This is a genomic window from Nakamurella antarctica (genome assembly GCF_003860405.1).
GTDB classification, from domain to species: Bacteria; Actinomycetota; Actinomycetes; order Mycobacteriales; family Nakamurellaceae; genus Nakamurella; species Nakamurella antarctica.
The window spans coordinates 2,877,231-2,934,901 of record NZ_CP034170.1; the positions used below are offsets into that span (position 1 = coordinate 2,877,231).

Here is a 57,671-nt window from a genome sequence, read left to right on the forward strand (position 1 = left end):
GAAGGTCGTGCCGTCCCCATGCGTGACGACGGTCGAACCCAAAGCCGCAACCGCTGCGTTGTGGACGAGCGCCGTTGTGAGCTCTGCCATGCCGTTGTAATCGCTGTACGCCTCATACGCTTCCAACGAGGTAAATTCTGGCGAATGTGAGGAGTCCACACCCTCGTTGCGGAAGTTTCTGTTGATCTCAAACACTCGATCAATTCCACCGACCAGAGCCCGCTTTAAGAAAAGCTCCGGGGCGATTCGCAAGAACACATCCATATCCATCGCGTTGAGATGCGTCACGAATGGTCTCGCTGCTGCTCCTCCGTGGATGGCTTGCAGCATGGGAGTTTCGATCTCGACGTACTCGCGCGCATGGAAAGTGTCACGAAGAGACCGCATCACATCGGCACGCATTTGCACAGACTTGCGAGCCTGCGGACGCACGATCAAATCAACATAGCGCTGCCGGACGCGGCTTTCTTCACCCATGGGACGATGCGCCACGGGGAGCGGTCGCAAAGTTTTGGACGTCAGCTGGCAGTGGTCCGCCATCACCGACAGCTCGCCGCGCTTGGAGGTAATGACCTCGCCGTGCACAAACACGTGGTCGCCAAGGTCGATATCTGATTTCCAGGCCGCGAGCGCCTCCGCACCGACACCGGCTAAAGAGACCATCACTTGGAGTTCAGTACCCGTATCGCCAGCTCCCCCTTCGCGGATAGTGGCGAAACACAATTTTCCCGAATTACGCATAAAGATAACGCGGCCCGTTACTCCGACCAGGTCGCCCGTTGTGACGTCCGCCTGAAGACCGGAATGACGCTCCCGCACCTGGGCCAGTGTCGCCGTGCGCTCCACGGTGACGGGATAGGGGTTGGTGCCATTTGCTAAGAGGCGGTCCCGCTTCTCCCGGCGCACTCGCATTTGTTCTGGCAGATCCTCGGCTGCGGCGTTATCAGCCGGCATTGCGGCGGGCGCGGGGATAGACGCGGGGACCGCTTCGGGTTCAGAAGTGGTGTTTTCAGCATTGCTCACCAGTGTGACTTTACTGTGAGCACGCACCTGGTTCCGCCTGACGCTGCCACCGCCTGACTCCAGACCGGCTCGCTCCAAGCCGGCTCGCTGGAAGCCGGCTCGCTGGCGTGAGAGCGGAGGGACTGCTTGCCTGGCAGGATGAAGCCGTGACTGCACAACCCGCGACCGAACGGGAGTGGACCATTCCGCGACCGCCTCTGCGCACCGTGGACCACGCGCAGTCCACAGATGTTCCTCCCCCTGCCTCGGCTGGGGCTTCCTTCGCGGTCTCTGACTCGGCTGGGGCTTCCGCTCCCTTGAAGCGCATTCCTCGCGCGGTCTGGCGCGCTCAACAGCAGGCGCATGAGGCGTTGGTCGACACGCTCACCCAAGGCCAGCGCGACAGGTCTCGCGCCGGCAAGTCCCACCCTGTCGAGGACTTCCTTTTCACCTATTACGCATTGCGCCCCGCCCAGCTTCGGGTGTGGCATCCTGGCGCGGGCGTTGCTCTCATCGACGCAGACGAATATGACGCCAAACGGTTCTACACCACGCGCATTGTCGACGGCGTTTCGCTGACCTGGGTTAACACCGCCGAGATCGCGACAGCTCGAAGCGGGCTTGTGGCTCTCATCGCCGGGCTACTGCCTGCGACCGCTGAGGCACCCGCCCAGTTTGGCTGCTTCGGACTCCATGAATGGGCGATGGTGCACCGGCAAACCGACGCGGACCGACGCCATGAGACCTGGCCACTGCGGCTCTCGGCCGCCGAGACCGACGCAGTCGTGGAATCCCATCAGATCAAATGCTCGCACTACGACGCGTTCCGTTTCTTCACCCCGTCTTCGAGGCGGCTCAACCTGTTGCAGCCCACCGTTGAAAGCCGAGAGCAACTGGAGCAGCCCGGCTGTCTGCACGCCACCATGGATCTCTACAAATGGGCCTACAAATTATCGCCTGCGGTTCAGTCGGATCTCTTGATCGAGTGCTTCCTCTTGGCGCGAAGGGTTCGAGAGTGGGACATGCGAGCTTCGCCCTACGATCTCTCGTCCCTTGGCTACGAGCCGGTCGCGATCGAAACCGCTGAGGGTAAAGCGGCCTACGTGGCGATGCAGCGAGAATTTGCCGAGTTGGGCCAGGTCCTGCGTCGCCGATTGATCCAGGCTCTCACCGAAGCGGGCCTCATTCCCGTTCCTTAAGGTTGGCACCCCACACGATGTCCCGGATATCGCTGCCCACGCGCTACTGAGGCTGATCGATTCATCGACCTCTGCACTGGACGAGTTGGGAGGAGTCAGTCTTCGGAGTCGTCGTAGCGGCGGCGGCGGCGGCCACGCACCTCCGCGGTAGCACTGCGGTAGGAAGCAAGGAGTTCGGCAACGGATAAGCCGGTGCTGTGATCACCCAGTGGTTCCGCTTCTGCGGCTTGGGGTTCTGCGGCTTGGGGTTCTGCCTGAGCAACTTCAGAGCGTGCGATATCCAGCGGGCCGTTCTCATTTTCGTCTTCAGCGGCGCTTGCCTCGGGAGCGGCCTCTTCCGCCGCAGCAAACGCGGCAGCCCCTGGAAGCTCCCAGCTTCCGGTAGTGCGGGTACTTGTATCCGCGGGCTTTCCCGCCACGACAGGCTCGGTAGTGGTCGAAGGTTGATTCGGAAGCGAGTCTCTGTCGGGCATTGCCGGCGGCCGGGGACCTGCGAGGACGCTCGAAAAGTTAAAGCCCCCCAGCGCAGACGGCCGACGTCGATCGACCATGTTGTGTGACCACTGCACAGCATCAATCTGCACAGCATCAATCTGCACAGCATCAGGCTGCACAGCATCAATCTGCACAGCATCAACCTGCACATCATCAACCGGCACATCATCAACCGGCACAGCATCAACCTGCACAGCGTCAGCGTGCACATCATCTGGCGCGGCGTGGTGGTGCGGTGCCTCGTGGAGGACGTTCGGCGCACCCCAGGAAGATGTGAGACCCGGCGCACCAGCGTCCGTGGTCGGCCACCGATGAGAACTGGGCTCGGGGCCAGCTTCCTGGGGGTGAAGGCTTTCCTCCATTGACGTTTCTGTATCCCGCGCCTGTGCGGGAAGGGACTCAGAGTCAGGCTGTGCTTGGTGGTCGCTCGCCGAAACGTCGACTTCTAGCAGTGGTTCTTCGGCTGCGTCTTGACCACCGTTGAGCGGCAGGGGTTCGCTGACAGGGTCAGAAACGCCCAGCTCAGCAGCATCATGCGCGTGGATTACATCGGGAGAAGTTGACTCACGGTCCTCTCCTTCAGTTGCAGACGGCGCGAACGAGTCCAGCTCATCCGCCTCAGTGGTCCCAGTTACGTACCGATCCGCGGCGTGACTGTCGACAACATCGCTGCCGTCGACCTCCGATTCAGCAGCACCCGATTCAGCCCCGTCAAGTTCGGCATCACCAAGTTCGACATGATCAAATTCAGCATCACCAAGTTCAACATCACCAAGTTCGACATCATCAAATTCGGCATCCATGATGTCCGAGTCGTCAGCATCGGGATACCCGGCACCCGATTCGGATATGCCGTAACCGGTGTTATTCGCTCGGGCCGGTCCGTACATGGGTGAAAGCTCGCCGCGTCCCCCGTCTGATCCGACGGCGCGGACCCGGGTGGATTCGGCCGACAGGGTGAGCCTCTCGAACAAGAGGTTGCCATCAAAGAGTTTCGAGACCGTTTCGTTGAGTCGTTGCACCTGATCACGCAGCTCACGCAGCTCGACCTGGTGGGCGGTTTCGAATTCGCCGCGTAACTCATCGCTCATGCGTCGCTCGTGTTCGCGGCGGGCGTTAATCTCACGCTGGAGCTCTAGGTCGTAGGTCAGTTTGGCCTCGTCGCGCTTATTCTCTGCAAGCCGGGTCTCACGGCGGGCTCGCACTGTGGCGAAACCGCCGATAGCAAACGCCCATAGCGCAAGGACGAGGGCCAGGCGCAAAATCGGCGGTGTGTCAGAAAGCACCCCGACCACCGCGGCCACCGCGGCCAGAACAATGCTGATTCCCACGAGCCACTTCAAGACGTCGGTGGCGCCTTTACGTCTGCCGCCGTCTGATGCACTCATAGAGGTCAGGTTACCGTCATCAACCCTGTCTTGAGTGGCACCCCGGCGTTGTTTCACTGCCGCGGTTGCGTCACATCGTCCCCGCCTCGAGGCGGGTCTTGCTGGGGTGGAGCAACACAGGACCGCTCTAACCACAGTGCCCCTGCCACCATAATCAACGCTCCGACCAGACCGATCGTCCCCGTAGCGGAATCCGCGCTTGCGGCCCGAAGATCTGCGGCATGGGGCGTGACGTACAGCACAAGCCCCAGCCACAACCCCACGACCCCAGCGCCCGCCAGCGCGGTCGCCTTGGCCACCATCAACGCGCGAGCCGCCACCAGCGGCGGTATCGGAGTCCGCGTCGGGAGCTGCGCACGGTTCGGCGCCAACGAGGAATTACCTCTGGTGCCGAGTCGGCTGCGCATAGTGAACCCAGCAGCGGCCTCCCCCAGACCGACGAGTGCGGCCGAGATCCCGGCGAACCTCGGCAATTGCGGCAAATTGCCGTATTGCCAGCGCACTAATGCGTAGGACGCCAGCGTCGCGAGCACAGACACGGCGGCAAGGTCGCGCCACCTGGTTAACCCCATCCGGCCGTCATCATCGCGGCTCATGAGCGGCTCGCAGGACCCTGCTCCACCAGCGGGCCAATGCTTCGAACGGCCTCCCGCTCGGTCGCATCAATGGCGCGCAGCAACGCAACGATAGGTCCATGTCCAGGAAGTTCGGCGTCTGGTTCTACCTCTAGCCATGGCGCCAACACAAAGGCTCGCTCGAAGGCCCGCGGGTGCGGAAGTGTCAGCACCGGATCATCATTCGTCACCGGTCCCGCTTCGTCCCAGACCGCAATGACGTCGGCGTCCAAGGTTCGCGGTCCCCACCGGACAAGCCGCTCGCGGCCGGCCGCCTGCTCGGCTCGGTGGCACAACGCCAGCCAGCCAGCGGCGTCCATGCCGTCGGCACTCACAATGAGCACCAGGTTGTAGAAGTCGTCCTGTTCCACTGGGCCCCACGGCGGCGTTTGAAACACCGACGACGTGGCCACGACCGAAGGAGCGAACACGCTGACAGCAGCGGCAAGGGTAGCTCCCCGGTCCCCCAGGTTGGACCCCAGCGAAAGGACGGCACGCGTCATAATTGCTCTCGAGTTTCATCCAGAGTTGATCGCAACCTTCCGGATTTGACCGAGCGCCTCATTGTGACAGCTACATCGGTAAACGCCAGCGGGATAGGTGCCCCCGGTTTGTGCACGGTGACTTCCACGGCGATGACGGGCCAGCGTTCCATCACGCCGTCCGCAATTTCTGCCGCCACGGTCTCGATGAGATCCCGGGGCGCGCCCCCGATCACTGAGGCCGCAAACTCGGCAAGCTCGCCGTAGTGCAGGGTGTCGGTGACATTGTCCGACTTCGCTGCCTGCGTCAGGTCCAGCCAGCAGGTGATGTCAGCGATGAAGTCTTGGCCGTCCCTTTTCTCGAAGTCGAAAACGCCGTGGTGGCCGAAGATCTTCAGGCCCGTGAGAGCAATCCGGTCAGTCATGGTGACTCCCCCTCTGTGCCGTTCCCGGCTTTGGTGTGTGATCAGTAGCCGCCACTGAATCCGTGTTCGTCATGCCCGGGTAGAACATGCCCACCCTGACCGGCGGCTCTGATCCGGTTCGGCGTGCAGCGCACAGAGGCGATTCTGCGGCTACGAACGACGGCGCCCCACTGAAAGCAGCCGCGTTCCACGCCTGATGCACCTTGAGTGCGTCGCGCGACGGCTGCGGCTCGTGAACCCGGACCGCCCAGACATCCCGGTCGGCGGCCATCAGCGTAATCGCGGCAGTCGCACCGTCACGGGCGGCGGGCTCGCGAGAGCCATCGCTCCCGGCTAGAAGTTCCCCCAGGAAGCGTTTACGAGAGGCACCAATCAGCACAGGGAGACCCAGCGCCGTGAGGGTCCCGATCCCGCGAAGCAGTTCCCAGTTCTGCTCACCGTCTTTCGCAAACCCCAGACCCGGGTCGATAATCAACGACCTCTCATCGATGCCGTGCGCCAGCGCGTCATCGACGCGCCGCAGAAGTTCGTCGCGAACATCGGCGACCACGTCGCTGTAGGTGTTCATCGCGCCCATTACGTCGCTGTGCCCACGCCAGTGCATCAGGATCCAGGGGACACCGGCGTCAGCTACTACTTGCGCCATCGCGGGGTCGGCTAACCCTCCTGAAACGTCGTTCACCAGTGACGCTCCCGCGGCAAGGCTTGCGGCCGCGAGAGCTGACCTGGTGGTGTCGACCGAGCACGCGACACCCTCGGCGGCTAGGGCGGCGATTACCGGAAGCACGCGAGCCGCTTCTTCAGCCGGGTCGACGCGGTTCGCGCCCGGCCGGGTGGATTCGCCGCCGACGTCAACCATGTCCGCGCCCTCTGCAACCAGCTCCATTCCGCGCGAGATAGCAGCCTCTACGGAATCCCAGCGGCCACCGTCGGAAAATGAATCGGGGGTGACGTTGAGGATGCCCATCACCCAGGGCCGAACCCCCCACGCGGGGAAAGAATGGTCGCCGGGCATCAGGAGTTAACGTCCGGTGATCAGGCTCATCGCTTCAGCCCGTGTCGGCTGCGAGGTCTGGAAGATTCCCCGCACCGCGGAGGTCGATGTCACCGCGCCCGGCTTGCGGACACCGCGCATCGCCATACACAGGTGCTCGGCTTCCATGACGACGATGACCCCAGCCGGAACTAGCCTGCGGACCATAGCGTCGGCGATTTGGGTCGTCAGACGCTCTTGGACCTGCGGGCGGCGAGAGTACCCGTCGACGAGCCGCGCCACCTTGGACAGGCCGGTGACGCGCCCGTCCGGTCCCGGGATGTAGCCCACGTGGGCCTTGCCCAGAAATGGCACCAGGTGATGTTCACAGGTGGAGTAGAACGTGATGTCCCTGATCAGGATCATTTCAGCGTGATTCTCGTCAAAAACCGTGTCGAGAACGTCATCCGGGTTGGTGTGCAGTCCCGAGAATTGTTCGGCAAACGCGCGGGATACACGGCCCGGAGTGTTCAACAAGCCCTCACGGTCAGGGTCCTCACCCACCGCCAACAACAGTTCCCGAATCGCCGCTTCGGCGCGCTCCGAATCGTAAGGGCGCTTGGCCATCGCCGGGAGCGACAGCCGCTTAGGTGCTGCGGCCGGCGATACGGAATCCGTGGGGTCTGGCGCGGTCACTTGTCATTCTCCTTCGGCGGAGCCCACGGGTCAGTGGGGTCAGAGCTCTGCGGCGCCGTAGCGGCGCTTTCGGGTTTGGTCAGATCTGGGCGAGTCCATCCGCCGGTCTCCGGTGCCGCTGGCCCCATGTGGGGGTAGCCGTGCTGGCCCTGCGGGTGCACGCCAGCCTCATATCCCGTGGGACCTTCGGCAAACGCGGGAGCATCGGGGTTACGTCCGGGGAGCGGGCCGAGAGGACCCGACAAAACTCCGCCGGTCCAGTTGGCTGGCAGCTGACCAGCCGGCTGGTACCCGCCCTGGTTCGACGGCATTGGGCGGGCGGAGTCGCCCGAACTGCTGCCGTGGTAGCCGTTGTGCGGAGCCCCGCCGTTGGTTGCCGGTTGCGGTCCCTGGTAGCCGGGAGCTCCCGGGGGCGGCGCCGGGGTGTACCCGTAGCGGTTGACATCCGCTTGGCCATAAGGGCTTCCGCCGGAGGGGAAGCCAACTGGGCCAGAGGGGGCCGCACCGCTCATGACGCCGGAGGGCTGGCCCGGGGGAAGCAAATATCCCTGCTGACCTGCCGATGCATAGGCCGGAGCCGCTGGCTTGCGCGGCCACTCCTCGCCTCGTTCAATCGCCAGCTCACCTGGCGTCTTGATGGGCGGCAGGGTCGACGGGATACGAGCGCCAAACTCATCAAAGGACGTGATCTTCGGGCGCTTCACCACGTCGACGAAGATCCGGGTCAGATCTTTGCGGTCCAGGGTTTCCTTTTCCAGCAACTCCATCGCCAGCTTGTCCAGGATGTCGCGGTTCTCGTTCAAGACGGCCCATGCCTCGGTGTGGGCCGCCTCGATCAAGGCACGCACTTCGTCGTCGATCTCGCCAGCCGTCTCGTGGGAATAGCTGGGGGTGCTGCCGTATGTGCGTCCAAGGAATGGTTCGTCATCGCCGGTGCCGTACTTCACAGCTCCAAGCTTTGCGCTCATGCCGTACTCGGTCACCATTGCCCGAGCGGTTTTGGTGGCCATCGCGATGTCGCTGGAGGCTCCGGTGGTGGGCTCCGCAAACACCAATTCTTCCGCGGCGCGGCCGCCCATGGCCATCACCAAACGCGCAATCATCTCGGAGCGAGTTAACAATCCCTTGTCGTCCTCGGGCACGACGAGCGCGTGTCCGCCGGTCCGACCGCGAGGCATGATCGTCACCTTGTATACGGGCTCAAGATCTTCCATTGCCCACGCTGCCAGGGTGTGTCCACCCTCGTGATAGGCGGTGATCTTGCGTTCCTTTTCGGAGATGACTTTGCCCTTGCGTGCGGGGCCGCTGGTGACGCGGTCCACGGACTCCTCGAGCGCTGCATTAGTGATCACATTGCCGTTAAAGCGGGCGGTAAGAAGCGCCGCCTCGTTGATCACGTTGGCCAAGTCGGCTCCGGACATCCCTACGGTGCGCTTAGACAGAGCCACGAAGTCGACGTCGTCGGCAAATGGTTTGCCCTTGGCGTGCACGGCAAGCACCGCTTGTCGGCCACGTAGGTCGGGAGCCGTCACCGGGATCTGTCGATCGAAACGCCCCGGGCGCAGCAGCGCGGGATCGAGAATGTCCGGCCGGTTAGTGGCCGCGATCAAAATGATGCCGCCTTTTGCTTCAAAACCGTCCATCTCTACCAAGAGCTGGTTGAGGGTCTGCTCGCGCTCGTCGTGACCGCCACCCATTCCAGCGCCGCGGTGGCGACCGACAGCATCGATTTCATCCACGAAAATGATGGCTGGAGAATTCGCCTTTGCCTGTTCGAAGAGGTCGCGCACCCGGGATGCGCCCACTCCGACGAACATTTCCACGAAGTCGGAACCGGAGATCGTGTAGAACGGGACGCCCGCTTCGCCGGCGACCGCGCGTGCGAGCAGGGTCTTGCCTGTACCGGGCGGGCCGTACAGCAGGACGCCCTTCGGAATTTTGGCACCCAAAGCCTGGTAGCGCGCCGGGTTCTGCAGGAAATCCTTGATTTCGTACAGCTCCTCGACGGCCTCATCAGCGCCAGCCACATCGGTGAACTTCGTACTGGGCATGTCTTTATTGAGCAGCTTGGCCTTCGACTTCCCGAAGCCCATCACCTTGTTGCCGCCGCCCTGGGAATTGTTCATCATCCAGAACAGGAAGAACAGAATGAGTCCGATCGGCAGCAAATAAATCAAGATCGAGAAGATCGAGTTATCGCTCGTGACCTTGGTGTTGAACCCACCCGTCGGTGCGGCCTTTTGAACGGCGGCAAAGATCGCGTCGGACGCGCCCGCCGGGTACTGGGCATAGATCTTGGATTCGCCATCGACGCCGTTCTTCAAGGTCAGGCGCAGGCGCTGCTCCTTGTCGTCGATCAGCGCATTGGTGACATTGCCGGATTCGAGCTGCGACAGGGCCACCGAAGTGTCCTTGGCGGCATAGCCGCGGGTGTCGTCAGAAAACAACGAATACAACACGAAGGCGATGACCACGACAGCGAGCCAGGCCAGCGGTGAACGAAGAAGACGCTTGCGATCCATATGGCGTTCGGCCGCGAACGGCCTCGACCCTCCTACGTCAAAAGTGCGGTAGTCGGCGCCGCCTGTCTTGACGACGCCGCGGTAGTTCTAGAAAGACTGCAGTGACACATTGATGCCATACAGCACCGACAGCCGGGAGAAAAACTCCCGGCGCCACTGGTAGGCAAGACTACCGCGCAGCAGCGTGGGGGTGTGGTGAGCAGCAGTTCCCGCAGGACAAACGAGGGGCAGGCTCAGATCGTTCCCTCAGCGGTGGACCGGGAGGGTCAGAGATACATTTTCGGATCGAGCAGTCCCACGAAGGGCATATCGCGGTAGCGCTCGGCGTAGTCAAGGCCGTAACCGACCACGAATTCGTTGGGAATGTCGAAACCGACGTACCGTACGTCCACATCGACCTTGACCGCGTCCGGCTTCCGCAACAATGCGACCACCTCAATGGACGCTGGGCCGCGGGTCTGCAGGTTCTTGAGCAACCAGGACAGCGTCAAACCCGAATCGATGATGTCTTCGACGATCACCACGCGCCTGCCGGTGATGTCACCATCGAGATCCTTCAAGATCCGGACGACGCCCGATGACGAGGTGGCCGAGCCGTATGACGACACCGCCATGAACTCCAGCTCCGACGGAATCGGCAACGCCATCGCGAAGTCGGTGACGAACATCACCGCGCCCTTGAGCACACAAATCAGCAAGGGCGGCTTGGGGTTGTGGTGATCGGCTGCGACGGCGACGGCAAGTTCGGCGATCTTGGCTTGCAGCGTCTGGCTGGTGATAAGAGTGGCCGCGATTTCCTCGGTGTATCCGTACGCTTTGCCCGGATCGCCCCCGTTGACGATGTCGGCTTTGCTCAAGCGGGTCGTAACACCGGTGGGTGCAGGGGGGATAGGTGCAGCGGGGGCGGGTGCAGCGGCGTTCTGGGCGGAATTGCTACCGGACACGAATCTCCCGAGTGTGCTGAGGTGCGCGGATGTGAAACTAACTTTTCATCGTGGAGTTGGTCATCGTTGACAACTATCTCGCTGGATGCAGCTCCAGCTTGCCAGCAACAGCCACCGCGTCCAAGTGTCCGGGCAATCGCACGGAACTGGTGGTTGCTTGCGGCGTCATCAGGGTCCTATCCAACCGCAGGAGGTGGTCGGAGGTAATCCCTGTCACGCCTGCCATGTGTAGCCACAGCCGCAGGACCCGCCGGCGCAGCGCTACGGGTTGTTCGGCAACCTGCGCGACGTCAAGTGCGTTGGCGCCCTTCGCGGTCGGCCTGACGCTTTTTTGTAGCGCCGCCACCGCGAGTGCGTCCAGCACCTGGGCATCCTCGCGGAGCTGGTCGGCGGTCCGCGCGAGGGCTTGCGCCACACCGCCTCCGAGCACCTCTTCCAGCAACGGCAGCACCTCCCGGCGCAGCCGCACCCTAGTAAAAGCGGGGTCGACGTTGTGTGGGTCCTGCCACGGCTCACGGTCCATTTCTGCGCAGGCGGCTTCGGTGTCGATGCGGCGAAGGCCCAACAATGGTCGTCCATAGGGCTTGGTGAACGCTTGCATACCTGAGATCGACCTCGCGCCAGACCCGCGCCCCAGCCCCAGGAGCACTGTCTCCGCTTGATCATCGAGCGTATGGCCGAGCAGGATGGCGCCGCCCGCGGCGAGCGGGTGCAGCGCGTCATATCGCGCCCTGCGCGCTGCGGCTTCCATTCCACCGTCCCGCGTCACCCGGACAGTGGCTACTTTTACGTCGATGTAGCCCATCTCCCGCAACACTGCGGCAGTTTGTTCAGAACGGGCAGCGGATCCGTGTTGCAACTGGTGGTCGACGATGACGGCGGCCACCGGGTATCCCTGGCGTGGCGCTTCCGCCATGGTGGCAGCGGCGAGAGCCAGCGAATCCGCTCCGCCCGAACAGGCAACAGTAACTTTCTTTCCCGGGGCCAGGTGCGTATCCAGCCAGCGTCCCACCGCTTTGCTGATCTTGCGCAGCGCTGGTCCGGGATCTGTGGACGCAGCATCCCGGCTCTGAGGCGCCTGGGTCCCGAGCTCCCGGCTTTCACCCGCCCGGGTCCCGAGGTCCCGGTTTCCAGGTGCTGGCGTCCCAGATTCGGTCACAGGACGCGGGCCACCCACGCGGCCGGGTCGGTGGTTTCGGCTCGCGTCGGGAGGGTGTCCGGGCTATCCCAGATGTGGTTGAACTCCGTCATACCGACCTGTTCAACTGCCGCGTGCACGAAGGCGCCGCCTTGGACGTACTGCTTCATTTTCAAGTCCATGCCCAGCAGTGCGCGCATCAGCCGGTCCAAAGGCCCCTTGCTCTTCAACCGGCGCTGGCTGAAAGCCTTCCTAATCTGCGCCACACTCGGCACCACCTGTGGGCCAACTGCGTCCATGACGTAGTCCGCGTGACCCTCGAGAAGGGTCATCATCGCGGTGATTTTGTCGAACACCTCCCGCTGCGCGGGTGTTTGAGTGGCCTCGATCCACGAGAGGCCAGGAGTGTGGTTGCGCGATTTCAGTGCATTGGTCATCGTTCGCAACAACGCGGAGGAGTCCAGTTCCTGCTCGGCGGCGAATTGCGCCACGAGACCACGGAAGTAGTCACGCATCCACGGCACCGCGGTGAACTGCAAGCGGTGCGTGCTTTCGTGCAAACATACCCACATCCGGAAATCGGACGGGTCTGCCTCGATCTCCCGCTCGACCTTCACAATGTTGGGCGCGACGAGCAGCAGCCGCCCCGGGTCGCTACTGCCCGGGACACTGCTAAACGGATCGTATTGGCCCAGCACCTTCCCCGAGAGGAAACCGAGAATGGTGCCCACCGGGACCGCGGCAGCTGCGGTGGATTTCGAGCTGGCGGGAGTACTCGCACTGGAATGGCCCACGCGGAACTTAGCTGCGCCAGGTGCGTCGCGGTCGCGTTTCGGGTCAGTGGCAAACTGTTCCGCGAGGCGATCCGTCATGGGCTGCGCCAAAACCCGCATTCCTTCAGAGGTCGCTCTGATCCAACCTGGCCTGTCGACGACGGTGCCGTCCAAGACGGGAAGCTCGTGTCCGAGCAGGGTGACCTCGCGGACTGCTAACTCCGCCGAGCGGGAAAAGGACCGCAGCTGATCCACCGCGTGTTTGGCGGTGTGACCGGAAAGTCGGGGTCCGGTGGGTGCAGCTTTGACGCCAATCCGAACAGCAGCGTCCCAGTCGATAGGCCCGGCGCCCGCACCAGTAGCCCCCGAGTCGGGCCCACCCAGATCAGGCACAGCCACATCCGCGCAGGGTTGCGGCGACGGCATCCATCGCCGGCCGGGTGGTCTCGCCGTTGACGTTGTTGACGCTGAAGGCAAAGACGAAAATCCGTCCGTCGGCGCCGGGGACCACGCCAGCGAGCGCGTACGTCGCGTTCAACGAACCGGTCTTTGCGCGGAGCCAGCCGCGAGCAGCTTCGCTGGCCGTTCCAGCTTTGAACCGGTCGGACAGGGTGCCCGTGGCGCCGGCGATGGGAATTCCGACCACGAGGTCGCGCAAATTGGTGTCGCCAGACTTCACGGCCAAGGCCAACACCTGGGCCAGCAAGCGCGGTGGCACCCGATCGGAGTTGGAAATACCGGAGGCATCGGCCAGCACCATCCCGGCGGTGTCGAGCCCCAACTGCTGCAGCTTCAGGGTAATTGCGGACACTGCGCCGCCGAAGGTCGCGGGCGCCCCTTCCTTAATGGCTACTTCGCGGCCCAACGCTTCAGCCAGGATGTTGTCCGAGTTCTCCAGCGCTTGGGCCAGCAGCACCGAGATCGGTTGGGAGGTAACGGAGGCCAGAACTGCGGCGCTGGGGTCGGCAGTGATTCCGGTAGTGATCGCGATGGCGGGGTTACCCAAAGCCACTGCCAGTGCTTTGGCGGCCGCGTTAGTGGGGTCGCCGGTGCGTCCGGAGTGGTTGATCCCAGATTTAATGCGGTCGCCGTCCACCATGATCGGCGACATGTGAGTGATATCGCCGGGGTTGCTGGCGTCACCGATGTCAGCTGCGAGCCAGCCCTCGGCCAATTCGTCACTGCCCCAACGGGTGGTGTCGGTCTCGATCTTGGTGACGGTTATCCCGGCGGCCTTGATCTGCGTCGCCAAGTCCGTCATGGAAGCAGCTCCCGGGTACATCGTTTCCTGACCCTTGCGGGCGGAGAGGGTGACGTCGCCGCCGCCGACAAGGACGATGGCTCCGGGCGCGGACCCCTGGACCACCTTGGTGGTGAGCACCGCTTGCGGTTCCAGGCTGGTCAGGACAGCAGCGCCGGTCAGCAGCTTCGCCGTCGACGCCGGGATCTGCGGGGCCGCAGCGTTGGTGTCAAGCAATGTGGTGTCGGTCGCAGCGTCGATGATGATCCCGTTGAACTGCGCCGGGGCCAACGCGCCAATCGGACCCGCGAGAGCTGCCCCGACCCCCGCGGCCGAGGGAGCGGCCGGGCCAGGCGTCACCGGCGTAATTTGGACGCCTTTGGCAAGGACGAGGGGATCGATCGCGCCGTTTTCGTTGGGGTTGACCGACGTCGTCGACGTGCTATTGGCCACATCGGCTTCGCCGCTGGATCTGAAGAAGACGAAGTACGCCCCGGCGCCGAGTGCGACGACAAGTACTAATACCAGCCCAATTATCAGACCTCGACGCGAACCAGAGCGGTTGGTGGCCAACGGTAAATCCCTTCTCAGAACGTCTGACGAACGCGCGGCGCGCTCAGCAGGCCGTCATCGAAGACGACGGCGCACTACGTCCAGACTAGAGTCTTCCCTACGGAGGTTGGGGCGTTTGTCCCCATGCGAGAACTGCGGGCCGCTGAAGTTCCGCCAGATCATCTCCCGATCAGTACCCATCGCCCGCGCCAAGTGCGGGCGATGCGAAAAAGCTCAGACAGACCCCATTGCAGCAATTGAAAGGTGGCACCGGTGGACTTTGACGTCACCATCGAAATCCCGAAGGGCAGCCGTAACAAGTACGAGGTCGACCACGCATCCGGTCGGATCCGCCTTGATCGCACCCTGTTCACGGCCACGCAATACCCCGCCGACTACGGATTCATCGACGACACACTCGGCCAGGACGGCGACCCGCTCGACGCGTTGGTGCTCCTCGCAGAACCGACGTTCCCCGGCTGCCTGGTGCGCGCCCGCGCCATCGGCATGTTCCGAATGACGGACGAGGCTGGGCCCGACGACAAAGTGCTGTGCGTGTCCGCGAACGACCCGCGTGTGGCGCACCTGCAGGACATCGGAGATGTCAACAGCTTCGAGCGTCTGGAGATCGAGCATTTCTTCACTGTGTACAAAGATTTGGAGCCCGGCAAGTCTGTCGAAGGCGCGACCTGGGTGGGTCGCGGCGACGCCGAGACAGAGATCCGGATCAGCTACAACCGCGAGGTCAAGCGGCTCGCGGCTGCCGCCGAGAACGGCGAAGCCGCTCACTAATCTTTCGCGAACAGCTCCAACGCTCTTGCCGCCGAGAGGTCGCTGAGCCCCGGTTTGCTCACCACTTCCGGGGGTCAGCAACCACTCGGCGTTTTAGTATTCCGGGGCCAACGGCGGTCGAAGGTGCGGATCAGCGCACGTCCCACGCCGGACCCCACCAGAACCCCGAGCGCGATGCAGGTCACCACTCCCACCGCCGAAATTGCGGCGCCGAAGCCGCTTTCGGCATCGGTTGCTAGTGCGGTAGTGCTGAGCAGCCCGAGGCTGCCGGGGACGAGCAACCAGAACGCGGGGAGAAACACCACGATCTGTGGGGGCCCAGCGGGAATTCGCTGGATGACCGCAGCGCCCACGGCAGCGAAGACGGCCCCGATCAGGCCGCCTGCAGCTGCCCCCGACCAAGCCTGTCCGAGCATCTGGCCGCCGAAGGCCACCAGTAGCAATAGCCAGATCCAGGGCAACGCTCCGGTCGGCGCACTCACGTTGTAATAAACCCCGGCGCCGACAAGCAACAGCCCCAACCAGGGCGCCCACCAGCCAAGTTCGTGAAGCTGGACGTCGGAAAATTGCCCGACACCCGCCGTGGACCCGCGAAAGGCGAGTTTCGCGCCCGCCACGATCCCCAAAGCGAGCAACAGTAATTGCACGATTCCAAAGGTCAGGCGGGCGGCGCCAGCGACCATCGCGCCGGCGGCAAGTTCGGACATCCCCGTGACAAGGAGTGCGCCGGGTAGCAGCACGGCCAGCGGAGCTAACAGGGTGCGCAGCGGGCCTTCCAGCAGACCGTGATCCGCGGCCAGGAAAGTCAGCGATGAGACAGCGAAAGCGGCAAGGACAGGCAGCAGCGTCTGGATCAGTGCCGATTTGCTCGCCAGCTTCATCAAGCCCCCGCTGACCACGGCCCCCGCGAGAGCGGCCAACAGATTCGGCCATCCCGGCTGGACGATCAGCGAAATGCCCGCGGCAATCGGCAGCAGCGCGGCGTAGCCGAGCCATTGCGGCACCCGTGATGGGGCCTCGCGGGCCGTTTGTACTTTTCGGATGGCAGCTTCCGGTAGCAAGGTGCCCCGCAGTCCGTCGCGCACTATCCGCGCCACCGCGTCAGCTTGATCGAATCTCAGGCCGGGGCCAGCGGCTTCAAAGCCCACCGATCGGTTACTTCCCACACTGACCAACAGGCCGGTGGGAGTGGCTGACACCCGAGTCCCTGGCGCTCCGTAAGCGGCGCCAAGCCTGCGCACCTCGTCCTCGGTTTCGTAGACCGAACGGCCGCTGGCGATCAGCGCGGCGCCGACGCTCAGCAGACTTTCGCGGATGACGACGGACTTTGCTTCCGGCCCCGAAGGGTCGCCAGTCGCGCCTTCGACGGTGAAATTCATAGTGCAGGTCTACCGCACGCGGCGGCGCGGCAGGTCGAGGGATGATGCGATGCGGGCTGAAGCGCTACCAGCGGGTGCCGCGCTGCGCATCTTTGAGACGGGGGCGAACATCAACCACGTACACGATGGCGCCGATGATGGCGGCCAGCCAGAGAAGGTTTGGCGGCAGCGGGAACCCCAGTAGTGGAGCGGAGATCAACATCAGAGCGCACAGCGCCGTAATGCCGATCCAGACGATTTTGGTTTGCTTGTCCGCAGCCACGTAGGCATCGGCCCGGTGTCGCAGTGCGTCAATGATGGCGAACGCGCCAAGCAGACCTCCGCCGATGCCCAAGATCTGGAGGGTCCAGTACGTCACCCACAGCACGATGTTTACAGATTCCACAGTTACAGACTACGGGCCACAGCCAGATACTCGGCTGTGGCCCGTAATCAGAACACTCTCTGGAGATACCTCGGCAGGCTACGGAGCCTTGGTGGTGCGTGCAGCCGGCTTGGGGCCGGGCTTTGCCTGTGCGCGGACGGCGCGTGCCTTCGGCGCGGATGGCTTCGCTTTCGCAGCCTTTTCCGCTAACTCGGCCGCAATCTCTTTGGCGGCAGCAATCTTCGCTGCCACGTCCGCTTCGGTCTCGGCAGTTGTTGCCGCGTCGTGAATTACCTGCTTCGCAGCAGGAGCCTTGACAGCAGGAACTTTCACGGCAGGAGCCTTCACGGCCACGGCCTTGGCCGCCGCTGGCTTGGCAGCTTTTGCTGGCTTTGCTGCAACCTGTTCGACGGTCGATGCCGGCTTGATGGCAACTGCCCGCACCGGAGTGGTCGCAACAGCGCTGCCATGTGCGGCGGGCTCCCCGTCAGCTTCGGCGGATGCAGGAGACTCGTGGGTGGCAGTAACCTTCGCCCACGTCTTGTCGCCGCGGTCGGCGAGGCTGCCGTAGATGGCTCCAGCGAGTTGGGTGTAGCCGTCGACGGCTTCCCTCAACTGTTCAGCGGACAGCGCTTGGCGAATCTCTGTGACCTTGTCCGGAAGTTCGGCAACGAGCTGCTGCGTTTTGGCAGGAGCATCCGACACGAACTTTTCCATCGATTCGATGACATCAGACGCTGCCTTGTGGAGCTTCGCGGGCAGGTCCTCGGCGAATTCTCGTACCTCCAGCGCGGCGTCTTTGACATCCTCTGCGTCGGGCATCCGCGCGGCAGAGACGGGGGCGAGATCCCAGCCCTGCGCCAAGGATTCGCGGAGCTCGGCAAGTGTGGCGACGGCGAGATCGCCAGCACCAATAGCGGCGAGTAACGGTCGAGGTAGGTCGGCGAACCGGTCGCTGAGCTGGTTCAGTGCACTTTCGGATACGGCGCGGATGTCAGTGATAAACGACATGCTGTTCTCCTTAGTTCGTTGTTGCGGTGATATGCGTTGCACTGGCGGCGCTTTCGGGCTCGACAGCGGTGGGTGTAGCTGGGGCAGCGAGCAAGGCTTCCCGGCGAAAGGCTCGGTAGATCTCCAATAGTGAAGACTTCTGACGTTCCGTCAGGAGTGGATCCGCGTTGACCGCGGTGATGACGTCGGGGACGTCGTCTCCGTGCTCCAGAATCCCTGCTTTGGTCAGCAGGCTTTCGACAGAAATCTGCAGCCCGTGGGCAATTTGGGCCAGGATGTCGGCGCTGGGTTTGCGCAGTCCGCGTTCCACTTGGCTGAGGTAAGGATTACTGACGCCCGCTTTGGCAGCGAGCTGGCGCAGCGAGATCTGGGCCGTCGTCCGTTGATCCCGGATAAATTCACCGAGGTCCCGTACGGGGTTCAACACCGGTCCTAGCTCCATGTCACCAACGTTACCTGCAAGTGCTTGCAATTGCAAGCACTCTGCTAACGCAGGTCCAGCCCGTGAACGGCCGGCGTTGCTGGATGGTCGTAGGAAAGCACCACCAGATTGCCGGGCTTCTCAGGGCCCAGCCAATGCAGCTCGCGGTAGGTGTCGAAGGCAGCCAATTCCCAATGACGTACCTCGGGGAGCGCCCGGCGCACCGCACCGGCAGAAACTCCGAGCCTGACCACCGCGTCAAAGGCAAAACCGTGACCCAGTAACATTTCTCCCGCTAATAGCAGCACCGAATTCGAGGGCGCCTGCTGGTAGGCCTGACGGATGGCACGGTCGGATCCCGCATCTCGCAACTTCGTCAGATGACGACCACTGCCCGCAGGTCCAAGGGGGTCCACTACTTCACGGGTCAACGAGCCGGTGTCGACCCACCCAGATAACCGCGATTCCTGATCCTGCCTGCCGTATTCGAGACGAAGTGCCGCCGGGCGCCACCACCAATCGGTGGACACGACAACCGAAGGCCGTTGCAGCGCAGTCAGTTCAACCGCAACCTGCTCGGCCAACGCAGTGGACCCGGCCTCCGCAAAGCCGTCGAATCCCACTCGCAGGCGGCGGCCATCAAGGTGGTCGATCCAGCGGGCCAACCTTCTGGCGAGCGCCTGCGGGGACATGGGAACGAACTTCACGGGTTCCAGCTTGCCCGAATCCACTGCAGACCGCGCGAATCGCGTTCCGCGGTGCTCAGAAGGTTGCCACGTCACGGTCGGGATGCACTTGCTGGGAGAAGGTTTCGTCTCACCATGTGGGTGCGAGAACGTCTGGCGGGAGTGGGTAGCTAGCGACCGCGGTTCGGGGCGGGCAAGTACGACGAGGTCACGCCAAATCGTCGGCCCAGTTGCGGGCGTGAACGTGATGGTGACCTTAGCGCGGACGGTTCCCTCTCGCAGGAGGTTTCAGCCAAGAAAATTGTGTGCCACGGTGTAGATCGCCAGGCCTGCCAACGCACCGACAACCGTGCCGTTGATCCGGATGAATTGCAGATCCCGGCCCACCAGCAGCTCAATCTTCTTGCTGGTTGCTTCACCATCCCAGTTGGCCACGGTCTCGTCGATTATCCCGGCCACTTCGCGTGAGTACCTGTTGGCGAGATAGCCCGCGGCATCCTGGATCCAACTATCGATCTTGGACGCGAAAGCCCTGTCCTGCATCAGCTTTTCACCCAACTGGGCGATGCCGTCGGCGGCCTTGCGGCGCAGCACCGAGTCGGGGTCGCCGGTCGCATCAAGGATTGTCGCTTTCACGGAGGTCCAGATGGAATTGACCAATCCCTGAATCTGCGGGTTGGCCGCGATTTGATTCTTGACCTCTTCCGCTCGGGCCATCGTCACCGGGTCGTGCTGCAGATCGTGCGCAAGTTCGGTGAGGAAATCGTCCAAGGCGATTCTAATTTTGTGGTCAGGGTCGTCCCGAACACCCCGAACATACTTCTCCACCTCGCGGAACAGCTTTTCGCTGACGAGCGAGTCGACAAAGCGCGGAGTCCACGACGGCGCCTGTTTGGTCACGGCCCCCGAAACCAAGTCTTCGTGATTGAGCACCCAAGTGTGGATACGTTCGATGAGCAGGTTCACCACGTCGTGGTGATCGCCGCGTTCGAAAACGCCACCGGCGATCTTGCCCAGGGCGGGCGCTACCTGGATCTGCTCGATCCGGCGTTTCGCAGTACTGGCCAACATCTCCGAGATTTGGTCGTCGTGCAGGATATTTGCCAGACCACTGATGGCGTGGGAGATCTCGGCCGTCACGCGTTCTGCGCCAGCCGGTCGGGCCAGCCAGCTTCCCACGCGATGCGAGAGGGAAAGCCGAGAAAGCTTGTCCCGCACCACTGTTTCGTTGAGGAAGTTGTCCGCCACGAACTCACTGAGTGAGCTACCCAAGCTTTCCTTCTTTTCCGGGATGATCGCGGTGTGCGGGATTTTGAGGCCCAACGGGTGCCGGAACAGCGCCGTCACTGCAAACCAGTCCGCGAGTGCGCCCACCATCCCCGCCTCGGCGCTGGCGCGAACATAGCCGAGCCAGGGGAAGTCGCCTTGAAACTCCCACGCAATGACGAATATGACGGCCATCACCGCCAATAACGAGGTGGCTACCAGCTTCATCCGCTTGAGGGCGCGCATGCGTTCCAGGTCCGCCGGGCTATCAGTGCCCATCAGCCCGGCGGGATTCAAGATGCTCATGCCCCCAGTCTGACCTGCCGCTGGCCCTTCTCCTGCGCTCCGGGTAGGAATGTCGGCATGTCCCGCGCGCGCACTCCACTCGTTCCCCGGCTGCAGCCCTACACCTCCACGATCTTTGCGCAGATGTCCGCACTGGCCACGGCGACCGGGTCCATCAACCTCGGGCAGGGATTTCCGGATTCCGATGGGCCAGCCGCGATGTTGGCGGTGGCCGAGCGCGCCGTCGCGGGCGGTGTCAACCAGTACCCGCCGGGGCCGGGATCTCTAGAATTGCGGGAGGCCATCGCCTTCGCCCGAAAACGTGATCATGGCCAGGTTTTCGACCCTCAGGACGAGATCTTGGTGACTGTGGGCGCGACCGAGGCGGTAGCAGCTGCCGTCATCGCGTTATGCGAAGCAGGTGACGAGGTGCTGACGCTGGACCCCAGTTACGACTCCTACGCCGCCGTGATCGCGATGGCCGGTGCCCGCCACACCTCGGTGCCACTGCGCGATGACGGCGCCGGACGCTTCGCGGTGGACGTCAACGAGTTCGCAGCGGCGGTGACGGACCGAACGCGGCTCGTTATTCTCAACACCCCGCATAACCCCACTGGCACTGTGCTCACGATTGAGGAACTAGCGGGAATCGCCAAAATAGCAGTCGACCGCGACCTCATCGTGCTGACCGACGAGGTCTACGAGTACCTGGTGTTTGGCGACGCCGCGCACACCCCGCTCGGCACGCTGCCGGGGATGGCGGAACGCACACTGACGGTCTCCAGCGGCGGAAAGTCGTTCAACACCACGGGGTGGAAGATCGGCTGGGTGTGCGGGCCCGCCGACTTGGTGGCGGCCGTTCGCGCGGTCAAACAATTCCTCACCTACTCCGCTGGCGCGCCCTTTCAGCCAGCTATCTCCTATGCGCTCCGGTCGGAATCCGCATGGGTGGCGACGCTGCGGTCCGGCCTGGAAAGAAAGCGAGATCGTTTATGTGCGGGCCTGGCTGCGGCTGGTTTCACCGTGTCTGTTCCGCAGGGTGGGTACTTTGCACTGGCTGACATTCGCCCTTTGGGCGAGGTGGATGGCATGGCATTCTGTCTGGCGCTGCCGGGGCGCGTGGGCGTAGTGGCCGTTCCCGCGGAAGTATTCACCAGGCAGCCAGAGAAGTGGAAACACGTGGTTCGGTTCGCATTTTGCAAATCCGACGAGACCATTGATGAGGCTTGCTCGCGGCTCTCGCGTTTGTAGCCCCATCTGACAAAACCCCATTCTGAGAAAACCTGAGCGCCCGCGCGATTGCTGCTTTACCGTTGCGTCATGGTTCACGACATAAGAACAATTACCGATGACGAACTACCGGCTTGGACCGCCGCGGTGAGTACAGGATTTTTTAGAACCACCGGTGACGCCGGCGCCGAGCTTCGGCGTGCCTGGATGGAGCTCGACCGCACGTGGGGAGCCTTCGACGGAGCCGAGATAGCGGCCACCGCAAGAAGTTTCCCTACATCGATGACGGTTCCCGGCGGCAACGGTATTGACGTTTCGGCCCTCACCGCCGTCACCACCACGTCCACACACCGTCGCCGCGGCTTGGCTTCGCGATTGGTCCACGCCGATCTTGTCGCGGCAAAAGAACGCGGGGAGATCGCTAGCGTCTTAATCGCTGCGGAATGGCCGATCTACGGTCGGTTCGGTTTTGGACCCTCTACGGAAAGCCAGCGGGCCGTGATCGACGCCCGCGCGGGCCGCCTACGGGAACCAATCGCCGGGAGCGTCGAATTTATTGAGAGGGCTGTTGCCCGCGAAATAGTCCCGCCAGTCTACGACGGGCATCGGGTGAGATACGTGGGCGAAATCCAGCGGCTGCCCCACTTTTGGGATCTTGAGCTCGGAGTCGTCGTCGATCCAGCGTGGCCCGCGCCGAAAGCTGGTTTCTTCGTGCGCGCTACCGACGGCGATGGCGCGAGCGGGCTCGTCTCCTATTCCTACGAGGACAAAGAGAAGGGCCGGGTCCCCGCCAGCGAAGTGACTGTCAACTTCATGTTCGCGCCGAACCCCACGGTCGAAGCGCTTCTGTGGCAGCACCTGCTCGCACTAGACCTCGTTGCGACGATCACGGTCGGCGAGATGCCCGCCGACTCGGTGTTGCCCTGGCTCCTCACCGACGGCCGTCATGTTCAATTCCAGCACCGCTCAGATTTTCATTGGTTGCGACCATTGGATGTGCCAAAGATGCTTACCTCACGCGCCTTTCACGCTTCGGGGAGCGTGGTTTTGGAGATCATCGACAGTCTTGGGTTCACCGGTGGGCGCTACGCGTTGGACGCTACACCAAGCGGAGCGACCTGCGTGGCAACTACTGCAAGTGCAGACCTGACCATGGGCGTTGCTGCATGTGGCTCCCTGTACCTGGGTGGCCACCGCCTGCGGACACTCGCCGCTGCGGGCCTGATTGACGTGCACAGCCAAGGCGCCGCGGATGTGCTGGACTCGCTCCTGCACTCTCCGACAGCACCGTTCTCGGCAACCTGGTTCTAGCTGAAAAGTGGTTCTAGCTGAAAAGTGGTTGTAGCGGTTGTGGGGTACGGACTGGGCAGTCTGCACCCCACAACCATTACGTCTCAGTCTTTTTCGACCCAGTCAAAGGTTTTGGTGACGGCCTTCTTCCACAGTGCGTACGCCTTGTCGCGGGTGGCCGGGTCCATGTTGGGTTCCCACCGTTTGTCCTCGGCCCAGTTGTTGCGGATATCGTCGCCGGAGGCCCAGAATCCGACGGCGAGGCCTGCCGCGTAGGCAGCACCCAGCGCGGTGGTCTCGGCCACCACCGGCCGAATCACGGGTACTCCCAGAATGTCTGCCTGGAACTGCATCAGAGTCTCGTTGACCACCATGCCGCCGTCCACCTTGAGGGCGGTCAGATCCACCCCGGAGTCCGCGTTCATCGCGTCCAGCACTTCTTTCGTCTGGAAGGCCGTCGCTTCCAACACCGCGCGCGCGATATGCCCCTTGTTCACAAAACGTGTGAGGCCCACAATGGCGCCGCGGGCATCCGCTCGCCAGTAGGGCGCGAACAGGCCGGAGAAGGCGGGAACGAAGTAGCAGCCGCCGTTGTCGTCGACGCTACTCGCCAGCACTTCGATTTCTTCGGCAGAGCTGATCAGCCCCAAGTTGTCGCGTACCCACTGCACCAGCGACCCGGACACTGCAATGGAACCCTCGAGGGCGTACACCGTCGGCTCGTTGCCGATCTTGTAGCAAACAGTGGTGAGCAAGCCATTTTTGGACGGAACCATTTCCTGGCCCGTATTCAGCAACATAAAATTGCCGGTGCCGTAGGTGTTCTTGGCTTCCCCTGGAGAAAGGCATGCCTGCCCGAAAGTGGCCGCCTGCTGGTCGCCGAGGATGCCCGCGATCGGCACGCCATGGAGGGCTCCTCGTTGCCGACCTTCGGCGTAAACCTCAGAGCTGGAACGAATCTCGGGCAGCATCGACATCGGGATGCCCATATCGGCTGCGATACTCTCGTCCCAGGTCAGGGTTTCCAGGTCCATCAGCATGGTGCGGGAAGCATTGGTGGGGTCCGTGATATGGATTCCGCGCTCGTCACCTTGGCCCGCGCCGCCGGTCATATTCCACAGCACCCAGGTGTCCATGTTGCCGAATAGCAGGTCGCCTGCCTCCGCGCGCTCGCGTACACCTTCGACGTTATCCAGGATCCATCGCACCTTGGGGCCCGAGAAGTAGGTTGCCAGCGGCAATCCCACCTTGGCCTTGTACCGCTCCGCCCCGCCGCCCATGGCCGCGAGCTCCTCGCAGATCGCTGCGGTTCTGGTGTCCTGCCACACGATGGCGTTGTAGACGGGCTTTCCGGTGTGTTTGTCCCACACCATGGCAGTTTCGCGTTGGTTCGTGATGCCCACGGCAACAATGTCGGCTGCTGTTAGGTCAGCTTTGGCCAAGGCCCCGGACACGACAGTTCTGGTGTTCTCCCATATTTCGATCGGGTTGTGCTCGACCCACCCGGCCTTCGGGAAAATCTGCTCATGTTCCTTTTGGTCCACTGCGACGACTCTGCCCTTGTGGTTGAAAATCATGCAGCGCGTGGAGGTGGTGCCTTGATCAATCGCGGCTACGAACTTCTCACTCATAGTGGGTCCCTTCATTACGACACTGGAATAACGGGGCAGGACGGGCAGGCGACTACACGGTCGGCATCAAGCTGGCTACGCCTAGGATATTGAACAACGATGCGGCCAGAACACCACCCACGATGGGGCCAACAATCGGGACCCAGGCGTAACTCCAGTCGGAACCACCCTTACTAGGGATGGGCAGAACGGCGTGCGCAATGCGCGGCCCGAGATCCCGGGTGGGGTTGATGGCATAGCCGGTGGGACCACCCAGGCCAGCCCCGATTCCGACGACGAGCAACGCCACCGCAAGCGGCCCGAGGTTCGAGGGGGTGCCGCCGAACATCAACACCACCAACACCAGTACGAACGTGGCGATCACCTCGGTGACCACATTCCATGGGAGGTTTCGGATAGCGGGGCTGGTGACGAAGGCATCCCGAATGACGATGGGATCTTTCTCCGCGGCAAAGTGGTCGCGGTAGGCCAGCCACGCTAGGACAGCGCCGATAAATGCGCCGACAAGTTGGCCGCCGATGTACGCCGGAACGTCCGACCAGGCTGTCTTATCGGCGATGGCGAGGCCGATGGTGATCGCCGGGTTAAGGTGCGCACCCGACCTGAACGCCACAAACACACCAGCGAAAACCGCGATGCCCCAGGCAAAGGTGATCAGAAACCAGTCGGCCCCATAACCTTTGGTGCCTTTGAGCGTGACGTTCGCTACCGCACCTCCGCCGATGAGCAGCAGGATGGCACTGCCCAGCATCTCGTACAGAAATATCTGGCCTGTTGTTACCGACACTCTTGTTCCCCCGGGGGTTTTCGACTACATCAGGTGCGGCACACTGGCAAAGCCACCCACTAGGACCCCGCAGCACCCACCCGAACCTCGGGGGCGCCGAGCCTAGCAGCATCCGCAGTCTGGTCATCGATCTGAATCTGCGATTCCCGCTCGGCTTCCACCCGCGCGTTGTAGTGCTCGATTTCGTTCGCGATTGCTGCCTCATCCCAACCCAGCAGCGGCGCCACTAGTGCTGCGACCGCGGGGGCGCAGGCCACACCGCGGTCCGGGGTATCAATGGACACCCGGGTTCGGCGGGCCAAAATATCGTCCAGATGTAACGCACCCTCGTGCGAAACCGCGTACACCATTTCGGCTTTCAGGTACTTCTCGGCGTGCTCGACTTCCTCGCCGAGCTCTGGGCGCTCGTTGATCAGCGCCACAATCTCCTTGATGCCACTGCCATAGCGACTCAGCAGGTGGGTGACCCGCAGGCTCGTCATACGTGTCTCGGCGGCGATCTTGTCGACATTGTTCTTGAGTGGCGTGTATCCCTCGGCGCCGATCACGGGCACGGTGGCAGTGATCGATTTGCCGACCTTTCCGGGCAGCGACTTCACCGCGAGATCGACGGCGTCCTTGGCCATCACGCGGTAGGTCGTGTACTTCCCGCCGGCCACGATAACCAGGCCCGGGACAGGCGAGACCACGGCATGCTCGCGGGAAAGCTTGCTGGTCTCATCGCTTTCGCCGGCCAGCAGCGGACGCAGACCCGCGTAAACACCGACCACGTCGTCACGGGTCAGTTTCACCTCAAGCAACCGGTTGGCCTGGTCAAGGATGTAATCGATGTCGCCGCGGCTGGCGGCCGGGTGGGCGAGGTCGAGATCCCAGGCGGTGTCAGTGGTCCCGATAATCCAAAAGTCATCGTTCCAGGGGCACGGGATGATGAAGAGCAGGCTCTTCTCGGTTTCGGTGATCAGGCCCGTCTTGCTGGGGATCTTGTGCCGGTCGACGAGGACGTGCACACCCTTGGATGCGGTGACCCGAAAATTGCGCTTGCCGCCCGTCATCTTCTGGATTTCATCGGTCCACACGCCAGCGGCATTGATAACCTGCTTCGCCTTGATGTCAAGTTCGCGGCCGGTTTCCAGGTCTTTGACGTGGACGCCAATGACGCTGTCCCCATTGCGCAGGAATCCGGTCACTCTGGCGCTGTTAGCGCACAACGCTCCGTAGGACGCCGCAGTGCGCGACAGCATCATGGTGTGGCGTGCGTCGTCGAGCTGCCCCTCGTAAAACTTGATACCGCCGTGGATCCCGCCCTTCTTCCCGCCGGGGAAATACTCCAGGGTTTTCTTCTTTCCGAGGTGCCGCAAGTGGCTGGGTACCCCGCGGCCGGCTCCGAGGATGTCGTACACACCCACACCGGTTCCGACCCACGCACGGTCAATAAAACGCCGCTCCAGCGGATAAATAAATTCGACAGGCCGCGCGAGGTGCGGGGCCAAAGTGTCCAGAATCAGCGAGCGTTCGCGCAGCGCCTCGAACACCAGGCGAAAGTTCAATTGCTTCAGATACCGCAGACCACCGTGGACCAGCTTTGACGAACGGCTGGAGGTGCCTGAAGCGTAATCGCGAGCCTCCACAAGCCCGACCTTGAGGCCTCGGCTGGCCGCGTCCAATGCGGCTCCCGCGCCAACAACGCCGCCACCGATAACGAGCACATCAAGTTCGCCCGCTGCCATCTGATCCAATGCTTCGCGCCGGCTTTGGGGGCTCAACGCGGTAGAAATAAAACTCATGTCGCTCACTCCTGAAAGATGGTCCGCAACGCGTGATGCGGGCGGCGCCGTAGGGCATTTCTCTGCCCCGGCGTCGTGTTGTCCACTTTAGCCACGCGCCCAATGGGCAACAACTGATGCGCTGGGCGGCCGGTATCTACCAACGCCGATCTGGTTGTGGCTGTGAACAGTTTTCTAGAATCCGGTGGTCAGTGAACCCCGAGATTTCGCGAATACCGGGGCTTAACCACTACTCGGCCCGAGGGCGGCCAGGGCTGCAAACTAGGATTGCCCCATGACTGATCGGATCGCCGCCCTTCTTGCCGAACACCCCGTTTTTGATGGGCACAACGATATTGCGTGGGCGCTGCGCACACAGGCGAACTACGATCTCGCCCAGCGTGACATTGCGTTGCCGCAGCCCGCTTTGCACACCGATATCCCGCGGCTGCGCGCTGGCGGGGTCGGTGCACAGTTCTTCTCCGTTTACGTGCCTGGCGATATGCCCGGTTCGTCAGCCGTGACGGCGACTCTGGAGCAAATTGATTGCGTGTACAAAATAGCGGCGCGCTACCCCGAAACCTTCGCCCTGGCCCGTACCGCCACGGAAACCAAAAGCATTATGGCCCAGGGGAAGATCGCTGCGCTGATGGGCGCCGAGGGTGGCCACTCCATCGACAACTCACTCCCTACCCTGCGGATGCTTCGCAAATTGGGTGTGGCGTACATGACGCTGACGCATAACCACAACACCGACTGGGCCGACTCCGCCACGGACGTGGCGCTCTCGCATGGGCTCAACGACTTCGGCCGCGACGTAGTGCGGGAAATGAACCGAATCGGGATGATCGTCGACATCTCCCATGTGGCAGCTACGACCATGCGCGCGGCTATTCAGACCTCCACTGCGCCGGTCATTTTCTCCCACTCAAGCTGCCGAGCCCTGTGCGATCACGTCCGCGATGCACCCGACGACGTGCTGGCCGCGCTGGCGAAGAATGACGGCGTGATCATGGTGACGTTTGTCCCCGCTTTCGTCTCGCAGGAATGCGCGGACCACGGCGCCGCTGAAAAGGCCGAAATCGAAAGGTTGGGCCTGGTCGAAGAGTCGATCTTCGCCCTTGACGTTCCCGGTCAGGATCCGAACGCCCTCGCCCAGCTCAATGCCTGGAAGCTCGCGAATCCTGCGCCTAAGGCGACGTTATCGCAGGTAGCAGACCATGTCGAACATGCCAGGGAAGCGGCCGGAGTGGCCAACATCGGGCTGGGCGGCGATTTTGACGGCGTGTCCGAACTGCCGGAGGGGTTGCAGGACGTCTCCACCTATCCCGCGTTGCTTTCCGAGCTGGCCGACCGCGGCTGGTCAGATTCCGAACTCGCGGGCCTCACATCGCAGAACGCGCTGCGCGTTTTGCAGGCGGCGGAAGAGATCGCCGATGACGGTTTCGGCGCCTAACGCAGTCGGGCAAACGCTTAGGCCACCAGGACCGTCGCTGCCGTCCGCATCGTCAGCTTGCCGATCGGCTCGTCGTAGCTGAACGAGATCTCGATTTTTTCGTATTGGCCGAGCGAGCCGAGATGGGTTCCACCGCAGGGGATGCGCTGTGTGCCCTGCGGTAGTTCGCAGACCCACATGCGCTTGTCCGTGACACCCGGGCCCTCGATTTCCAGCGTCACCGGCGCTGCCGCTTCCACCCAGGAGGCCAAGAGGTCGTTGGCCTCCGCAGCCAGCGTCAGCAGCTCCGGGTAGAGATCGTCGGCATTAAACCCCTTCTTACGCAACGACTTTCCTAGGCGATACACGTCCACCGCGCTGTTGATCCCGATCCGTGACGTGTCCAGCGCCTCTTGGTCGAAGTCGGGACTGCCCAACCCGTCAACCGGGATTTCCTTATTCCAACGCGGGGTGAGCACCCGGTTGAGCGCGAGGGCAGCGACGTGGCAAGCCGTGTGGCCGGCAGAGAGGCCGTGCCGGCGCTCGGCGTCGCAGACCATATCGACGGACGAGCCCACCACGAGCGGCTCGTCAAGAATGTGAGCGACCACGAAAACCCAACCCGCGGTTCCGCGCCGAACGGGAATATCCTTGCCAATAAAGAGGTCTGCGCCGTCGGTGGCTCCGATCACGCAGTCCAGCACCTCGAACGGCAGGCCTTCGGCGACGATAATCCCCTGGTCCGGGCCTTGGTCGGGCCACCGTGGGTCGATGGGGTGGAAGGGGGTTCGGTCAGTGAGAATCGCGAACCTTCCGTGCTCAAGTTCCGATACCGCTATGACGGAAGCCGCCTCGGCCGTCACGCCGTGCGGGTAGCTGACTTCGGTCTGAGTTCCGGGAAAGTACATGGCCCCATCTTCGCGCAAGTCGGTCCCAGCACCCAAAGCCGGCAGCTGGCTGGCGCGATTCGCCCGTTCTTTGTACGTCAGCTACACCGCAATCACACTGCGTCGGTTGAGGTCAGTTGCTTCTCCACGGCTCCGAGGAGCACACACACCGTAAGTCCCTGGGTTGCCTTTTCCAGGTCAGCCAGGGACGGAAAGGTCGGCGCGAGCCGGATGTTGCTGTCCTTCGGGTCCTTCCCATAAGGGAAGGTGGCGCCTGCCGGCGTCAAAGCGATACCCGCCTCTTTGGCCAGGGCAACCACTCGGGAGGCGCAACCATCCGGGACCTCGAGGCTGATGAAGTACCCGCCCTTGGGGGTGGTCCAGGTTGCGACGCCGCTACCGGCGAGGTTCTCGGCGAGAATCCGCAACATCATGTCGAATTTGGGAGCGATAACCGCGCGGTGTCGCGCCATCAGGTCAGTGACGGCGGCCGCATCGGGCAGGAATGCCAAATGACGCAGTTCGTTAATTTTGTCGGGTCCGATAGTGCGGCAGAACAGGAACTTCTGAAGCCAGGCAACGTTTTTCGCTGACCCACCAAAGAAGGACAGCCCCGAGCCGGCCAGGGTGATTTTGGACGTGGAGCCGAAAATGTAGGCGCGCTCGGGGTTCCCGGCGGCTTCGCAGGTGGCGAGGATGTCGGCTAGTTCCACCGCTTCCTCCGTGAGGTGGTGCACTGCATAGGCGTTATCCCAGAAAATACGGAAATCCGTTGCGGCAGTTGGCATTGACGCAAGTTCGGCCACGACCTCGTCGGAGTACACGGAACCAGATGGGTTGCTGTACTTGGGAATACACCAAATGCCCTTGATCTGCGGGTCGGCAGCGACGAGGTCTTTCACCACCGTCATGTCAGGGCCGTCAGCCAGCAGCGGCACTGGGATCATCGTGATTCCGAGGCCTTCAAGGATGGTGAAGTGCCTGTCGTACCCGGGCACCGGGCAGAGGAAGGAAATCTGCTGCCCGCCCCACGCCAATTCGCCGTCGCCGGTTCCGTGCAGCACCGCGTTGACCACCACGTCGTGCATCAGCGCAAGGCTGGAGTTACCGCCCTCGATGAGCTGCGCGCCGGGCACGTTGAACACCTCACCCCACACCGCGCGCACTTCCGGCAGCCCCGTCAGTCCTCCGTAGTTACGGGCGTCGGTACCGTCGGGCGCCCGGTAGTTGCCGTCACCCGGCAGGTCCAGCAGCGCCGAGGACAGGTCGAGCTGCGCCGGCGCTGGTTTACCGCGCGTCAGGTCCAAGCTCAGGTTCGCCGCGACTAAATCGCGGTGCTGGGCCCGAAGGTCGGCGTGCAAGGCGGCAAGTTCTTCGGGGCTGGCGTGGGCGATGTCGAGGGTGGAGTCCATGACCGCAGATTACCCGTCGTCGCGATGCTGGCAACGTGTGGCTTCCGGGGGCCCGCGGCGAGCGCGGATAGAATTGTTGGCGGCGTGTTCCGCGAGAAATAGAGGGGTTGAGGGTGAGCCAGAGTCCACTGCTGGAGGCGATGCGGCGCGCCGTGCAAGCCACCCCTCATGACGCCGAGCTTCGACTGCACCTTTCCGGACTACTCATCGACGCGGGCGGGCCGCTGCTCCTTTCAGAAGCGGTAGGCCACTTGGCCGCCGTACTTCAGTTATCGCCGGGTGACGAGCGGGCCCGCACGCTGATGACGCAGGCGTTGGGGGGTGTGGTCGAGGCTCCGCAAGATTTCGCCCCTACCCCGGTTCCGCCATCCGGTGGTCCCACCGCTGAAACCACCACCCCCGTCCCTTCAGACCTCACTCCGGCTCACCCCGGGCCAACCTTCGACTGGTCCCGGGCCGAGGCCGAGCTTGCCGACGTGGTCGGACCGCAATTTACCGGGCCCGCAATCCCCGGTATTCAACCTCCCGCCGGGTACCGGGATCCTGCTCTACCACCGGCAGAGGTGAGAACAACCGAGGGCAGTAAGCAACTTTCGGTCAGCTCACTGCAAAGACCCACCATCACGCTGGCCGATGTGGGAGGTCTGCAGCAGGTGAAGGACCGGCTGAACGCCGCCTTCCTTGCGCCGCTCCGCAACCCGGATCTGCGCAAGTTGTACGGTAAAAGTTTACGTGGCGGGATGCTGCTCTATGGCCCCCCCGGATGCGGAAAAACGTTCTTGGCGAAGGCCATTGCTGGCGAAATGGGAGCTTCCTTCCTCACCGCTGGTCTCAGTGAAATCCTCGAGATGTGGATGGGGCAGAGCGAGCGCAATCTGCATTCGCTGTTCGAGGAAGCTCGGCAGGCCGCACCGTGCGTGCTCTTCCTCGACGAAATCGATGCCCTCGGCGCGAAGCGGAGCTTGAGCCGCTCTCCTGTGATGCGGAATGTGGTGAACCAACTCCTGTCCGAAATGGACGGGGTCCGGTCGGCGAACGAAGGCGTCTACATTATCGCCGCGACCAACCAACCCTGGGACGTCGATCCGGCGCTGCGCCGGCCCGGTCGCCTTGATCGGACCCTGTTGGTGCTCCCGCCCGATAACCAGGCTAGGGAAGCAATTTATCGCACACATCTTGCGTCCAGGCCGATTGAGAACATTAACCTCGCCGAGTTAGCTGCTGCCAGCGAAGGGCTTTCCGGGGCCGATATCGCCTACGTCTGCGAACTCGCCGCCGAGGGCGTGATCCTGGATTCCCTCCGCTCCGGGACGGCCCGGTTAATCCGGATGACAGACCTCGCTGCGGCCCGTGCCCAGGTGGCCCCGTCCACTGCTGCCTGGTTGGACTCGGCACGCAACGTCGTCGCCTACGGGCAGGACGATGGGACATTCGCCGAACTCAAGGCTTATCTCAAGAAGTCCAAGCGCTGGTAGATGTTCCGTGACGCTTCGAGCCGCCTGCTAGACCGCAGTGGTGGCGAGCGTTGGCTTCGAGGGCCCTCCCCGCTCGTCTGTGGGGAACTCCCCCGGCGCAGGTGGCTCGGCGCCGCCTTGATCCAGCCGAAACGGCGGATATGCGTCGGTCATCAGTGCCGCGTAGGCGATAACCCGGTAAAGCCAACGATTCATCCCGACGATCAGGTCGAAGAGCGGCATCGGATATTTTCCGCGGAACAACAACACCGCGCCAGCAATGAGCACAAGAATTCCTAGGATGCCGGCGCCGCCGACCGGCCCTGTCGCGAAACGGTCGTGGCCGGTCGAGGTCCAGCCATACCAGTTACCGACCACAAGTCCGATGATGAGGTAGTGCGGAATGGCCAGAAGCCACCACTTGACCAAAGCTAGCCCCCGGGAAAGTGTTGCCGGGTAGGCGATATCCAAGGACGCGGGATAGTCCGAGGCGACTCCTAGCGTGAATGGGGGTAGCGGTCGGTGCCCATCCCGCCGTTGAACGCATAGTAGGAAACTCGCCAAGACCAGCGCAGCACGCCGGAGTTGAATTCGAAAAGCGCCGGGGGGTACTTGCCGGTGAACAGGATTGCGAAGCCAGCAACGGTGGTGAGCACGATGAACGCTGGCCAGAGGAAAACCAGAATCAGGTAGTGCGGAATGGCGAGAAACCATTTCACCAGCCACTTCCACCGCGACAAAGCTGCATCCAGTCGGGCCGTCAGCACCACCGGATGATCAGCAGTAGCCCTCGGCCCTCTGCCACCAGATACGCCTTCATGGATGGACCCCGATGTTGCGGCCGCTGGGCGCCCCGAATCAGAGCCTCCGCCGGACGCCCCGATGACGATCAGCACGATGGCCCCTGCCAGGATGAGCAGTCCGATGCCCACAAGGATCAAGCCGAGCGGCAGCAAGAAGGCCACACGAACTTCCAGCACCGCAGTGGTGGAGATGCCCGCGGAGCCATCAGCATTCATCACCACGATTTTCCAGTCGCCTGCCATTGCCGGAAAGTTGAGCTGCTGCAGTCCCACCCCGGATGCTTTCGCTGACCAAAAGGTTTCACCAGACGGGGGCGGCACAACACCAGTGCCAGGGGTCGTCGCCACTGTGGCCGCGCCGTGGGCGATGCCGGTGACATCGTCGTGCGGCGCTCCGGCAAGGTAGGCATCGACGTCGGCAGTCGGAGCTACGCCGATAAACATCGGCCCGTTACCAGACTGCGTCACTCGGAGTCGGATATCGGCGTCCAAAGAGTCTGTGAGCCAGGCTTCGCCCTGCAAATCAGCGGACAGGGCGAAGGTCCCGGTTGTGACTGCCACCGACTGGCTCTCCACGCGCGTAAGCGGTGAGTGGAGGTAACCAGCGTCGTCCCGCGCGACTCCATAGGCGATGGCAATGCCGGCGCCGCCAAGCAGCAATCCCAATCCAGGCAACAACATTAGGCATCCGATGACTAGCGCAACAACGCGGCCAGGCTTCATTGTCGATCCCTTCTTCTCGAACGTGCACAGTGGACTCTTGCGCCGCGCAATTGGCACGCCCCCGCCTCACAGCGTGTCCTGGAAACCTCCGCTGTGGCAGGGGAAGAAGTCACCCGGTGGTGCAATCCATGCCCGATTCAGGATTCCGCCGGGCCGCATTGGCGAGCGTGAAACAGCTTCATCCCCGGCCTTATTCGTCGATCCCGGCACACAGCAAAGGGTCGTTTGGCCCTAGCTCGATCGTCGGCGTCGCCCGAACATGAGGTGGCGGGGGATCCGGAAGAACCCAGCGCCCGAACAAGCCGACTCCCTCACACGACAGCACCACCACGAAGGGACTTCTATGGCGCGCATCGCACTCGTCACACTCGTGGTGCTTCACGGCTTCATTCACCTCCTCGGCTTTGCCAAGGCCTTCGGGCTGGCAGAGATCACTCAGCTTGCGCAGCCCCTCTCGCGTGAATGGGGGCTGCTCTGGTTGGCGGCGGGGGTGATCCTCCTCGCGACAGCTGTTGCCGTCGTCGTCGCGCGCCGGTGGTGGTGGACGATCGGGTTGCTTGCAGTCGGTATCTCGCAAGTCGTCATCTTCTCGTCATGGCACGATGCCAAGTGGGGAACAGCGGCGAACGTGGTACTGCTCATCGCGGCCCTGTACGGATACGCCTCCAGAGGTCCGCGGAGCCTTCGCACCGAATTTGAGCAAGATCTGTTGCACGAGTGGCCGCCCGCGCTTTCGCCATCAGATGCACTCATAGAGGAATCGGATCTGGCACACCTGCCCGCACCTGTCCAGCGATACCTGCGTCGGTCCGGTGTAGTCGGCCGGCCAGCCGTTACCGACTTCCGCGCAACGTGGACGGGGCGGATGCGCAGCGGACCCGACAAAGCATGGATGACTTTCAACGCGGAGCAGATGGATGTCATCGATCCTCCTCGGCGCTACTTTTTCATGAATGCCCGGATGAAGGGCATGCCGGTCGACGTCTTCCACGCATTCGATTCCGACGGTGCAACTATGAGAGTGCGGCTGCTGTCTGCCTTTACGATGGTCGATGCGAAAGGCGCCGCGCTCACCCGCGCCGAGACAGTCACGCTCTTCAATGACCTGTGCTGCCTTGCACCAGGCGCCCTTCTCTCCCCCAATACCGCCTGGACACCCATCGACGGACTCTCAGCATCTGCCCAATTCACGCTCGGCACCAACACCATTACTGCAAAGCTTGTGTTTGACGACGCAGGGGATCTGATCGATTTCGTTGCCGACGGCCGCGGCGCCATGTCGTCAGACGGCACGACGATCACCCCGATGCGCTGGACGACCCCGATGCACGACTACGCAGAGGTCGGTCAGGCGCGGGTAGCCACCAAAGCGGAGGTGCGATGGCATCCGGAATCGGGGCATGGACCTATGGTGAGTTCGAGCTCGCATCGTTGGCTTACAACGTCGCGGTCCGCAGCCACGGCGGCTGACAAAACCCCTCTCGTTGCGAACATCCACATCTCGACATACCTTCGGGGAAGATGCACTAAGTCCACCGCGATAGTCGACACGACCCCCGGATTCGATACTCATGCCGCCCGACCAGTTTCCAGGCTCTCCCCCAGACTCGGGTTCCCCCTCGGGTCGCCGCGCCAGCCCTACGGCTGGTGACGGGCCGGCCGGAGCCGCTCGGCGCGCCGAACTCCTTCTCAACGCTGGGCGCTTCGACCAGGCATGGGAGCTGGTCCGCGACTACGTCCCCACGGGCAATCTCGCCGTAATGCTGGTGGCCGCGCAGGCGCAGACCAAGCTCACGCATTATGACGAGGCCCAAAAGCTCGCGGAAGCAGCCGTAGCCGCCTACCCATCGAGCCCACTTGCGCTCTTGGTGTTGGCGAAGGTTTTCACCCAGCGCCGCTTCCCGTGGCACGTGCACGAAGTGTTGACAAAAGCGCTGGCGCTCGCTCCCTCCGATCCGCGGCTCCACACGGAGTGGGTGCTGGCCGACCTGTTGGGCGCCAGCGTGAACTACCTGACCGAAAAACACGCCCGCGAGGCCGTCTCGTTGCAGCCGGGTGAGCCTGCTGCGCGCCAACTACTTTCACTGACACTGTTCCGGTTGAAGGATAAGACGAAGTACGCCGAAGCGCAGGCCCTGGCTGCCGAAGCGGCGGCGGAGGCTCCCGACAGCTCCCTGACGGGCCTGACCCTCTCCCTGACATCACACCGACGCTGGAACCTGCTACCGGTGATGCGCCACGAATTGCAAACTCTGCGGGTGAGCCCCACCGACGTCAATGCCCGCGGTGTCCTGGTGCTGATCTTGCTGCGAATCCTCGGGGCCGGTCTGCTCATTTACTTCTTGGTCCTCTTCGTTGAAACGCAGACCGCGTACGAGTCGTACGGGGACGTAGAGGCTCAGCGAGCCCAGGCCGCCGGCATCGTCCTGGTGAGTTTTGCTGCCGTCATCGTGGGCTTCTGGGCAGTGGTGATCGCCAGAATGGGACGGTTGCGCGGCGCGCTACTCATGGTCATTGCCCGCTCCCCAGTGGTTCTCGGCGCGCTCGGGTTACAGCTGGCTTCGTTTCTGAGCGGACTGTTGACAGTGGGCTGGCAGAACAACGAGGGTCGGGCGTGGCTGCTCGCCGGATTCTCCTGCGCACTCAGTGGGACGCTATGGTGCGCTACCGCCATCTGGTTGCGCCGAACCGCGGCGATTACCCCTCGCTGATCTGTTAACGATTGTCCGGTCCCGGGTACTCACTATCTCAGCACCGCTCATTTAAGCACCGCTAGTTTCGACACCACTACATTGAAGACACCGGCACCAACTCACAAGGGGACACAATGGCATTTTTAGGTAAGACAGCTCTTCTGGGCACGCTCATGACGTTCGCGAGGAGCCAAAAAGGCCGGGAGCTGGCAGCCAAGGCAAAAACTGTCGCGATGGACCCGGAAAACCAGCGCAAAGCCAAAGAGTTCGGCCGGAAGATCACGAAGAAGCGGTAATCGCCGTCCCAGGGTTAGGGAACGTAGTTCGTCCATTCCGGGCTGGAGAACTTCGATGCCGCAAGAGCTTCGCTTTCGACTAACGTTGCGTCATCGAGCTGGGTATCGGTTAGTCCGTATCGCGCTCGGAAAAACGCTATGAATGCGGCGATGATGTCTTCCCGAGGCAGCCCCGATTGTGAGCGCATCGGATCGACTCGTTTGTTGGCGCTCTTAATACCTTTATCGGAAAGCTTTTCACGGCCGATACGCAGCACGTCGAGCATCTTGTCCGCGTTGATGTCGTAGGCCATCGTGACGTGGTGCAGCACAGCGCCGTTCGTAAGTCGCTTCTGCGCGGCGCCGGCGATTTTGCCTGCGGGGGAGGCGATGTCGTTGAGCGAGACATAGCTGGCTTTGATGCCGAGTTCGGCCAGAGCGCCCAGCACCCAGTCGTCAAGGAACGCGTAGGAAGCCGCGAACGAAAGTCCCTCCACCAGCGAACCGGGGACGTACAGCGAATAGGTGATGGTGTTGCCGGGCTCAACGAACATCGCGCCGCCGCCGGAAATGCGGCGTACGACCGTGACGTCGTGCCGGGCCGCGGCCTCCAGGTCCACCTCGTTGGTCACGGACTGGAAGGACCCCAGGATGACGGCATTGGACGCCCAGTCCCAGATCCGCAGCGCGGGTGGCCTCGTGCCAGCGCCGACCTGACGAAGCAGCACCTCGTCGAGCGCCATCTGCATCGCCGGATGCTGCGGACCAGCTTGGATCAGCTGGAAATCATGGTCCCACCAGCTGGTGGCCCGGCCGAGTGCGCGGCGCACGGCCACAGCAACGGATTCCGGGGTGAAGCCGGTGAGCACCACCTCGGGTGCTAGTGCCGCGGTGATGGCGGCGCTCATCCCGGCGACGTCCGTAGTGGCTGGCATCCCGGTCAGCGACCGGTTGATGTCAAGCAGCGCGTCATCGGGTTCGAGGAAGAAGTCACCGGAAATGGCAACTCTGCTCAACGTTTGGGTTGTCTCGTCAACCTCGACGTCAGCTGCTACGAGCTTGCCGCCGGGGACCTTGTATTCACCATGCACCCTTCCGACCTTAGACCCGTCGGCCATTGGGACGTGCTTTGTCTCACTCCCCTCCGGGCCGGTACCCTACGGGGGTATAGTTCCTTTCATGACGAGCAGCACCCATCCTGACGCAGGCGCCGAGCCGACGCGGGCACACGCCACCCCCTACGGCTACATCGGCCGCAAGGACGACTACCTCAAACGGCTACGCCGGATTGAGGGCCAAGCTCGCGGCCTGCAGCGCATGGTCGACGGCGAAGAGTATTGCATCGATATTTTGACGCAGGTGTCCGCGATGACGAAGGCGCTGCAGTCGGTCGCGTTGGGATTACTCGAGGAGCACTTAAGCCACTGCGTGGTCCAGGCAGCTATCGCCGGCGGCCCTGAAGCGCAGGCAAAAGTAAAAGAAGCATCCGATGCCATCGCCCGGCTTGTCCGGTCATAAAACCTATGAAGCACCATCACTACAAGGAGCAAACATGAGCACCCAGTCCTACACCGTCACCGGAATGACCTGCGGCCACTGCGTTTCTTCGGTCACCGAAGAAGTCAGCGAGATCCCAGGCGTCAGTGATGTGTCTGTGACGTTGGAATCAGGGAACCTGGAATTCACCAGCGCCAGCCCCGTCGATGACGCCACCGTCGCGGCCGCCGTAGAAGAGGCCGGTTACCAGCTCGCCCTGTAGTACCCAGCGCCGGCGGTGCAGCGGCGCAAGAAGTTCCGCGCGCAATGTCAGGAGTATCAGAAATGACTATCCCCCAAGTCCAGACCGATTCACTTGAGCTGACCATCGGCGGCATGACGTGCGCTTCGTGCGCCATGCGGATCGAGAAGAAGCTCAACAAAATGACCGGCGTCAGCGCCACCGTCAACTACGCGACCGAAAAGGCTCGGGTCAGCTTTGGCGACGGTGTCGCAGCGCAGGACTTGATCGCGACCGTCGAAAGCGCTGGCTACACAGCGACTCTGCCGGCTCCGCCGCGCACCGAATCAAATCAGCCCGCGGCGGAGCCGGACGAGGTTGCCGCGCTCCGTCAGCGCGTCCTCGTCTCTCTGGTCCTGACAGTGCCCGTTGTGCTGATGGCGATGATTCCGCCGCTGCAGTTCACCAACTGGCAGTGGCTGTCGTTGACATTAGCTGCGCCCGTGGTGATCTGGGGCGCACTCCCCTTCCACCGGGCGGCATGGGTCAACCTGCGGCACGGGGCTACGACCATGGACACCCTGATCTCGATGGGCACCTTGGCCGCACTCGGATGGTCCGTCTACGCACTATTTTTCGGCCACGCCGGAATGCCAGGGATGAAACACCCCTTCGAGTTCACCGTGGCCCGATCCGATGGCAGCAGCAATATTTATCTCGAAGCAGCAAGCGCTGTCACGCTTTTCATCCTGGCGGGCCGTTATTTTGAAGTGCGATCCAAGAAGCAAGCCGGGGCGGCTCTGCACGCGCTGCTGGAACTCGGCGCTCGCGATGTGGCCGTCATTCGCGGCGGCGGCGAGGTTCGGATCCCGATAGAACAACTCGTCGTTGGCGATACGTTCCGCGTGCGACCGGGCGAGAAGATTGCCACCGACGGCGTTGTCGTCGACGGGAACTCCGCGGTCGACGCCTCCATGTTGACGGGTGAGTCCGTTCCTGTCGAGGTGGGCCCCGGCGACAAGATCGCCGGCGGGTGCATCAACGTGGGTGGTTTGATCACCGTCACAGCAGCTCAAGTGGGCGCGGATACGCAGCTGGCACAGATGGCCCGACTGGTCACGGACGCGCAAACGGGCAAGGCTCAAGTCCAGCGTCTAGCCGACCGGATTTCGACGTTCTTCGTGCCCATCGTGATCGCGTTGTCGCTCGCGACCTTGGTGACGTGGTTACTCGTTGGCGGCGGCGCCGCGGCCGCATTCACCGCCGCCGTCGCGGTGCTGATCATCGCGTGCCCCTGCGCCCTCGGCTTGGCCACCCCCACCGCGCTCTTGGTCGGAACCGGTAGGGGCGCTCAACTCGGAATCTTGATCAAGGGCCCCGAAATCCTGGAGTCGACTCGGCAGGTGGATACCATCCTGCTCGACAAGACCGGCACCATCACCACTGGAAAGATGGTCGTCCATGACGTCTTTGCCGGGGTTTCGAGCACCCGCGACGAGGTGTTGACCTACGCCGCGGCCTTGGAACACGGCTCCGAACACCCGATCGCACGAGCTATCGCGCAGCAGGGGGAAGCCGAATTCGGACAGCTCATCCCGGTTCGGAATTTTTCCAACATCGCGGGTCAGGGTGTCACCGGCCGGCTTGAAATAGGCGGCGAGACAGTCGAGATGACGGCTGGCCGCGCCTCGTTGTTCAGCCCGCTCTCCCCGGAGCTCGGCGAGCAGTTCGCTGCCGCTCAAGCCTTGGGCCGCACCGTCATTGTTATTGGGCGAGCGGGAGCCAGCGACGCTGCTGGCGTTCTGCCCGTCGCCTTTGGCGTCATCAGCGTCGGCGACAGCGTGAAACCGACGTCCGTGCAGGCAGTCTCCGAGCTGCTGGCACTGGGGCTGACGCCAATCCTGCTGACCGGCGACAACGCTGCGGCTGCTCATTCGGTCGCCGCAGAAGTCGGCATCAGCGAGGTCATCGCCGAGGTACTCCCCGCCGACAAGGTGGCTGCAGTAAAGAAGTTGCAGGCGCAAGGCAAGGTGGTCGCGATGGTTGGCGACGGCGTCAACGATGCTGCGGCGCTCGCGCAGGCCGACCTCGGCTTGGCGATGGGCACCGGAACCGACGTGGCCATCCAGGCATCAGACCTCACGTTGGTGCGCGGCGATCTTCGCTCCGCCGCCCAGGCGATCCGGCTGTCTAGGCGCACCCTGGGGACCATCAAAGGCAACCTGTTCTGGGCCTTCGCCTACAACGTGGCCGCGATCCCGCTGGCGGCGCTGGGGTTGCTCAACCCGATGCTGGCCGGGGCGGCGATGGCGCTGAGTTCGGTGTTCGTCGTGTCAAACAGCCTGCGGCTGCGCCGGTTTCGGTAGTTTCGCCGAGGGGTCTGCTGGGATGTGAGCGCAGATCCCTTCGCCCCACATCTGGCCGAAGTCGGACAGACAGGCAACGAATCATGGTTTGTCCTGGCCGATCCAGAAGAGAACGAGTTTTGCTTACTCAGGATGCAGTTGGCGGAACTTTCGGGCCTTCCTTACGCCTTTGCCTGCATAGCTGTTCACTTCCAGTTGTCTGCGCTACGTGCAAGATGGTGGCACCCCCGCTGTGCTGATTAGACAAGCGCGTGGGTCCACTGTCCGAGCTCGCTCAGGATTGCCATCACCTCGCTGAGCGCCATTCCGGTCTGCGCGCTCATTTCGTTCGTCGCGATGTCACCATGCCACGATGTCTGTCTGACCCCAGAACGTGAATCACTGATCATGGCCCCGTCCGCGGTTGGTCTACGGGAGCGATGAGGGTCAGGTAAATCATCGCCGCGGACGCGGACGGTGTCAGGGGTTATCGCCGAAAGCGTCAGCGATCTCGCTGTTACCCAACGCATCGGCCTTCTAGATCTGGTTCGGAGTTCTCAATCTGGTAGTCGGGCTCATCAGCGAGCCTCGTCATCTTGAAGCAGCATAGTGACCGCGTCCGGATCAATACAGAATCGGACTCCGCCCGTCAAAACGTCCACAGATGCCAGCACGGGCGCTCGGGGTTTCGAGCTGAAACGTTTTCAGACGGAGATCTCAACCTATCTGACGCCGAAGCCACCGTTGCTGCAGAGCACTTGGCCGTTCACCCAGGACCCTTGGGGAGAGAGCAGGAAGCGAACCAGATCAGCGATGTCGTGCTGCGTGCCGAGGCGACCGGCGGGAGTTTGGCTGATCACCGACGTGCGGAGCGCAGAATCCATCCAACCAGTATCGATTGGTCCGGGGTTGATGACGTTCGCTCTCACGCCCTGTCCACCAAGCTCCACAGCTGCGGCTTTCACGATCCGATCGAGCGCACCTTTGCTTGCCCCGTACGGCAGGTTGTTCACCGTGTGGTCGCTCGTCAGCGCAACAATATGCCCACCCACGGCGCCTGCCGGGACACCGCCAGGGAGTTGCTCCGCAAAGGACTTGATCAGAAGCCAGATAGCGCGAGAGTTCACTGCGAAATGACGGTCCCAACTTTCGACGTCGGTCGTCAAAATCGAACTGTCCACCGATTCGCAGTGCGACATCACCAGCCCTGTCACGGGACCGATATTCTGTGCCGCCCGCAAAAGATTGGCAGGGGTGGCCGGGTCACTCAGGTCTCCGGGGACTAGTTCGACTGTGACCCCCAGGGCTCGACATTCTTCTGCCACGGTTGCGGGATCATCCGACGTGCGTTCAAGACCGATCCGGTCGTCATACGGTTGCCAATAGTTGAGCGCGAGGTTCCAACCATCCTGCGCAAGACCAACCGCGAGACCGGCGCCAATCGAGCGCCGCCGGCCGACCCCGGTGATTACTGCGACGCGATCGCTACCTGTGCAGGTCATGGACGAAAGACTACGCAACAAGGTTCGGCAAACTTCGAGGTCAAGCCATATCCGCTGGCGCTGAAGAGCGTGAACACAGACATGCACAGCAAGATCTGGGTCGCCATCCTGCCGCGAGAACGGTGCTGTAGCAGCACTTCCCGGGCAGCAACACACCTAAGATTCACTGCAAGCGTCAAGCCCGCAGATCCACATCCATCTCCTCATCGCTTGATGCCGTCACCGACTGCGCACGCGGTTTCTCGGGCCGCCAGAATCACGGCCGCGACGGCGACGGTCTAAATGTGACGTCCAGATACGGCGGAGTCGAAGACTGACCGCTGCAGTGGATCCACTGACGATGTTCCTTGGTTTTTGACCGGCGACGGCGCTCACCAACCGAGGGCGGCGGCATCCGCGTCGGTGTGCGGTTCGTGCGCGGCGTCGGCAAACGATCGCAGTGCCTGTACCAGGTCCGCACGGTGCTCGACATTCATCCCGCGAACGACCGCCGCAATCTCCCGCCGCCTGCGGGCGGTGACCTTCCGGACTACCTTCGTGCCGTCGCCGGTCAGTCCAAGCAAGACCTCGCGACGGTCGTCTGGGTTCTCCCGGCGGGTGACGAGGTCGACGGCGAGCAGCCGGTCGATCATTCGTAGCGCCGTCGAAGGGGTTACGTCCAACAGTTCGGCCAGACGCCCCAGATTGATCTGTCCGTGCGCCCCAAGGACCACCAACGTACGGAACTGCGCGAGCGTCACCGTCTCTTCCACTATTGCGAGAGACCGAGCGGCAACCCCCACCAGCACCCGTGACGCGGTCAGCACCGCAGACACCACGTCGTCAACTTCCGAGGCGCTCGCAGCCCCGAACGTACTCCTCATGCCCATCGCCTGCCTCTGATTTGATTTCCATTAGTGACGCCAATGGTTGCATACTGCAAATATGACCGACAATTCGAGGGCCTCCGGCCGAGGAGCAGGTGGGGCCCGCACTTTGCCGCTTCTTTCCGGCACCAGAAAAGGGCTCGCGCTGCTGCGGACCTCCGATACCGGACTACTGCTGCTCGCGCTGATCATCGGCGCCGGAGCAGGCCTTGGAGCCATCGCCTTTCGGTGGCTGATCCAGACCTTCACCCTCATCTTGTCCGGGCACGACGACTACTCCGGGCTCGGCAACGTCGCCAACCCGCATGTGCCCTGGCTGGGGAAATGGTTCGTGCTGCTGGCTCCTGTCGTCGCTGGGCTGCTCTACGGACCGCTCGTCTATTTTTTCGCCCGCGAAGCTCGCGGGCATGGCGTACCCGAGGTGATGTACGCCGTGGCACGCAAGGGTGGCCGGATTGCTCCTCAGGTTGCTGCCGTGAAGGCGCTTGCTTCGGCTTTATGCATTGGCGGGGGCGGGTCGGTGGGGCGCGAGGGGCCGATTGTGCAAATCGGGTCGGCACTGGGCTCTACCCTCGGCCGAGTCGTGAAGGTCACCGAGCCGCGAATGAAGGTGCTGGTCGCCTGCGGGGCAGCGGGTGGGATCGCCGCGACGTTCAACGCTCCGCTGGCTGGCGTGTTCTTCGCGATGGAGCTGATCCTGGCCAATTTCGCGGCCCAGTCTTTCGGGATGGTTGTGCTGTCCTCGGTCACTGCAAGTGTCATCGGCCGGGCGGCGCTGGGCAACGAGCCATTCCTCATCCTTCCGGAGTTCACGGTCGACCACCTGTCGCAGTACCTCTTCTTCGCGCTACTCGGTGTACTCGCGGGTGGCGTAGGCGTGGTGTTCACCAAGGTTTTGTACTGGATCGAGGACGCCTGCGACTGGGCGTGGCGCGGGCCGGAATGGCTGCGTCCGGCAGTCGGCGGACTGCTGCTCGGAGTGGTCCTACTACTGCTGCCGCAGATGTACGGCGTCGGTTACCCCGTACTCGGCAACGGAATCGCCGGCAACTACGCAACTGGCTTTCTGATCGTCCTCCTCATCGGCAAGGTCGTCGCCACCAGCCTGACGATCGGTATCGGCGGCTCCGGCGGTGTCTTCGCACCGAGCCTGTTCATTGGGGCTGTGCTCGGCGCGGCCTACGGACAGGGACTCAACGACGTGGTTCCAGGTCTGGCCGGATCGGTTGGTGCCTACGGTTTGATTGGGATGGGTGCAGTATTCGCGGGGGCGTCGCGGGCACCGATCACAGCCGTGGTCATCATGTTCGAATTAACGGGCGAGTACAGCATTATTCTTCCGCTGATGGTGGCGATCGTATTGGCGACCGGCGTTAGCCACATCATGTCCGGCGACACGATCTACACCCTAAAACTGCGCCGACGCGGGGTGGACCTGTCTGCTCCTCCGCACGCGGAGGCCATGATGGGCGCTCCCGTTTCGCAGATTATGGAACCCACCGACGCAACCATCGGGGAGCACGAAACCCTCGCGTCAGCAGTTGCTGCGCTATCCGTATCTCGTCATGGCCAATTGCCCGTGCTGAACGACGACGGTTTCTATCTCGGAGTCATCACCACCCGAACCGTCACGGAGGCGCTGGCCAGCGGTGACCGCGACGATGATCGGGTTGAGAACTGGATCGACAACACCGCTTCCGTTAATGCTGATGAGACCATCGAGAGTGTGCTCGTGCGCCTAGAGGACGCGCAGGGGCCGCTGCCGGTGATGGACCCGGGTTTGGGTGTCGTGGTCGGATGGCTCAGCCATCAGCAGTTGCTCACGAGTGTCTATCTGCCCAGGGGGTCGAATCCGCCCGGCGAATGACCCCCTGGCTTCGACGCCCAGCCCATCATCGAGATCAACGCCGCCGCTTCGTCACCTGCGTCGGTATTGCGCCGGCTTCCCAGCCACATTGGTCTTAGGCGCAGAACCCAAGGGGCGCTGCGGTTTTCCGTCATCTGTGGGCGTTGGTCCGGGCTGGCATGAGGGACAGTAGAAACCGGTTCGGGTGATGGGGGCGGCGTTGATCCGATTCGGGTCCCCCACCACGATGCCCGCCACGCGAATCGTGGTCCCGCATCTACGGCACGGCTTTCCCGACCGGGCGTGTACCCACTGTTGCTGTCCCGGGCGAGAGTTGCCCGTCGTGGTCTGTACCGCACGGACCACATTCGAGGCCAGCAGGATCCGTGCCCGCTCCACCACAGCGGCCACGTCGGGGACCTGGGAAACCGGTAGCCACGGCGAGATTCCTTTCAGGAAAAGCGCTTCGGCCATGTAGAAGGTACCGATCCCCGCGAGGTTTCGCTGCTCCAGCAGCGCAGCCCCGATGGTTTCATGGGGCGTTTGCTGGATACGCTCGAGCGCTAGCGTCACACCGAAATCCGCTGCGGGGTCGGCGAAGTCGGCTGCCAGAATATCCGGCCCGAGGTGGCCGATCAGCGTCGATTCGGCCGAGGTGGGAACAAGATCCATCATCCCTAGCCACACGCCAACCGCGGTCCATTCAGCATTCGCCATAGCCGCTCGCACCGAAGCTTGGGTGCCGGGTGGCCACGGCTTGCTGCCCGTTCGGTAGAGGTTCCAAGATCCATCCATCCGCAGGTGGGTTCTCAAAGTGAGCGGCTGAGCTGAAGCGGAAGGAATCCTCGCGCTCCCCTGCCCCGCCGCGATTCTGGTGAGGATCTGTTTGCCGTGCGCGTCGACCTCGAGCACCGTACGGCCCACCAAGTCCACATCACCCAGGGTGGGCCACCGAAGATCGCTTCTGGTCAGTTCGCGACCGGCCAGTCCCTGGTTCAGCCGATCCGCAGTGCGCCGGACGGTATCGCCTTCCGGCATCTCAGCGCACCCCCGCGCGCAGTCGCAGGCCCCGCGGGGTTGCGGCAAATCCAGCAGCGGAGAGTGCGTCAGGCACAGCGCCCGACGCCAAAAGTGCATCCTCGCCGTTGATGCGTTGAATCGTCATGGCACCGAGACCTCCGCGGCCAATCGCAGCGGCGATGGCTGCTGCCGCAGCGTTCAATGCGGCTTCGGATTCGGTGAACACCAGAAGGGTTTTTCCGCCCCGTTCGGCGTAAAACACCAGTTCACCGTTAGCCATCGCGACGAGGGCGCCTGCTCGCCGAGACGGGCGATGCTTCTCTTCCGACGCGGCCTCCGGCCAAGGGAGTGCGGCACCAAACGGACTGGCGGGGTCTGTCGCAGCAAGGACCAAGGCCTCCACCTGTGGGGCGACGAGTGCTCCTCCGGGGTTCATGATGGCGGCGGCAGCGGCGGCAAAGCCGTTGTCCTGCCAGGGAACTGGGCCGTTCCCGGCGTGGGCGGCAGAACCGGAAGTGGGGGAATCAGCTGTTTCTTGTTTGCCAGCCTCCCCGCTGGCTGCGCCCCATTGGTCGACAAACGTGCGCAGACGATCGATCGCGCCAGCGGACCCGAACTGCGCGGCGCCCAGACCTTCCACGAAGTACCCGCGCCTGGTTCGGCCAGCCTCTTCGAACGCGGCGAGAACCCGATAGACGCCTGCGAACCCGCCGAGAATCTCCTCGGCCACCACGCTGCCGCGGGTGACAATGCCGTATCTGTCTAACAGCACCTCTGCCGTGGCGTGCGCCCGAATAGTCGGGTCCAGCTCCACGGCCGGCAACAGCGACCACCGTCCGGCGACGGTGGGCGGACCCAGCTTGGTTACGGACAGCCCTGCTTGCCGCCCTGCCGACCGCATCGCCGCCGCTCGACCGGTAGAAAGCCCCTGCAGCCCACGTAATCTGCTTCGCGGAGCAGCCGGAGCGGTTTTGTGGGCGGTCTTTCCACCAGCGAGCCGAGCGCGCAGCGGGGCCGCGGTGTCGCCGGTGATCTGTGCGCTAAACACCAAGTCCCATAACGCTTCCGCCATCGGGCCGTCATTGGTGAGGCCGATATCAGTACACACCGCATCGGACAACGCGCGGAAGAAATACGCGCCACCGCCAGCGAGAACGCGGAGGATCGCCTCGTGGATCGACGTGGAGGTGTGTAACTGTTGGGGGCGGGTCGAGACAGGAACCTCGTCGAGCTCGGCCGCCAGTATTGGGTCGGTCACCGCGAGATCAGGCGCAGCCGGGCCAGACACAGCATCACCTTTTGCACCACCGACTTTTGCAGCCGAACCCTTTGCACCACCGGCCTTCGCGCCCCCGACCTTCGCACCGGCCTTCGCAGCCGCCCCCTTCCCTGGCACAGCAGGCGCACCGACAGCACCCTCCCCCAGCGGAAGCGGGAGGGTCAGGGATGCGGTGTCGGCGAGGTGCAGGGACACCCAGCAATCGTTGCCGGTCATTGAGCCATGCCCGACCCACAGCACCTCCCCCGCCGCGGTCAACTCGTCGAGCAACGCCGGGGTATATCCGTTGACCCTGGCAGGAAGGATCAGCGTTTCCAGCGCCGAAGCTGGCACCACGGCGCCGGCTAGTTGCTCCACGGCCCGGAGCAAACCCTCAGCGCCGCGCAGCTTTTCGTTGCGCCGGACCGACGGACCTATTCCGTTCCAGGCAGGTAAGAACTGGGCCAGCGCGGCGGGCGGCACCGGCTCTACCTCCGCTCGCAGTGCGGCGAGGGACCGGCGGCGCAGCAGTCGCAACACTTCGGCGTCGACGTACTCTTCGGCGCCCTCGATACCCCCGGCAGCGGTGGGCCGGAACTCCCCCTGCACCAGTCGGCCGGTCCCGACCAGCCTGCGCAAGGCGTCGGTGGCGACCGCTTGACCGAGACCAAAACGCTCGGCAGCCTGCGCGGCCGTGAACGGCCCCCGCACCCGCGAGTACCGGCCGAGCAGGTGACCGAGCGGGTCGACGCTCGGTTGGAGGAATGCTTGCGCGACGCCCAACGGCACCGGAACACCGACGCCGTCTCGCAACGCTGCGATGTCGGAGATGTCTGCATAGCGATCTACTCCGGCGATCCGGACGGCCGCGATTCGGCGGGCATCGAGGAGGTGAGCCAGCCAGTCGGGGACCGCCGAAGGGTCCGTGGAGCGCAGGGCGATTTCGGCAGCGTCCTGCGGCCCGAGAACCCGGAGCAGGTCGGCTGCTTCGTCGGCGTTGCGGGCTTGTCGACCCTCGATCAGGCGTTGCAGCTCTTTCTCTGCCTGCTCGATAGCGACCGGGTCCAGCAGGTCGCGGAGCGCTAACCCATCGCCGTGGCCGAGCAGGTCGGCGAGCAGCGCCGGGTCGACAGCGAGGGCTGCCGCTCGTCTTTCAGCCAGCGGCGTATCACCGTCATACAAGAACTGCGCAACGTAACCGAACATCAGCGACTTCGCGAACGGCGACGGCGTGCTCGTCTCAACCTCGACCACCCGCACGGAGCGGCCAGCGATCTGTTGCATCAGCGATATCAGGCCCGGTACGTCAAAGACGTCCTGCAGGCACTCGCGCACCGCCTCGGCAACAATCGGGAAGGTCGGGTACTTGGAGGCGACTTCCAGCAGTTGCGATGCTCGTTGCCGTTGCTGCCACAGAGGTTGCCGCCTGCCCACCTGCCGGCGCGGCAGCAATAGCGCGCGTGCGGCGCACTCCCGGAAGCGGGAGGCGAACAATGCGGAGCCGCCAATTTCGCGGGTCACGTCTGCTTCGATCTCTGTGGGTTCCAGAATCGCCAGGTCCGCCACCTCGGGCGACCCGCCCTCGTATTCCAGGTCCGGCAACCGGAGCACGATGCCGTCATCAGCGTGCATCGCTTGGACGTCGACCCCGTACCGCTCGCGCATTCTGGCTGCCAACGACATCGCCCACGGTGCGTGGACGGCAGCGCCGAACGGCGAATGGAGAACTACCCGCCAATCCCCCAACTCGTCCCGAAAGCGTTCCACCACAATGGTTTTCTCGTCCGGCAACGCACCGGTCGACTGTTTTTGCTCGTTCAAGTACGCCAGCAAGTTGTCCGCCGCCCACGTATCCAGCCCCGCGAGCGTCAGCCGCTGCCGCGCCGCGACGTCGGTGGCGTTGCCGATTTCGCGCAAGAAGGCGCCGTGGGCTCGCCCCAGCTCAGCGGGTCGACCAAGGCCGTCCCCACGCCAAAACGGCAACCGACCCGGACGGCCGGGAGCGGGTAACACCTTGACCTGATCGTGGGTGATGTCCACGATCTGCCACGACGAGGAGCCCAACGCAAACACGTCGCCGACCCGCGACTCGTACACCATTTCTTCGTCAAGTTCGCCGACTCGGCGCCCCGGCCCTTCGCCGGTTGCGAGGAACACCCCGTACATCCCGCGGTCGGGAATGGTGCCACCCGAGGTGATAGCCAAACGTTGAGCGCCGGGCCGTCCGGTCAGCGTTCCGGTGATGCGGTCCCAAACCAACCGCGGTCGCAGCTCCGCAAACTCCTCGCTCGGGTACCGACCGGAGAGCATGTCCAGTACGGCCTCGAGCACGCTGCGGGGCAACGCGGCGAAAGGCGCGGACTTGCGCAGCAACTCGTGCAACTCTTCGACAGCGATGTCGTCCAGTGCCACAATCGCCACGATCTGCTGGGCCAGCACATCCAGCGGGTTCGTCACGATTGCCAGCGCTTCGACAGCGCCCACCAGCATCCTCTCGGAAACCACCGCCGATGCCACCAGGTCACCCCGATATTTGGGGAACATGATGCCGTGGGAAGCCGCCCCGACCTGGTGACCGGCCCGGCCAATACGCTGCAAACCACTGGCCACACTCGGGGGCGTCTCGACCTGGATCACCAGGTCGACCGCGCCCATGTCGATGCCGAGTTCCAAGGAACTGGTGGCGACCACCGCGGGCAGGAGACCGGATTTCAGCTCGTCCTCCACAATGGCTCGCTGGGTTCGGGACACCGATCCGTGGTGCGCCTTCGCGAGGGTGGGGCTGGCTCCCATCATCAAACCGGATCCACCCATTAGCTGAGCGGGCGGCTGGTTTTCTGACGCGCCCTCCGCGGCGCCAAGCCGTTCTGCGTGGATCTCGTTGAGCCGGGCGGTGAGACGTTCGGCCAAACGCCTGGAGTTGGCGAAGACGATCGTCGACCGATGCTGCCCAATCAGGTCAACGATGCGCTCCTCGACATGCGGCCAAATCGACGTCAGCGGTACCTGGCCTGCCGCGGTTCCGGTGAGATCGCCGGTGGGGGCCCCCAGTTCCGCGAGGTCTGCGACCGGAACCTGGACCTCGACGTCAATCTTTTTGGTTGACGGCGGCTGGACCATCGTCACTGGCCGCCCACCCGTCAGGAAGCGACCCACCTCACTCAGGGGCCGCACCGTCGCCGACAAACCGATTCGCTGGGCGGGTTTGTCCAGTAGGGCATCCAAGCGGTCGAGCGAAACCGCGAGGTGGGCGCCCCTTTTGGTGCCCGCGACCGCGTGCACCTCATCCAGGATCACTGTGTCGACGCCGGCCAACATCTCGCGCGCCTTGCTGGTCAGGATCAGAAACAGCGACTCGGGAGTGGTAATCAGGATGTCGGCGCCCTTGCGGGCAAAGGACCGCCGGTCCTCCACCGGGGTGTCACCAGAACGGATGGCCACTTCGATAGCGGGCACCGCAACACCCTTCAACTGGGCCTGAACCGCGATCCCTGCGAGCGGCGAACGCAGATTGCGCTCGACGTCCACCGCGAGGGCCTTCAAGGGCGACAGGTAGAGCACCCGGCAGCGCTTCGCCGGCCCAACCTCGGGTCCTGCCTCCACAAGGGTGTTGATAGCGGAAAGAAATGCCGCCAGCGTCTTGCCTGATCCGGTTGGCGCGACGACGAGTGTGTGGTCGCCGCGGCCGATCGCGTCCCATGCACCGGCTTGAGCGGGTGTTGGCTCGGCGAAGACAGAGGTGAACCAGCCGGCGACCAGTGGCGAGAAGCGTTGTAACGCCGCAGCAGGGTCGAAGGCATCAGCTCCAGCGGCCTTCGGTTGCGTTGCTGCCGTTTTTGATGCCGCCATATTCACCCCCTGAACGCACTGATGTCCTTCACCGAATACCCATTATTCGCGTTCGCACCGACACCCATTTTTTGCCAGCGGCAGAAGAACAAAAATTTGTGGTGAGTGAGCGCTCACTCATGTACCTTCGACCAGGTGCCACTCCCTTGCGTCCGCGCTCCCGCGCTCCCGCCCGACCAGCGCCGGCAAGCCATCATCACCGCCACTCTCCCGCTGCTGCGCACCTTTGGTCCGACAGTGACCACCCGACAAATCGCCACGGCGGCCGGGATCGCAGAGGGCACCATCTTTCGGGTCTTTCCCGACAAGGAAACCTTGATCCAAAAGACGATCGAGTCCGTGTTCGACCCCGAAGCGGCGATTGCAGAACTGGAGGCGCTGGACCCGGAAGCTGAATTGCAGCCGCGTTTGACGGCGGCGGTCGAGATCCTGCAGCGCCGCCTCAGGGACGTCTTCCACCTCATCGCTACGGTCGGAGCAGCGCATCGCCGCCTGCCCCACACATCCTTAGCCAGCCCCGGACCAGACGCCGTTATGGACGCAGTCCTCGAGGTGCTCGGACCCGACCTTCCTCGGCTTCGACTCGAGCCTGCCGAAGCGGGGCATATGTTACGGCTGCTTGTCTTCGCCGGCACCCACCCGGTCATGACCGCGACGGCTCCCGTGTCCGCATCTCAAATTGCCGACCTTTTTTTGCACGGCAGCCTCGCCTCACCCACCGCACCCCAGAACGCCCAGACACCCGGAGAGCCTTCGTGCTAATCACGCTCTTGCGCACCTACCTGCGCCCCTACCGTCGCCCACTGGCGGCGGTGATGGTTCTGCAACTCATCCAGACCATCGCAAACCTGTACCTACCGAACCTCAATGCCGACATCATCGACAAAGGCGTGGCCCAAGGCGATACCAACTACATCTGGTCGGTAGGTAAGTGGATGCTGCTGATCTCGGGGGTCCAGATCGCAGCAGCGATCAGTGCCGTCTACTTCGGCGCCAAGGTAGCAATGGGATTCGGTCGCGACCTGCGCGCGGGCATCTTTCATCAGGTGGGCAATTTCTCGGCGCGCGAGATGGGCAGCTTCGGCGCCCCCACGCTGATTACCCGAAACACCAATGACGTGCAGCAAGTACAGATGCTGGTGCTGATGGTGTGCACCATGTTCGTCTCCGCGCCCATTATGGCGGTCGGCGGCATCTTCATGGCACTGCGCGAGGACGCCAAACTCTCTTGGTTGCTGGTGGTCTGCGTTCCGGTGCTGGTCGGCGCTATCGGCCTCATCGTGATTCGACTCGTGCCCCAGTTCCGCGTCATGCAGGTCAAGATCGACAAGGTCAATCAGGTACTCCGCGAACAGATCTCGGGCATGCGGGTGGTGCGCGCCTTTGTTCGCGAAGACTATGAAACCCGCCGCTTCGCCGATGCCAACACCGATCTCACCGCGACGGCCCTTAAAGTCGGCCGGTTGATGGCGATGATGTTCCCGATCGTGATGTTGGTCTTCAACTCCTCCAGCGTCGCCGTGCTGTGGTTCGGTGCGAGCCGTATCGACAGTGGTGGAATGCAAATCGGTGGCCTCATCGCCTTCCTGTCGTACCTGATGCAAATTCTGCTATCGGTCATGATGGCTACCTTTATGTCCACGATGATCCCGCGCGCGGCGGTCTGCGCCGACCGCATCCAGGAAGTATTGACCTGCGAATCATCTGTCGTACCCCCGCAATCGCCGGTAACAAAGGTCCTGCAGCACGCCACTCTCGAGATGCGGGGCGCCACTTTCGCTTACCCTGGTGCTAGCGATCCCGTGTTGCGCAACATCACCTTCAGTGTCAGGCCAGGTGAAACCACAGCGATTATCGGTAGCACCGGAGCGGGCAAGACCACGCTCCTGGGTCTGATCCCGCGACTTTTTGACGTCACGCAGGGCAGCGTGTTGATTGATGGCGTGGATGTGCGGGAACTGTCCCCGTCGTTGATGGCGACCATGATCGGCCTCGTACCGCAACGGCCTTACCTCTTCTCGGGCACCGTCGCGAGCAACCTGCGGTATGGCAACCCACAGGCCACCGATGACGACCTGTGGAAGGCCTTAACTATCGCGCAGGCAAAGGGTTTTGTCGAAGCGATGCCGTTGCAACTCGAGGCGCCGATAGCCCAAGGCGGCACCAACGTATCCGGTGGCCAACGGCAGCGCCTTGCCATCGCGCGCGCCCTGGTGCGGGAACCGGAGATATATCTGTTTGACGATTCCTTCTCGGCGCTCGATCTTTCCACCGACGCCAAACTGCGGGCGGCACTTCGGCCGCATGTCACCAACTCGGCCGTCATCATTGTGGCCCAACGAGTTTCGACCATCGCCCGCGCCGATCAGATTCTCGTCATCGATGATGGCGCCATCGTCGGCAAGGGCACCCACGAAGAATTACTCAACAACTGCCCGACCTACCAAGAAATTGTTTCTTCCCAGCTCACCACCGAGGATGCAGCATGAGCACCACCACCGAGAAGCGGCCAGCACCCACTGGCCCAGGCCGCCCCGGCGGGCCAATGGCAGGGATGGGGAAACCGGTCGAGAAGGCCTTGAACTTCACCGTTTCGGCCAAGCGCCTCTTTGCCAGAATGCGACCCGACGCCATGGGGATTTATGCCGTCATCGCGCTGTCCATCATCTCTGTCGGTCTAACCGTCATCGGGCCCAAAATCCTTGGCACCGCCACCAACATCATCTTCGACGGCCTCGTTGGCAAACAACTGCCCGCAGGATTTACGAAAGCACAAGCGGTGCAACAAATTCGAGAGAGCGGCAACGGCACATTCGCTGATCTAGTGTCAGGACTCGCCGTAGTGCCCGGCACCGGCATCGATTTCACCGCTCTCGGCTGGGTGCTGCTGCTCGTGCTGGGCCTGTTCATCGCATCTTCGGTGTTCTCGCTGATCCAGGGCTTTATGCTGACCAGGATCGTGCAGCGCACCGTGTTCTCGCTGCGCTCCGACGTGGAGACAAAGCTCAACAGGTTGCCGCTCAAGTATTTCGACGGCCGAACCCGCGGCGAGGTTCTCAGCCGTGTTACCAACGACATCGATAACGTGTCACAGAGCCTGCAGCAGACCATGAGTCAGCTCCTGACGTCAGCGTTTACGGTGCTCGGCGTGCTGATCATGATGTTCATCATTTCGCCGCTGCTTGCGATCATCGGCCTCGTAACGATTCCATTATCCGCATTGATCACCGCCATCATCGGCAAGCGCAGCCAAAAACTCTTTGTCGCCCAGTGGAAATCAACGGGTGAGCTCAACGGACAGATCGAAGAATCCTTTACCGGACATTCGTTGGTCAAGGTCTTCGGCCGTCAGCTCGAATCGGAGGCAACCTTCAAGACCAAGAATGACGAGCTGTACGCGGCAAGCTTTGGGGCGCAGTTCGTCTCGGGCATCATCATGCCGGCGCTGATGTTCATCGGAAACATCAACTACGTACTGATCGCCGTCATTGGCGGTCTGCGGGTTGCCAGCGGCTCCATGAGCATCGGCGACGTGCAAGCCTTCATCCAATACTCCCGCCAGTTCACCCAGCCGCTAAGCCAGTTGGCATCGATGGCAAACGTCCTGCAATCCGGGGTCGCCTCCGCCGAAAGGGTTTTCGAGCTTTTGGACGAGCCGGAGCTCAGCCCCGAACAGACCACACTTGCGAGCAAGCGTCCGACCCACGGCCGGGTGGAGTTTGCCGATGTTGACTTTTCTTACAACCCGGAAACACCATTGATCGAGGGTCTCTCGCTCGTCGCAACCCCTGGTCAGACCGTCGCCATTGTGGGTCCGACGGGAGCCGGCAAGACGACGCTGGTCAACCTGATAATGCGGTTCTACGAAATCGATGCTGGCCGCATCACCCTCGATGGCATTGACACGCAGTCGATGTCGCGTCACGAGTTGCGGTCGAAGATCGGCATGGTGCTGCAGGACACTTGGCTTTTCGGTGGAACCATCCGAGAAAACATTGCCTACGGGAATCTCGACGCAACCGAGGAAGATATCCAAGCAGCGGCGAAAGCGACCTTCGTAGACCGGTTTGTGCACTCGCTTCCGGACGGCTACGACACCGTCTTGGATGATGAGGGCACTAACGTCAGCGCCGGCGAGAAGCAGTTGCTCACCATCGCACGGGCTTTCCTGGCCAACCCGTCGCTGCTGATTTTGGACGAGGCCACGTCCTCTGTGGACACCCGAACCGAGGTGATGGTGCAACGAGCGATGGCGGCGCTGCGCAGCGACCGGACGAGTTTTGTTATTGCGCACCGCCTTTCGACAATCCGCGACGCAGATCTGATCCTTGTGATGGATGCCGGCAAGATCGTGGAGCAGGGCACCCACACCGAGTTGCTAGCAGCGGGCGGCGCGTATTTTGCCCTCTACAACTCCCAGTTCTCTGACCCTGAAGTAGAAGTCAGCTAAACGCTGCTAGCCGGATCTGGGATCATTTGCCCGCCCACAGCGGGCAAATGGTCCCGCATTCGCATTTCTCGGCCCGTACGTGCGAGAGATCTCACCGCCCAGCGAATGACTTTTCCTCACCCCGCGGGTAGTGTCATCGCCGTGAGACGTCCCAACCGGGAACTCACGGTCGTTGCTGAAGGTGTCAGAACTAGCCAGACATCCTTTCCTTCCCTGAGCTTTGCGGGTTGGCCAGCACCACGGCCACCGCACAATAAAGCTAAGGATGTTCCTTTTTTCATGCCCCCTTTCCGTACCCCCGCACGTACCAACAGCATCAACACCGGTAACGACAACTCCGGCGGCCGTGGATCGCGTCCCACCCGTACCGATCGCGCCGACCGCACTGAAGTTCGCGACGGCCGCAGCACGCGTCCCGCAGGCAAGTACGCCGACCACACCTCCGAATCCGCAGCTCCCTTTGGTGAGCGCCCGGCCAAGCTCAACCACGATGGCAACGCCCTCGTCAGCCGACCATCCCGCCCGGCGGGCTCGGTCCGCAATGGCCGCGGAGCTGGCGGAGCAGGCCGCCCAGCACTATCAGGCGGTCGCGGCAACGCCCCCGCAGCAGGCCGCAACTCATCCGGTAGGAGCGACAACGCCCCCCGCAACCCACGTTCGGCCAAAGCAGGGGATGCCACCCGCGAGCGCCAAGCGCTGGATCGCCAGGAGCGCAATCGCGAAAAGGGTGCCGGTACCCGCGGTACCGCAGCAGCCAGCAAAGCCGTTGCCAACATTTTCGCCAGCGAGCAGCTTGTCACCGAATCCGATGGCCGTAGCTTCCTCGAACTCGGCGTTCCGGCACATCTCATCGAGGTACTGCACGACCTCGGGGCCGACTCACCATTCCCGATCCAATCCGCCACATTAGAAGCAACCCTGTCGGGTCGCGACGTTCTTGGCCGTGGCCGCACCGGATCCGGTAAAACGATCGCATTCGCCATCCCGCTCGTCACCCGCCTCACCGGCGGGGCACGCCGCGCCCACAAGCCGCGCGGCCTGGTGCTACTACCGACCCGCGAGCTCGCGCTGCAGGTCGAGCGCACCATCGCCCCGTTGGCCCGCGCCGCGGGCCTCAAAACCGTCGTCATCTTCGGCGGCGTCGGCTACGGATCCCAAACATCTGCGCTGCGCGCGGGCGTCGATATCGTCATCGCCTGCCCCGGTCGCCTCGAGGACCTGATCACCGGCAACCACGTTGACCTTTCTGATGTTCAGGTCACCGTGCTTGACGAGGCCGACCACATGGCCGACCTCGGCTTCCTGCCGGGTGTTCGCCGGCTGCTCCGCGCCACTGACCCCAACGGCCAGCGGCTGCTGTTCTCGGCGACGCTAGACAACGGCATCTCGGTCCTGGTCAACGATTTCCTCACCGACCCGGCTGTTCACGCTGTGGACGGCGAGACATCAACGGTGGAAACGTTGGAACACCACGTGTTTGCGGTCAATGCCGCCGACCGCGGGCAGGTAATTCGTGAGCTCGCGAACTCCGGTGCCAAACGACTCCTGTTCACCCGCACCAAGCATGGCGCCAAGAAGTGGGCCGAGCAGCTGAACAAGGCCGGTATCGCCACTGTTGACCTGCACGGCAACCTGTCGCAGAATGCCCGCGAGCGCAACCTCGCCGCCTTTTCCTCCGGTAAGGCAAAGGTGTTGGTAGCTACCGACATTGCAGCCCGCGGCATCCATGTCGACGATATCGAACTGGTGGTTCACCTGGATCCGCCCAGCGAGCACAAGGCCTACCTG

General features: G+C 63.0%; 48 protein-coding genes and 1 pseudogene (2 of these 49 cut by a window edge). 18 read left to right on the top strand and 31 right to left on the bottom strand.

The genetic code is table 11. The annotated features are described in order from the left end of the window. A protein-coding gene (gene lysS / locus EH165_RS12945; RefSeq protein ID WP_124800515.1) for a lysine--tRNA ligase crosses the window boundary here: on the bottom strand, window positions 1-954 show its 5' portion. The gene continues 558 nt to the left of window position 1, outside the view; the window shows 954 of its 1,512 coding nt (coding positions 1-954); it begins with the start codon at window positions 952-954; its stop codon lies off the left edge, out of view. A 365-nt stretch (window positions 955-1,319) separates the two neighbouring features. On the opposite strand from lysS, the gene EH165_RS12950 reads away from it, so the two are divergent. Continuing rightward, window positions 1,320-2,201: a 3-methyladenine DNA glycosylase gene (locus tag EH165_RS12950; RefSeq protein ID WP_124800516.1), complete on the top strand. Its 882-nt coding sequence runs from the start codon at window positions 1,320-1,322 to the stop codon at window positions 2,199-2,201. A 95-nt stretch (window positions 2,202-2,296) separates the two neighbouring features. Here EH165_RS12950 and EH165_RS12955 read toward each other — a convergent pair whose 3' ends face one another. The 11 genes from EH165_RS12955 to dacB form a co-directional block, all read right to left on the bottom strand. After that, window positions 2,297-4,084, bottom strand: a complete 1,788-nt coding sequence (locus EH165_RS12955) for a DUF6779 domain-containing protein (RefSeq protein ID WP_124799818.1) — start codon at window positions 4,082-4,084, stop codon at window positions 2,297-2,299. A 53-nt stretch (window positions 4,085-4,137) separates the two neighbouring features. Next, window positions 4,138-4,680: a DUF3180 domain-containing protein gene (locus EH165_RS12960; protein ID WP_124799819.1), complete on the bottom strand. Its 543-nt coding sequence runs from the start codon at window positions 4,678-4,680 to the stop codon at window positions 4,138-4,140. Continuing rightward, entirely contained in the window at window positions 4,677-5,201 is a 525-nt protein-coding gene (gene folK / locus EH165_RS12965; RefSeq protein WP_124799820.1) for a 2-amino-4-hydroxy-6-hydroxymethyldihydropteridine diphosphokinase, read from the bottom strand. The genes EH165_RS12960 and folK overlap by 4 nt, the downstream gene beginning before the upstream one ends. Continuing rightward, entirely contained in the window at window positions 5,198-5,605 is a 408-nt protein-coding gene (gene folB / locus EH165_RS12970) for a dihydroneopterin aldolase (protein ID WP_124799821.1), read from the bottom strand. The genes folK and folB overlap by 4 nt, the downstream gene beginning before the upstream one ends. Next, window positions 5,598-6,620 (bottom strand): dihydropteroate synthase, encoded by a 1,023-nt coding sequence (gene folP, locus EH165_RS12975; RefSeq protein ID WP_206425954.1) that lies wholly within the window; start codon window positions 6,618-6,620, stop codon window positions 5,598-5,600. Before folP ends, folB begins: the two co-directional genes overlap by 8 nt. Window positions 6,621-6,626: 6 nt before the next feature. Next, on the bottom strand, window positions 6,627-7,205 hold the full coding sequence (gene folE / locus EH165_RS12980) for a GTP cyclohydrolase I FolE (RefSeq protein WP_124800518.1): 579 nt from the start codon (window positions 7,203-7,205) through the stop codon (window positions 6,627-6,629). Between the two features lie 65 nt (window positions 7,206-7,270). Then, the gene (gene ftsH, locus EH165_RS12985; RefSeq protein WP_124799822.1) at window positions 7,271-9,796 is read right to left on the bottom strand and encodes an ATP-dependent zinc metalloprotease FtsH; all 2,526 of its coding nucleotides are present in this window, start codon (window positions 9,794-9,796) and stop codon (window positions 7,271-7,273) included. 266 nt (window positions 9,797-10,062) lie between these two features. After that, a complete protein-coding gene (hpt, locus tag EH165_RS12990) occupies window positions 10,063-10,638 on the bottom strand; it encodes a hypoxanthine phosphoribosyltransferase (RefSeq protein ID WP_124800519.1) in 576 nt (191 codons plus the stop codon). Between the two features lie 175 nt (window positions 10,639-10,813). Then, window positions 10,814-11,899 (bottom strand): tRNA lysidine(34) synthetase TilS, encoded by a 1,086-nt coding sequence (tilS, locus tag EH165_RS12995; RefSeq protein WP_206425955.1) that lies wholly within the window; start codon window positions 11,897-11,899, stop codon window positions 10,814-10,816. Continuing rightward, window positions 11,896-13,044, bottom strand: coding sequence for a zinc-dependent metalloprotease (locus EH165_RS13000; RefSeq protein ID WP_239020578.1), 1,149 nt, complete (start codon window positions 13,042-13,044; stop codon window positions 11,896-11,898). The genes tilS and EH165_RS13000 overlap by 4 nt, the downstream gene beginning before the upstream one ends. Then, entirely contained in the window at window positions 13,037-14,464 is a 1,428-nt protein-coding gene (gene dacB, locus EH165_RS13005) for a D-alanyl-D-alanine carboxypeptidase/D-alanyl-D-alanine endopeptidase (protein WP_164479229.1), read from the bottom strand. Before dacB ends, EH165_RS13000 begins: the two co-directional genes overlap by 8 nt. Window positions 14,465-14,716: 252 nt before the next feature. On the opposite strand from dacB, the gene EH165_RS13010 reads away from it, so the two are divergent. Beyond that, window positions 14,717-15,235: an inorganic diphosphatase gene (locus tag EH165_RS13010; protein ID WP_124799825.1), complete on the top strand. Its 519-nt coding sequence runs from the start codon at window positions 14,717-14,719 to the stop codon at window positions 15,233-15,235. Between the two features lie 74 nt (window positions 15,236-15,309). Here EH165_RS13010 and EH165_RS13015 read toward each other — a convergent pair whose 3' ends face one another. The 6 genes from EH165_RS13015 to EH165_RS13040 all read right to left on the bottom strand — a co-directional run bounded on the left by EH165_RS13015 (window position 15,310) and on the right by EH165_RS13040 (window position 20,668). Next, window positions 15,310-16,614, bottom strand: coding sequence for a threonine/serine exporter family protein (locus EH165_RS13015; protein WP_124799826.1), 1,305 nt, complete (start codon window positions 16,612-16,614; stop codon window positions 15,310-15,312). 64 nt (window positions 16,615-16,678) lie between these two features. Further along, the gene (locus EH165_RS13020) at window positions 16,679-16,999 is read right to left on the bottom strand and encodes a DUF2516 family protein (RefSeq protein WP_124799827.1); all 321 of its coding nucleotides are present in this window, start codon (window positions 16,997-16,999) and stop codon (window positions 16,679-16,681) included. A 78-nt stretch (window positions 17,000-17,077) separates the two neighbouring features. Further along, on the bottom strand, window positions 17,078-17,989 hold the full coding sequence (locus tag EH165_RS13025; protein ID WP_124799828.1) for a hypothetical protein: 912 nt from the start codon (window positions 17,987-17,989) through the stop codon (window positions 17,078-17,080). Window positions 17,990-17,999: 10 nt separating this feature from the next. Continuing rightward, on the bottom strand, window positions 18,000-18,431 hold the full coding sequence (locus EH165_RS13030; protein ID WP_124799829.1) for a helix-turn-helix domain-containing protein: 432 nt from the start codon (window positions 18,429-18,431) through the stop codon (window positions 18,000-18,002). A gap of 44 nt (window positions 18,432-18,475) precedes the next feature. Then, window positions 18,476-19,117, bottom strand: a complete 642-nt coding sequence (locus EH165_RS13035) for a nucleoside/nucleotide kinase family protein (protein WP_124799830.1) — start codon at window positions 19,115-19,117, stop codon at window positions 18,476-18,478. A gap of 267 nt (window positions 19,118-19,384) precedes the next feature. After that, on the bottom strand, window positions 19,385-20,668 hold the full coding sequence (locus EH165_RS13040) for a DUF445 domain-containing protein (protein WP_124799831.1): 1,284 nt from the start codon (window positions 20,666-20,668) through the stop codon (window positions 19,385-19,387). Between the two features lie 57 nt (window positions 20,669-20,725). Here EH165_RS13040 and EH165_RS13045 point away from each other — a divergent pair, with 57 nt between their 5' ends. Next, complete coding sequence (locus tag EH165_RS13045) at window positions 20,726-21,898, top strand: pyridoxal phosphate-dependent aminotransferase (RefSeq protein WP_124799832.1); 1,173 nt, start codon at window positions 20,726-20,728, stop codon at window positions 21,896-21,898. 69 nt (window positions 21,899-21,967) lie between these two features. Continuing rightward, on the top strand, window positions 21,968-23,188 hold the full coding sequence (locus EH165_RS13050) for a GNAT family N-acetyltransferase (protein WP_124799833.1): 1,221 nt from the start codon (window positions 21,968-21,970) through the stop codon (window positions 23,186-23,188). An 83-nt stretch (window positions 23,189-23,271) separates the two neighbouring features. On the opposite strand, the gene glpK is transcribed toward EH165_RS13050, so the two are convergent. From glpK to EH165_RS13065, 3 genes are all read right to left on the bottom strand, one after another. Continuing rightward, window positions 23,272-24,798, bottom strand: coding sequence for a glycerol kinase GlpK (glpK, locus tag EH165_RS13055; RefSeq protein ID WP_124799834.1), 1,527 nt, complete (start codon window positions 24,796-24,798; stop codon window positions 23,272-23,274). A 52-nt stretch (window positions 24,799-24,850) separates the two neighbouring features. Next, window positions 24,851-25,549 carry an MIP/aquaporin family protein gene (locus EH165_RS13060; RefSeq protein WP_422392156.1) on the bottom strand — a complete coding sequence of 233 codons (699 nt, stop codon included), beginning with the start codon at window positions 25,547-25,549 and terminating at the stop codon, window positions 24,851-24,853. Between the two features lie 95 nt (window positions 25,550-25,644). Continuing rightward, complete coding sequence (locus EH165_RS13065) at window positions 25,645-27,369, bottom strand: glycerol-3-phosphate dehydrogenase/oxidase (protein WP_124799836.1); 1,725 nt, start codon at window positions 27,367-27,369, stop codon at window positions 25,645-25,647. A gap of 274 nt (window positions 27,370-27,643) precedes the next feature. On the opposite strand from EH165_RS13065, the gene EH165_RS13070 reads away from it, so the two are divergent. Next, on the top strand, window positions 27,644-28,804 hold the full coding sequence (locus EH165_RS13070) for a dipeptidase (RefSeq protein ID WP_124799837.1): 1,161 nt from the start codon (window positions 27,644-27,646) through the stop codon (window positions 28,802-28,804). Window positions 28,805-28,821: 17 nt separating this feature from the next. On the opposite strand, the gene EH165_RS13075 is transcribed toward EH165_RS13070, so the two are convergent. Next, entirely contained in the window at window positions 28,822-29,691 is an 870-nt protein-coding gene (locus tag EH165_RS13075) for an alanyl-tRNA editing protein (RefSeq protein WP_124799838.1), read from the bottom strand. A 92-nt stretch (window positions 29,692-29,783) separates the two neighbouring features. Next, the gene (locus EH165_RS13080) at window positions 29,784-31,082 is read right to left on the bottom strand and encodes an aspartate aminotransferase type Ic (RefSeq protein ID WP_124799839.1); all 1,299 of its coding nucleotides are present in this window, start codon (window positions 31,080-31,082) and stop codon (window positions 29,784-29,786) included. A gap of 113 nt (window positions 31,083-31,195) precedes the next feature. Here EH165_RS13080 and EH165_RS13085 point away from each other — a divergent pair, with 113 nt between their 5' ends. Further along, window positions 31,196-32,557 (top strand): ATP-binding protein, encoded by a 1,362-nt coding sequence (locus EH165_RS13085; RefSeq protein WP_206425956.1) that lies wholly within the window; start codon window positions 31,196-31,198, stop codon window positions 32,555-32,557. Between the two features lie 27 nt (window positions 32,558-32,584). Here EH165_RS13085 and EH165_RS15850 read toward each other — a convergent pair whose 3' ends face one another. Together EH165_RS15850 and EH165_RS15855 are read right to left on the bottom strand one after the other, a co-directional pair. Then, entirely contained in the window at window positions 32,585-33,007 is a 423-nt protein-coding gene (locus tag EH165_RS15850) for a DUF4389 domain-containing protein (protein WP_206425957.1), read from the bottom strand. Window positions 33,008-33,033: 26 nt separating this feature from the next. Next, a complete protein-coding gene (locus EH165_RS15855) occupies window positions 33,034-34,062 on the bottom strand; it encodes a DUF4389 domain-containing protein (protein ID WP_206425958.1) in 1,029 nt (342 codons plus the stop codon). A 343-nt stretch (window positions 34,063-34,405) separates the two neighbouring features. Here EH165_RS15855 and EH165_RS13095 point away from each other — a divergent pair, with 343 nt between their 5' ends. From EH165_RS13095 to EH165_RS15505, 3 genes are all read left to right on the top strand, one after another. After that, on the top strand, window positions 34,406-35,713 hold the full coding sequence (locus EH165_RS13095; protein ID WP_124799840.1) for a DUF6544 family protein: 1,308 nt from the start codon (window positions 34,406-34,408) through the stop codon (window positions 35,711-35,713). Continuing rightward, a complete protein-coding gene (locus EH165_RS13100; RefSeq protein ID WP_124799841.1) occupies window positions 35,634-36,773 on the top strand; it encodes a tetratricopeptide repeat protein in 1,140 nt (379 codons plus the stop codon). The genes EH165_RS13095 and EH165_RS13100 overlap by 80 nt, the downstream gene beginning before the upstream one ends. A gap of 116 nt (window positions 36,774-36,889) precedes the next feature. After that, the gene (locus tag EH165_RS15505) at window positions 36,890-37,051 is read left to right on the top strand and encodes a hypothetical protein (protein ID WP_164479230.1); all 162 of its coding nucleotides are present in this window, start codon (window positions 36,890-36,892) and stop codon (window positions 37,049-37,051) included. 14 nt (window positions 37,052-37,065) lie between these two features. Here EH165_RS15505 and EH165_RS13105 read toward each other — a convergent pair whose 3' ends face one another. Then, window positions 37,066-38,121 (bottom strand): lipoate-protein ligase LplAB, encoded by a 1,056-nt coding sequence (locus EH165_RS13105; RefSeq protein WP_124799842.1) that lies wholly within the window; start codon window positions 38,119-38,121, stop codon window positions 37,066-37,068. A gap of 88 nt (window positions 38,122-38,209) precedes the next feature. Here EH165_RS13105 and EH165_RS16575 point away from each other — a divergent pair, with 88 nt between their 5' ends. The 4 genes and pseudogenes from EH165_RS16575 to EH165_RS16905 all read left to right on the top strand — a co-directional run. Beyond that, on the top strand, window positions 38,210-38,548 hold the full coding sequence (locus EH165_RS16575; protein ID WP_124799843.1) for a metal-sensitive transcriptional regulator: 339 nt from the start codon (window positions 38,210-38,212) through the stop codon (window positions 38,546-38,548). A 34-nt stretch (window positions 38,549-38,582) separates the two neighbouring features. Beyond that, window positions 38,583-38,789 (top strand): heavy-metal-associated domain-containing protein, encoded by a 207-nt coding sequence (locus EH165_RS13115; protein ID WP_124799844.1) that lies wholly within the window; start codon window positions 38,583-38,585, stop codon window positions 38,787-38,789. Window positions 38,790-38,851: 62 nt separating this feature from the next. Further along, window positions 38,852-41,113: a heavy metal translocating P-type ATPase gene (locus tag EH165_RS13120; protein ID WP_124799845.1), complete on the top strand. Its 2,262-nt coding sequence runs from the start codon at window positions 38,852-38,854 to the stop codon at window positions 41,111-41,113. 54 nt (window positions 41,114-41,167) lie between these two features. Continuing rightward, window positions 41,168-41,263, top strand: a pseudogene (locus EH165_RS16905) (VOC family protein); the annotation flags it as partial. 89 nt (window positions 41,264-41,352) lie between these two features. Here EH165_RS16905 and EH165_RS15510 read toward each other — a convergent pair. The 3 genes from EH165_RS15510 to EH165_RS13135 all read right to left on the bottom strand — a co-directional run bounded on the left by EH165_RS15510 (window position 41,353) and on the right by EH165_RS13135 (window position 43,457). Beyond that, the gene (locus tag EH165_RS15510) at window positions 41,353-41,502 is read right to left on the bottom strand and encodes a hypothetical protein (protein WP_164479231.1); all 150 of its coding nucleotides are present in this window, start codon (window positions 41,500-41,502) and stop codon (window positions 41,353-41,355) included. 312 nt (window positions 41,503-41,814) lie between these two features. Further along, window positions 41,815-42,594, bottom strand: a complete 780-nt coding sequence (locus tag EH165_RS13130) for an SDR family oxidoreductase (RefSeq protein WP_124799846.1) — start codon at window positions 42,592-42,594, stop codon at window positions 41,815-41,817. Window positions 42,595-42,965: 371 nt separating this feature from the next. Further along, on the bottom strand, window positions 42,966-43,457 hold the full coding sequence (locus EH165_RS13135; protein ID WP_206425959.1) for a MarR family winged helix-turn-helix transcriptional regulator: 492 nt from the start codon (window positions 43,455-43,457) through the stop codon (window positions 42,966-42,968). A gap of 175 nt (window positions 43,458-43,632) precedes the next feature. On the opposite strand from EH165_RS13135, the gene EH165_RS13140 reads away from it, so the two are divergent. Next, window positions 43,633-45,327 (top strand): chloride channel protein, encoded by a 1,695-nt coding sequence (locus EH165_RS13140; protein WP_422392157.1) that lies wholly within the window; start codon window positions 43,633-43,635, stop codon window positions 45,325-45,327. Window positions 45,328-45,378: 51 nt separating this feature from the next. Here the strand turns inward: EH165_RS13140 and EH165_RS13145 are convergent, their stop codons facing one another. Together EH165_RS13145 and EH165_RS13150 are read right to left on the bottom strand one after the other, a co-directional pair. Beyond that, entirely contained in the window at window positions 45,379-46,344 is a 966-nt protein-coding gene (locus EH165_RS13145; protein ID WP_124799849.1) for a DNA-formamidopyrimidine glycosylase family protein, read from the bottom strand. Window position 46,345: 1 nt separating this feature from the next. Beyond that, window positions 46,346-51,433, bottom strand: a complete 5,088-nt coding sequence (locus tag EH165_RS13150) for an Lhr family helicase (protein ID WP_124799850.1) — start codon at window positions 51,431-51,433, stop codon at window positions 46,346-46,348. 135 nt (window positions 51,434-51,568) lie between these two features. Here EH165_RS13150 and EH165_RS13155 point away from each other — a divergent pair, with 135 nt between their 5' ends. From EH165_RS13155 to EH165_RS13170, 4 genes are all read left to right on the top strand, one after another. Continuing rightward, the gene (locus EH165_RS13155; RefSeq protein WP_164479232.1) at window positions 51,569-52,195 is read left to right on the top strand and encodes a TetR/AcrR family transcriptional regulator; all 627 of its coding nucleotides are present in this window, start codon (window positions 51,569-51,571) and stop codon (window positions 52,193-52,195) included. After that, window positions 52,189-53,922, top strand: coding sequence for an ABC transporter ATP-binding protein (locus EH165_RS13160; RefSeq protein ID WP_124799852.1), 1,734 nt, complete (start codon window positions 52,189-52,191; stop codon window positions 53,920-53,922). The genes EH165_RS13155 and EH165_RS13160 overlap by 7 nt, the downstream gene beginning before the upstream one ends. Then, window positions 53,919-55,883: an ABC transporter ATP-binding protein gene (locus tag EH165_RS13165; RefSeq protein WP_124799853.1), complete on the top strand. Its 1,965-nt coding sequence runs from the start codon at window positions 53,919-53,921 to the stop codon at window positions 55,881-55,883. Before EH165_RS13160 ends, EH165_RS13165 begins: the two co-directional genes overlap by 4 nt. A gap of 279 nt (window positions 55,884-56,162) precedes the next feature. Continuing rightward, window positions 56,163-57,671: the 5' portion of a DEAD/DEAH box helicase gene (locus EH165_RS13170; protein ID WP_124799854.1), read on the top strand. 171 nt of this gene lie beyond the right edge of the window; the window shows 1,509 of its 1,680 coding nt (coding positions 1-1,509); it begins with the start codon at window positions 56,163-56,165; its stop codon lies beyond the right edge, outside the window.

Coding starts and splice junctions, on each gene's coding strand:
- EH165_RS13165 (WP_124799853.1), top strand. CDS start 53,919: ATGAGCACCACCACCGAGAAGCGGCCAGCACCCACTGGCCCAGGCCGC.
- ftsH (WP_124799822.1), bottom strand. CDS start 9,796: ATGGATCGCAAGCGTCTTCTTCGTTCACCGCTGGCCTGGCTCGCTGTC.
- EH165_RS13075 (WP_124799838.1), bottom strand. CDS start 29,691: ATGTACTTTCCCGGAACTCAGACCGAAGTCAGCTACCCGCACGGCGTG.
- EH165_RS12955 (WP_124799818.1), bottom strand. CDS start 4,084: ATGAGTGCATCAGACGGCGGCAGACGTAAAGGCGCCACCGACGTCTTG.
- EH165_RS15510 (WP_164479231.1), bottom strand. CDS start 41,502: ATGATCAGTGATTCACGTTCTGGGGTCAGACAGACATCGTGGCATGGT.
- EH165_RS13070 (WP_124799837.1), top strand. CDS start 27,644: ATGACTGATCGGATCGCCGCCCTTCTTGCCGAACACCCCGTTTTTGAT.
- EH165_RS13030 (WP_124799829.1), bottom strand. CDS start 18,431: ATGGAGCTAGGACCGGTGTTGAACCCCGTACGGGACCTCGGTGAATTT.
- EH165_RS13115 (WP_124799844.1), top strand. CDS start 38,583: ATGAGCACCCAGTCCTACACCGTCACCGGAATGACCTGCGGCCACTGC.
- EH165_RS15505 (WP_164479230.1), top strand. CDS start 36,890: ATGGCATTTTTAGGTAAGACAGCTCTTCTGGGCACGCTCATGACGTTC.
- EH165_RS13040 (WP_124799831.1), bottom strand. CDS start 20,668: ATGAGCATCTTGAATCCCGCCGGGCTGATGGGCACTGATAGCCCGGCG.
- EH165_RS13135 (WP_206425959.1), bottom strand. CDS start 43,457: ATGAGGAGTACGTTCGGGGCTGCGAGCGCCTCGGAAGTTGACGACGTG.
- EH165_RS13130 (WP_124799846.1), bottom strand. CDS start 42,594: ATGACCTGCACAGGTAGCGATCGCGTCGCAGTAATCACCGGGGTCGGC.
- folP (WP_206425954.1), bottom strand. CDS start 6,620: ATGCCCGGCGACCATTCTTTCCCCGCGTGGGGGGTTCGGCCCTGGGTG.
- EH165_RS13145 (WP_124799849.1), bottom strand. CDS start 46,344: ATGCCGGAAGGCGATACCGTCCGGCGCACTGCGGATCGGCTGAACCAG.
- EH165_RS13025 (WP_124799828.1), bottom strand. CDS start 17,989: ATGTCGTTTATCACTGACATCCGCGCCGTATCCGAAAGTGCACTGAAC.
- EH165_RS13065 (WP_124799836.1), bottom strand. CDS start 27,369: ATGAGTTTTATTTCTACCGCGTTGAGCCCCCAAAGCCGGCGCGAAGCA.
- folE (WP_124800518.1), bottom strand. CDS start 7,205: ATGGCCAAGCGCCCTTACGATTCGGAGCGCGCCGAAGCGGCGATTCGG.
- EH165_RS13015 (WP_124799826.1), bottom strand. CDS start 16,614: ATGAATTTCACCGTCGAAGGCGCGACTGGCGACCCTTCGGGGCCGGAA.
- glpK (WP_124799834.1), bottom strand. CDS start 24,798: ATGAGTGAGAAGTTCGTAGCCGCGATTGATCAAGGCACCACCTCCACG.
- EH165_RS13150 (WP_124799850.1), bottom strand. CDS start 51,433: ATGGCGGCATCAAAAACGGCAGCAACGCAACCGAAGGCCGCTGGAGCT.
- EH165_RS13080 (WP_124799839.1), bottom strand. CDS start 31,082: ATGGACTCCACCCTCGACATCGCCCACGCCAGCCCCGAAGAACTTGCC.
- EH165_RS13120 (WP_124799845.1), top strand. CDS start 38,852: ATGACTATCCCCCAAGTCCAGACCGATTCACTTGAGCTGACCATCGGC.
- EH165_RS12960 (WP_124799819.1), bottom strand. CDS start 4,680: ATGAGCCGCGATGATGACGGCCGGATGGGGTTAACCAGGTGGCGCGAC.
- EH165_RS13045 (WP_124799832.1), top strand. CDS start 20,726: ATGTCCCGCGCGCGCACTCCACTCGTTCCCCGGCTGCAGCCCTACACC.
- folB (WP_124799821.1), bottom strand. CDS start 5,605: ATGACTGACCGGATTGCTCTCACGGGCCTGAAGATCTTCGGCCACCAC.
- EH165_RS15855 (WP_206425958.1), bottom strand. CDS start 34,062: ATGAAGCCTGGCCGCGTTGTTGCGCTAGTCATCGGATGCCTAATGTTG.
- EH165_RS13050 (WP_124799833.1), top strand. CDS start 21,968: ATGGTTCACGACATAAGAACAATTACCGATGACGAACTACCGGCTTGG.
- EH165_RS13095 (WP_124799840.1), top strand. CDS start 34,406: ATGGCGCGCATCGCACTCGTCACACTCGTGGTGCTTCACGGCTTCATT.
- EH165_RS16575 (WP_124799843.1), top strand. CDS start 38,210: ATGACGAGCAGCACCCATCCTGACGCAGGCGCCGAGCCGACGCGGGCA.
- EH165_RS13100 (WP_124799841.1), top strand. CDS start 35,634: ATGCCGCCCGACCAGTTTCCAGGCTCTCCCCCAGACTCGGGTTCCCCC.
- folK (WP_124799820.1), bottom strand. CDS start 5,201: ATGACGCGTGCCGTCCTTTCGCTGGGGTCCAACCTGGGGGACCGGGGA.
- EH165_RS13060 (WP_422392156.1), bottom strand. CDS start 25,549: ATGCTGGGCAGTGCCATCCTGCTGCTCATCGGCGGAGGTGCGGTAGCG.